This window comes from Bacillus cihuensis (genome assembly GCF_000504145.1).
In the GTDB taxonomy this organism is placed as follows: Bacteria; Bacillota; Bacilli; order Bacillales; family DSM-1321; genus Peribacillus; species Peribacillus huizhouensis.
Genome location: NZ_KI632498.1, coordinates 290,509 through 348,179 on the forward strand (window position 1 = coordinate 290,509; position 57,671 = coordinate 348,179).

Annotated in this window: 55 protein-coding genes, 1 tRNA gene, 2 other RNA genes and 2 pseudogenes (2 of these 60 only partly in view); 43 read left to right on the plus strand and 17 right to left on the minus strand. The window is 36.5% G+C overall.

Features of this window, described 5'->3' with window-relative positions; genetic code table 11:
- From hisF to V179_RS0123245, 9 genes are all read left to right on the plus strand, one after another.
- Positions 1-246 carry the final stretch of an imidazole glycerol phosphate synthase subunit HisF gene (gene hisF / locus V179_RS0123205; RefSeq protein WP_028393589.1) on the plus strand. The gene continues 513 nt to the left of window position 1, outside the view, so 246 of the gene's 759 nt are visible here — the last part of the coding sequence; its start codon lies off the left edge, out of view; it ends in the stop codon at positions 244-246.
- Positions 243-878, plus strand: coding sequence for a bifunctional phosphoribosyl-AMP cyclohydrolase/phosphoribosyl-ATP diphosphatase HisIE (gene hisIE / locus V179_RS0123210; RefSeq protein WP_028393590.1), 636 nt, complete (start codon positions 243-245; stop codon positions 876-878). Before hisF ends, hisIE begins: the two co-directional genes overlap by 4 nt.
- Positions 879-1,050: 172 nt before the next feature.
- A complete protein-coding gene (locus V179_RS0123215; protein ID WP_028393591.1) occupies positions 1,051-2,553 on the plus strand; it encodes a tetratricopeptide repeat protein in 1,503 nt (500 codons plus the stop codon).
- An 86-nt stretch (positions 2,554-2,639) separates the two neighbouring features.
- Positions 2,640-3,590, plus strand: a complete 951-nt coding sequence (trxB, locus tag V179_RS0123220) for a thioredoxin-disulfide reductase (protein ID WP_028393592.1) — start codon at positions 2,640-2,642, stop codon at positions 3,588-3,590.
- A gap of 354 nt (positions 3,591-3,944) precedes the next feature.
- Positions 3,945-4,403: an NUDIX hydrolase gene (locus V179_RS0123225; protein ID WP_028393593.1), complete on the plus strand. Its 459-nt coding sequence runs from the start codon at positions 3,945-3,947 to the stop codon at positions 4,401-4,403.
- A 29-nt stretch (positions 4,404-4,432) separates the two neighbouring features.
- Positions 4,433-5,335, plus strand: coding sequence for an RNase adapter RapZ (gene rapZ, locus V179_RS0123230; RefSeq protein WP_028393594.1), 903 nt, complete (start codon positions 4,433-4,435; stop codon positions 5,333-5,335).
- Complete coding sequence (locus tag V179_RS0123235) at positions 5,325-6,296, plus strand: gluconeogenesis factor YvcK family protein (RefSeq protein ID WP_028393595.1); 972 nt, start codon at positions 5,325-5,327, stop codon at positions 6,294-6,296. The genes rapZ and V179_RS0123235 overlap by 11 nt, the downstream gene beginning before the upstream one ends.
- A gap of 448 nt (positions 6,297-6,744) precedes the next feature.
- Positions 6,745-7,698 (plus strand): DNA-binding protein WhiA, encoded by a 954-nt coding sequence (gene whiA, locus V179_RS0123240; RefSeq protein WP_028393596.1) that lies wholly within the window; start codon positions 6,745-6,747, stop codon positions 7,696-7,698.
- Positions 7,699-7,714: 16 nt separating this feature from the next.
- Positions 7,715-7,972, plus strand: a complete 258-nt coding sequence (locus tag V179_RS0123245) for an HPr family phosphocarrier protein (protein ID WP_028393597.1) — start codon at positions 7,715-7,717, stop codon at positions 7,970-7,972.
- 293 nt (positions 7,973-8,265) lie between these two features.
- Here V179_RS0123245 and clpP read toward each other — a convergent pair whose 3' ends face one another.
- On the minus strand, positions 8,266-8,874 hold the full coding sequence (clpP, locus tag V179_RS0123255; RefSeq protein ID WP_028393598.1) for an ATP-dependent Clp endopeptidase proteolytic subunit ClpP: 609 nt from the start codon (positions 8,872-8,874) through the stop codon (positions 8,266-8,268).
- Positions 8,875-9,172: 298 nt separating this feature from the next.
- Between clpP and V179_RS0123265 the strand changes: the two genes are divergently transcribed.
- Positions 9,173-9,244 (plus strand) — tRNA-Arg (locus V179_RS0123265).
- Positions 9,245-9,389: 145 nt separating this feature from the next.
- Here V179_RS0123265 and V179_RS0123270 read toward each other — a convergent pair.
- Positions 9,390-10,664: an MFS transporter gene (locus V179_RS0123270; protein WP_028393600.1), complete on the minus strand. Its 1,275-nt coding sequence runs from the start codon at positions 10,662-10,664 to the stop codon at positions 9,390-9,392.
- 178 nt (positions 10,665-10,842) lie between these two features.
- Here V179_RS0123270 and V179_RS28585 point away from each other — a divergent pair, with 178 nt between their 5' ends.
- The 11 genes from V179_RS28585 to V179_RS28590 all read left to right on the plus strand — a co-directional run bounded on the left by V179_RS28585 (position 10,843) and on the right by V179_RS28590 (position 23,431).
- The gene (locus V179_RS28585) at positions 10,843-11,775 is read left to right on the plus strand and encodes a LysR family transcriptional regulator (RefSeq protein ID WP_034302354.1); all 933 of its coding nucleotides are present in this window, start codon (positions 10,843-10,845) and stop codon (positions 11,773-11,775) included.
- Between the two features lie 404 nt (positions 11,776-12,179).
- Positions 12,180-13,505 (plus strand): RNA polymerase factor sigma-54, encoded by a 1,326-nt coding sequence (rpoN, locus tag V179_RS0123280; RefSeq protein ID WP_028393601.1) that lies wholly within the window; start codon positions 12,180-12,182, stop codon positions 13,503-13,505.
- Between the two features lie 18 nt (positions 13,506-13,523).
- Positions 13,524-13,781, plus strand: coding sequence for a glutaredoxin family protein (locus tag V179_RS0123285; RefSeq protein ID WP_028393602.1), 258 nt, complete (start codon positions 13,524-13,526; stop codon positions 13,779-13,781).
- Between the two features lie 395 nt (positions 13,782-14,176).
- The gene (locus V179_RS0123290; RefSeq protein WP_028393603.1) at positions 14,177-15,199 is read left to right on the plus strand and encodes a sugar-binding transcriptional regulator; all 1,023 of its coding nucleotides are present in this window, start codon (positions 14,177-14,179) and stop codon (positions 15,197-15,199) included.
- A gap of 62 nt (positions 15,200-15,261) precedes the next feature.
- Positions 15,262-16,269 (plus strand): type I glyceraldehyde-3-phosphate dehydrogenase, encoded by a 1,008-nt coding sequence (gene gap / locus V179_RS0123295; RefSeq protein ID WP_028393604.1) that lies wholly within the window; start codon positions 15,262-15,264, stop codon positions 16,267-16,269.
- Positions 16,270-16,538: 269 nt separating this feature from the next.
- Positions 16,539-17,720, plus strand: coding sequence for a phosphoglycerate kinase (locus tag V179_RS0123300; RefSeq protein ID WP_028393605.1), 1,182 nt, complete (start codon positions 16,539-16,541; stop codon positions 17,718-17,720).
- 26 nt (positions 17,721-17,746) lie between these two features.
- Positions 17,747-18,508, plus strand: a complete 762-nt coding sequence (tpiA, locus tag V179_RS0123305) for a triose-phosphate isomerase (RefSeq protein WP_028393606.1) — start codon at positions 17,747-17,749, stop codon at positions 18,506-18,508.
- Positions 18,501-20,036, plus strand: coding sequence for a 2,3-bisphosphoglycerate-independent phosphoglycerate mutase (gene gpmI, locus V179_RS0123310; RefSeq protein ID WP_028393607.1), 1,536 nt, complete (start codon positions 18,501-18,503; stop codon positions 20,034-20,036). Before tpiA ends, gpmI begins: the two co-directional genes overlap by 8 nt.
- Positions 20,037-20,067: 31 nt before the next feature.
- Positions 20,068-21,363, plus strand: a complete 1,296-nt coding sequence (gene eno / locus V179_RS0123315; RefSeq protein ID WP_028393608.1) for a phosphopyruvate hydratase — start codon at positions 20,068-20,070, stop codon at positions 21,361-21,363.
- Positions 21,364-21,523: 160 nt separating this feature from the next.
- Positions 21,524-22,426 (plus strand): tyrosine-type recombinase/integrase, encoded by a 903-nt coding sequence (locus tag V179_RS0123320; protein ID WP_028393609.1) that lies wholly within the window; start codon positions 21,524-21,526, stop codon positions 22,424-22,426.
- 123 nt (positions 22,427-22,549) lie between these two features.
- Positions 22,550-23,431, plus strand: a complete 882-nt coding sequence (locus tag V179_RS28590; RefSeq protein ID WP_235179220.1) for a hypothetical protein — start codon at positions 22,550-22,552, stop codon at positions 23,429-23,431.
- A gap of 231 nt (positions 23,432-23,662) precedes the next feature.
- Here the strand turns inward: V179_RS28590 and V179_RS0123330 are convergent, their stop codons facing one another.
- From V179_RS0123330 to V179_RS0123355, 6 genes are all read right to left on the minus strand, one after another.
- Entirely contained in the window at positions 23,663-24,100 is a 438-nt protein-coding gene (locus V179_RS0123330; RefSeq protein ID WP_028393610.1) for a hypothetical protein, read from the minus strand.
- Positions 24,101-24,474: 374 nt separating this feature from the next.
- Positions 24,475-25,059 carry a hypothetical protein gene (locus tag V179_RS0123335; RefSeq protein ID WP_028393611.1) on the minus strand — a complete coding sequence of 195 codons (585 nt, stop codon included), beginning with the start codon at positions 25,057-25,059 and terminating at the stop codon, positions 24,475-24,477.
- A 142-nt stretch (positions 25,060-25,201) separates the two neighbouring features.
- Positions 25,202-25,429: a hypothetical protein gene (locus V179_RS0123340; RefSeq protein WP_028393612.1), complete on the minus strand. Its 228-nt coding sequence runs from the start codon at positions 25,427-25,429 to the stop codon at positions 25,202-25,204.
- Positions 25,419-25,607 carry a hypothetical protein gene (locus V179_RS0123345; protein ID WP_152534804.1) on the minus strand — a complete coding sequence of 63 codons (189 nt, stop codon included), beginning with the start codon at positions 25,605-25,607 and terminating at the stop codon, positions 25,419-25,421. The genes V179_RS0123340 and V179_RS0123345 overlap by 11 nt, the downstream gene beginning before the upstream one ends.
- 19 nt (positions 25,608-25,626) lie before the next feature.
- Positions 25,627-26,157 carry a DUF6241 domain-containing protein gene (locus V179_RS0123350; protein ID WP_051405106.1) on the minus strand — a complete coding sequence of 177 codons (531 nt, stop codon included), beginning with the start codon at positions 26,155-26,157 and terminating at the stop codon, positions 25,627-25,629.
- A 222-nt stretch (positions 26,158-26,379) separates the two neighbouring features.
- A complete protein-coding gene (locus V179_RS0123355) occupies positions 26,380-26,622 on the minus strand; it encodes a hypothetical protein (RefSeq protein WP_028393615.1) in 243 nt (80 codons plus the stop codon).
- Positions 26,623-26,950: 328 nt separating this feature from the next.
- Here V179_RS0123355 and V179_RS0123360 point away from each other — a divergent pair, with 328 nt between their 5' ends.
- The 4 genes from V179_RS0123360 (at position 26,951) to V179_RS0123375 (ending at position 30,335) form a co-directional block, all read left to right on the plus strand.
- Positions 26,951-28,651, plus strand: coding sequence for a DEAD/DEAH box helicase (locus tag V179_RS0123360; RefSeq protein WP_034302361.1), 1,701 nt, complete (start codon positions 26,951-26,953; stop codon positions 28,649-28,651).
- Positions 28,652-29,076: 425 nt separating this feature from the next.
- On the plus strand, positions 29,077-29,274 hold the full coding sequence (locus V179_RS0123365) for a hypothetical protein (protein WP_028393617.1): 198 nt from the start codon (positions 29,077-29,079) through the stop codon (positions 29,272-29,274).
- Positions 29,275-29,300: 26 nt separating this feature from the next.
- Positions 29,301-29,693 (plus strand): HNH endonuclease, encoded by a 393-nt coding sequence (locus tag V179_RS28595; protein WP_051405107.1) that lies wholly within the window; start codon positions 29,301-29,303, stop codon positions 29,691-29,693.
- A gap of 141 nt (positions 29,694-29,834) precedes the next feature.
- The gene (locus V179_RS0123375; RefSeq protein ID WP_028393618.1) at positions 29,835-30,335 is read left to right on the plus strand and encodes a hypothetical protein; all 501 of its coding nucleotides are present in this window, start codon (positions 29,835-29,837) and stop codon (positions 30,333-30,335) included.
- Between the two features lie 84 nt (positions 30,336-30,419).
- Here the strand turns inward: V179_RS0123375 and V179_RS0123380 are convergent, their stop codons facing one another.
- Positions 30,420-31,169 (minus strand): Ntn hydrolase family protein, encoded by a 750-nt coding sequence (locus V179_RS0123380; RefSeq protein WP_028393619.1) that lies wholly within the window; start codon positions 31,167-31,169, stop codon positions 30,420-30,422.
- Positions 31,170-31,338: 169 nt separating this feature from the next.
- On the opposite strand from V179_RS0123380, the gene hsdR reads away from it, so the two are divergent.
- The 7 genes and pseudogenes from hsdR (at position 31,339) to V179_RS0123415 (ending at position 40,009) form a co-directional block, all read left to right on the plus strand.
- Positions 31,339-33,675 carry an EcoAI/FtnUII family type I restriction enzme subunit R gene (gene hsdR / locus V179_RS0123385; protein WP_028393620.1) on the plus strand — a complete coding sequence of 779 codons (2,337 nt, stop codon included), beginning with the start codon at positions 31,339-31,341 and terminating at the stop codon, positions 33,673-33,675.
- 109 nt (positions 33,676-33,784) lie between these two features.
- Positions 33,785-35,230: a class I SAM-dependent DNA methyltransferase gene (locus V179_RS0123390; RefSeq protein WP_028393621.1), complete on the plus strand. Its 1,446-nt coding sequence runs from the start codon at positions 33,785-33,787 to the stop codon at positions 35,228-35,230.
- On the plus strand, positions 35,227-36,573 hold the full coding sequence (locus V179_RS29325) for a restriction endonuclease subunit S (RefSeq protein ID WP_051405108.1): 1,347 nt from the start codon (positions 35,227-35,229) through the stop codon (positions 36,571-36,573). Before V179_RS0123390 ends, V179_RS29325 begins: the two co-directional genes overlap by 4 nt.
- A gap of 174 nt (positions 36,574-36,747) precedes the next feature.
- Positions 36,748-37,569: a restriction endonuclease gene (locus tag V179_RS29330; RefSeq protein WP_028393622.1), complete on the plus strand. Its 822-nt coding sequence runs from the start codon at positions 36,748-36,750 to the stop codon at positions 37,567-37,569.
- Positions 37,570-38,075: 506 nt separating this feature from the next.
- Complete coding sequence (locus V179_RS29335; protein ID WP_051405109.1) at positions 38,076-38,702, plus strand: NUMOD3 domain-containing DNA-binding protein; 627 nt, start codon at positions 38,076-38,078, stop codon at positions 38,700-38,702.
- Positions 38,703-38,894: 192 nt separating this feature from the next.
- Positions 38,895-39,002: pseudogene (locus V179_RS30290) on the plus strand (hypothetical protein); the annotation flags it as partial.
- Positions 39,003-39,508: 506 nt separating this feature from the next.
- Positions 39,509-40,009 (plus strand): hypothetical protein, encoded by a 501-nt coding sequence (locus V179_RS0123415; RefSeq protein ID WP_028393623.1) that lies wholly within the window; start codon positions 39,509-39,511, stop codon positions 40,007-40,009.
- Positions 40,010-41,061: 1,052 nt separating this feature from the next.
- Here the strand turns inward: V179_RS0123415 and V179_RS0123430 are convergent.
- On the minus strand, positions 41,062-41,835 hold the full coding sequence (locus V179_RS0123430; RefSeq protein ID WP_028393625.1) for a M15 family metallopeptidase: 774 nt from the start codon (positions 41,833-41,835) through the stop codon (positions 41,062-41,064).
- 80 nt (positions 41,836-41,915) lie between these two features.
- Positions 41,916-42,464: a hypothetical protein gene (locus V179_RS0123435; protein WP_028393626.1), complete on the minus strand. Its 549-nt coding sequence runs from the start codon at positions 42,462-42,464 to the stop codon at positions 41,916-41,918.
- 393 nt (positions 42,465-42,857) lie between these two features.
- Here V179_RS0123435 and secG point away from each other — a divergent pair, with 393 nt between their 5' ends.
- The 7 genes from secG to ssrA (V179_RS30300) all read left to right on the plus strand — a co-directional run bounded on the left by secG (position 42,858) and on the right by ssrA (V179_RS30300) (position 49,429).
- Positions 42,858-43,091 carry a preprotein translocase subunit SecG gene (gene secG / locus V179_RS0123440; protein WP_028393627.1) on the plus strand — a complete coding sequence of 78 codons (234 nt, stop codon included), beginning with the start codon at positions 42,858-42,860 and terminating at the stop codon, positions 43,089-43,091.
- Positions 43,092-43,528: 437 nt separating this feature from the next.
- Positions 43,529-44,275, plus strand: a complete 747-nt coding sequence (locus tag V179_RS0123445; protein ID WP_028393628.1) for an alpha/beta hydrolase — start codon at positions 43,529-43,531, stop codon at positions 44,273-44,275.
- 305 nt (positions 44,276-44,580) lie between these two features.
- Positions 44,581-46,962: a ribonuclease R gene (gene rnr / locus V179_RS0123455; protein WP_028393630.1), complete on the plus strand. Its 2,382-nt coding sequence runs from the start codon at positions 44,581-44,583 to the stop codon at positions 46,960-46,962.
- 286 nt (positions 46,963-47,248) lie between these two features.
- Entirely contained in the window at positions 47,249-47,716 is a 468-nt protein-coding gene (gene smpB, locus V179_RS0123460) for an SsrA-binding protein SmpB (protein ID WP_028393631.1), read from the plus strand.
- A 243-nt stretch (positions 47,717-47,959) separates the two neighbouring features.
- Positions 47,960-48,321, plus strand: a transfer-messenger RNA (tmRNA) gene (gene ssrA, locus V179_RS30295).
- Positions 48,322-48,619: 298 nt separating this feature from the next.
- Positions 48,620-48,925, plus strand: a complete 306-nt coding sequence (locus V179_RS28615) for a ribbon-helix-helix protein, CopG family (RefSeq protein ID WP_084552220.1) — start codon at positions 48,620-48,622, stop codon at positions 48,923-48,925.
- A 142-nt stretch (positions 48,926-49,067) separates the two neighbouring features.
- Positions 49,068-49,429, plus strand: a transfer-messenger RNA (tmRNA) gene (gene ssrA / locus V179_RS30300).
- A 318-nt stretch (positions 49,430-49,747) separates the two neighbouring features.
- Here ssrA (V179_RS30300) and V179_RS28620 read toward each other — a convergent pair.
- A pseudogene (locus V179_RS28620) lies at positions 49,748-49,918 on the minus strand (transposase); the annotation flags it as partial.
- 109 nt (positions 49,919-50,027) lie between these two features.
- Here V179_RS28620 and V179_RS0123475 point away from each other — a divergent pair.
- Complete coding sequence (locus V179_RS0123475; RefSeq protein WP_326929561.1) at positions 50,028-50,336, plus strand: GIY-YIG nuclease family protein; 309 nt, start codon at positions 50,028-50,030, stop codon at positions 50,334-50,336.
- 80 nt (positions 50,337-50,416) lie between these two features.
- Here V179_RS0123475 and qoxD read toward each other — a convergent pair whose 3' ends face one another.
- From qoxD to qoxA, 4 genes are read right to left on the minus strand one after another with little or no spacing between them, the layout of a single operon-like run.
- Positions 50,417-50,704, minus strand: a complete 288-nt coding sequence (gene qoxD, locus V179_RS0123480; protein ID WP_028393633.1) for a cytochrome aa3 quinol oxidase subunit IV — start codon at positions 50,702-50,704, stop codon at positions 50,417-50,419.
- 2 nt (positions 50,705-50,706) lie between these two features.
- A complete protein-coding gene (gene qoxC, locus V179_RS0123485) occupies positions 50,707-51,303 on the minus strand; it encodes a cytochrome aa3 quinol oxidase subunit III (protein ID WP_028393634.1) in 597 nt (198 codons plus the stop codon).
- On the minus strand, positions 51,300-53,249 hold the full coding sequence (gene qoxB, locus V179_RS0123490; RefSeq protein ID WP_028393635.1) for a cytochrome aa3 quinol oxidase subunit I: 1,950 nt from the start codon (positions 53,247-53,249) through the stop codon (positions 51,300-51,302). Before qoxB ends, qoxC begins: the two co-directional genes overlap by 4 nt.
- A gap of 50 nt (positions 53,250-53,299) precedes the next feature.
- Entirely contained in the window at positions 53,300-54,241 is a 942-nt protein-coding gene (gene qoxA / locus V179_RS0123495) for a cytochrome aa3 quinol oxidase subunit II (RefSeq protein ID WP_028393636.1), read from the minus strand.
- Between the two features lie 422 nt (positions 54,242-54,663).
- Here qoxA and V179_RS30840 point away from each other — a divergent pair, with 422 nt between their 5' ends.
- From V179_RS30840 to V179_RS0123505, 3 genes are all read left to right on the plus strand, one after another.
- Positions 54,664-54,810, plus strand: a complete 147-nt coding sequence (locus V179_RS30840) for a helix-turn-helix domain-containing protein (RefSeq protein ID WP_152534805.1) — start codon at positions 54,664-54,666, stop codon at positions 54,808-54,810.
- Between the two features lie 867 nt (positions 54,811-55,677).
- Positions 55,678-55,938: a hypothetical protein gene (locus V179_RS30845; protein WP_152534806.1), complete on the plus strand. Its 261-nt coding sequence runs from the start codon at positions 55,678-55,680 to the stop codon at positions 55,936-55,938.
- 243 nt (positions 55,939-56,181) lie between these two features.
- Entirely contained in the window at positions 56,182-56,571 is a 390-nt protein-coding gene (locus tag V179_RS0123505; protein WP_028393637.1) for a cupredoxin domain-containing protein, read from the plus strand.
- A gap of 303 nt (positions 56,572-56,874) precedes the next feature.
- Here V179_RS0123505 and V179_RS0123510 read toward each other — a convergent pair whose 3' ends face one another.
- Positions 56,875-57,671 carry the 3' portion of a PQQ-dependent sugar dehydrogenase gene (locus V179_RS0123510; RefSeq protein WP_028393638.1) on the minus strand. Its footprint extends 634 nt past the window's final position, so the window shows 797 of its 1,431 coding nt (coding positions 635-1,431); its start codon lies off the right edge, out of view; it ends in the stop codon at positions 56,875-56,877.

Below are 57,671 nucleotides of genomic sequence, written 5' to 3' on the forward strand. Positions count from 1 at the left end.
CTCACTAGTATGGATAATGATGGTGAAAAACAAGGCTTTAATCTTGCTTTGACAAAAGCGGTGAGCGAGTCAGTTTCCGTTCCAGTTATTGCGTCTGGAGGAGCAGGGAGTGCCGCTCATTTTGAAGAAGTCTTTACAACAGGAAAAGCAGATGCAGCGCTTGCAGCCTCGATTTTTCATTATAAAGAAACGTCCGTTAAAGAAGTGAAAAGCTTTTTAAAACAGAAGGGTGTTGTTGTTAGATGAAACAGCAGATAAAATTTGATGAAAAAGGCTTGATCCCCGCTATCGTTCAGGATGCCGTAACAGGAGAAGTGTTGACCCTAGCGTATATGAATGAAGAGTCATTGCAACTCTCCATGGAAAAGGGTGAAACTTGGTTCTTTAGCCGCACGCGTAATGAGCTATGGCATAAAGGAGAAACAAGTGGAAATATACAAACCATTACCGAAATAAAATACGATTGTGACCAAGATGCGCTGATTGTTAAAGTGAATCCGTCTGGTCCAGCTTGTCATACCGGTACGACAAGTTGTTTTACTGAAACATTATTTGAAAACAGAAACACAAATTTCCAAGCAAAACCTGATGCGAACTTCTTATTACAATTAGAAAAACTGATTGCAACGAGAAAAGAAACAATGCCAGAAGGTTCATATACAACCTATTTATTCGAAAAAGGCGTCGATAAAATTTTGAAAAAAGTCGGCGAAGAAGCAGCTGAAGTTATTATTGCCGCAAAGAATCGAGACCACGATGAACTTTCGCTTGAATCCGCTGACCTGCTGTATCATTTGTTCGTCTTACTGCAAGAACAGGAACTGCCATTTGCAGATGTATTAGCTGTATTACAGCAAAGACATGCTAAAAAAGAATGAACGAAAAATGAGAAAGGTATTAGATACTTTTCTCATTTTCATGTCTAGCCAACAAAATCATAGAACAATCATTTCTATTTTAGGTAATGTTGTTTGCTATTGCAACGAGATGCCAAGGTTCTTCCAATATGTTATAATACGTAGGTTAAACAACTACTAGATGGAGGATTCCATGGGTAAAGAATCTAAAATGAATAAACAAGCTAAAGTTTTCTCCTTTCATCCGACGGGAGAATATTACTTTACAAAAGGTTTAAAAGCTTATCACAGACGTGATTTATATAATGCAAAAAAATTTCTTATCCGTGCTTTTGAATTGGAACCAACAGAACCGATGATTGCATGTCAGCTAGCAGTTACTTGTACAGAAATTGGTGAATATAGTTATTCAAATAATCTACTTGAAAGCATTCTTAATGACATGGACCCATGTATGACAGAATGCCACTATTTTCTAGCGAATAATTATGCCCATCTTGGAATGTTTAAGGAAGCGTATCGCCATGCGAGTGCTTATTTGGATAAAGAAGAAGATGGAGAGTTCACAGAAGACGCGGAAGATCTTCTCGATTTAATTACATTTGAATCTGATGAAACAGAAGAAAGTTTGATTCATCAAGATGGCTTGATTTACCAACAAGAAAAGGCTCGTGAATGTTTAGAAGCAGGTAACTTCGAAAAAGCGGTTGAAGTGTTAAAGGAAACCATTAAAGAATACACAGAATATTGGTCTGCGTATAATAATTTAGCACTCGCTTATTTTTATCTTGGAGAAATTGACAAAGCGTTTGAAACGTTAGAGGAAGTACTGGAAAAAAGCCCAGGAAATTTACATGCACTATGTAATCTATTAGTTTTCCATCATTATCAGCAAAGTGAAGATAAGATAAATGCACTGGTCAAGACTTTGGAAAAGGTCCGCCCTATTTTAATGGAGCACCGTATTAAACTAGGTTCTACATTTGCTTTGGTTGGGCGATATAATCTGGCGTATAAATGGTTGAAGCAGCTCCAAAAGCAAGGACACGAAGGGGATGATACCTTTTATTATTGGTTAGCTGTGTCTGCCTATCAAATAGGTAATGAGCAAACTGCTGAGAAGGCCTGGAAAAAGGTATTAGAATTAAACCCTGAAAAAGAAGGACTTGAGCCATGGGGAGATATGAATGCATCACTTCATGGGTTTGAGGATCATTTGCCTTCGATCTTGAAACGCTTCGAAAGTGATTATTTAGAGGAACGAATCTTTGCTCTTTTTTTAACCAAGCATTCGATTAAAAAGGATCATATTCTAAAACATCCAGCTCTCTGTAATAACCCGCTTCTTACGGATTTTGAAAAAGAATACCTGGAACTAGTTGAAATGCAAAAGTTGAATCGAGAGAACTCAGCAATTGAATTTGCCGATCAAACGGCTGAAATTTTGTATGCGCACTTCCACCCCATTCAGCTAATGGAGGCAGGCCTATATTTAACCTGGTTTTCGGTGTTTGTAGAAGCAATGAAGAATGAAATTAAACTTGTGAATCCAACAGGTTGGGCTGCAGCCGTTGAATATTCTTGGTATAGATTGCGTAATGAAAAGAAAAGTCAGCAGGAAATTGCCGCTAAACATTTTATTTCAGTTTCTACTCTTGGAAAATACGTTAAATTAGTAAATAGCTTGCTTCAGTGAGCATAAATTTGGACGTATTTTTATTTGTTATATAGGATGTAGTATATAGGGGATATTAAATGTAATGATAATCGGGAGTGAATACTATGACTGAGGAAAAAATATATGATGTAATTATTATCGGTGCTGGACCGGCTGGAATGACTGCGGCTGTTTATACCTCTCGTGCGAATTTGCAAACATTAATGATTGAACGTGGAATACCAGGTGGTCAAATGGCTAATACGGAAGAAGTGGAAAATTATCCAGGGTTCGAGACGATCTTAGGACCGGAACTTTCAACAAAGATGTTCGATCATGCCAAGAAATTTGGAGCCGAGTATGCCTATGGTGATGTGAAAGAAATCATCGATGGCGAAGAGTACAAAACCGTACTCGCTGGCTCAAAGGAATATAAAGCAAAAGCAATCATTCTATCATCAGGTGCAGAATATAAGAAAATTGGCGTACCAGGTGAGAAAGAATTAGGCGGACGCGGGGTTTCATATTGTGCGGTCTGCGATGGTGCATTCTTTAAAGAAAAAGAATTATTCGTTATTGGTGGGGGCGATTCTGCGGTTGAAGAAGGCGTTTATTTAACTCGTTTTGCTTCCAAGGTTACGATTGTACACCGCCGCGAGGAACTTCGTGCTCAGAAAATTCTTCAAGATCGTGCGTTTGCTAATGAAAAGGTTAATTTCATATGGAACCACACCTTGAAAGAAATTCATGAGAAAGATGGGAAAGTAGGCAGTTTAACGCTCGTATCGACTGTGAATGGAGAGGAACAGGAATTAAATGCGGATGGTGTGTTTGTTTATATCGGCATGAATCCTCTATCTAAGCCTTTCGAAAACCTAGGTATTACAAATGAAGGCGGATATATTTTGACAGACGATACGATGGAAACGAAAGTACCTGGCATCTTTGCAGCCGGGGATATTCGTGAAAAAACGCTACGTCAAATTGTTACTGCTACAGGTGATGGTAGCATTGCCGCTCAAAGTGCCCAACATTATATAGAAGTTCTAAATGAAAAGCTAAAAGTAAAGTCATGAATTTTTTACAATTCGTAATTCTGTTTTAATCATGTTGTAACATGGGCGCAACATCTTTTAGGTATAGTAAGGGTAGTAATTGACCCCCTTTTATAAAATATTAACTAGTGGATGGCACAGATGTTTACGTCTGTGTCTTTTTTTTGTCTAGGATAAGGATTGAAGACAATTTCCTGATTCTTGTTCATTGTAGCCCGTATCTAAAAATAGTATAATAGAAGTTAAACAAATATATTGTCTAAATAATTTCTTTTGCTGTGTGTAGCTCTACATAGCGAAGAGTTGATATATTTCCATTTATAAATTTATGTATAACAGTCAAATGCTGGATTAGAGTCGATTGAGGTGAAGGACGTGCAACGTGTCACAAATTGTGTGTTAGTAAGGGACAATAAAACACTTCTTTTAAAAAAACCGAGAAGAGGTTGGTGGGTTGCTCCTGGGGGCAAAATGGAACCTGGTGAATCTGTTCGCGATGCCTGTATTCGGGAATATCGGGAAGAAACAGGCGTATATTTAAAAAACCCGGCAATTAAAGGGATTTTTACGTTTATTATTAAAGAAGGCGAAAAAGTTTTAGAAGAGTGGATGATGTTCACTTTTTTCGCTACAGAATCAGACGGAATTAACGTGGATTCATGCGAAGAAGGAGACCTAAGCTGGGTTTCAATTGGTGATTTGAAGGATTTGCCAATGGCTGAAGGAGACTACCACATTTTGGATTATATGGTTCATGGAAGCGGAATCATCTATGCCACTTTTACGTATACACCTGAATTCAAGTTGCTATCATATCGGCTTGATCCAGGTTGAATAATATAGAAAACTTTGGGGGGATTTCATTGGGAACAGGACCAATCGGTGAAACGCAATTAGTCATAATTACAGGGATGTCTGGAGCTGGGAAAACGGTTGCCGTTCAAAGTTTTGAAGATTTAGGCTTCTTTTGTGTTGATAACTTACCTCCCACGTTATTACCCAAGTTTCTTGAATTAATGAAAGAATCTGGAAATAAAATGAATAAAGTTGTATTGGTTATGGATTTACGCGGGAGGGAATTCTTTGATCATTTATTTAAAGCATTAGATGACTTAGCGGAAACATCCTGGGTAACTCCAAAAATCCTTTTCCTTGATGCGGATGATGAAGTACTTGTACGTCGCTACAAAGAAACAAGACGTACGCATCCACTTTCACCATTAGGTCTTCCACTTGAAGGGATTCAAATGGAACGTGGCTTATTAGAAGAGTTAAAGGGTCGGGCGCAGATCATTTATCAGACATCGTCCTTGAAGCCGAGGGAATTACGAGAAAAAATCTTAACGGAGTTTTCAGTAAACAAAAAACCGATATTTACTGTCAATGTCATGTCTTTTGGATTTAAGCACGGTATCCCAATTGATGCGGATCTTGTTTTTGATGTTCGCTTTCTACCTAATCCATTTTATATCGAGCATATGCGACCAAAGACGGGTTTGGATGAAGAAGTATCGAGCTATGTATTGAAATGGGGAGAAACACAGAAGTTTTTAGAGAAACTGATTGATTTGCTTGTGTTCATGCTTCCTCATTATAAGCGGGAAGGGAAATCTCAACTTATTATCGCGATCGGATGTACAGGTGGTCAGCACCGTTCCGTTACGCTTGCTGAGTATCTAGCTAACACTTTCCGGAATGAATATGTTACTCATGTTTCTCACCGTGACATAAAGAAGATTATTAAGGAGAAGAGTAATGCCAAATGAAATTGATCAGCCAAGAGTAGTTGTCATTGGGGGAGGTACAGGTCTTCCAGTGTTGCTTCGCGGACTGAAGAACTATCAAATCGATATCACGGCGATTGTTACAGTTGCGGATGATGGAGGTAGTTCTGGTAGGATTCGTGATGAAATGGATATTCCTGCCCCTGGTGATATTCGGAATGTTCTTGCTGCGCTATCGGATGTGGAGCCACTTGTTGAACAAATGTTCCAGCATCGATTTGCAAGTAAGAATGAACTAGCGGGGCATTCGCTCGGGAACTTATTGTTAGCTGCTATGACCTCAATTACTGGCGACTTTGTCCATGCAGTTCAGGAAATGAGCAAAGTTTTGAATGTAAGAGGAAAAGTTTTGCCATCAGCTAACCAAAGCGTAGTTCTTCACGCTGAGATGGCCGATGGAATGATCGTAAGCGGTGAGTCGAAGATTCCGTTTTCTGGTAAAAAAATCAAGCGCGTGTTTCTTAGCCCTGAAAAAATTAAACCGCTCCGAGAAACAATCCAAGCCATCAAGCAAGCTGATTTAATTGTCATCGGACCAGGTAGTTTATATACAAGTATTCTGCCAAACTTATTAGTACCGGGTATTGGTGAAGCGGTTTGTCAATCACAGGCGAAGAAAGTATATATTTGTAACCTTATGACTCAAGCAGGGGAAACACAAGATTATACAGCTAGTGACCATATTCAAGCGATCTACTCTCATATGAATTGCTCATTTATCGATTGTATTCTTGTAAATAATCAAGAAATCCCACGAAATGTACAAGATCGCTATAAAGAAGAATTTGCAAAGCCGGTTGTTTTTGATGTAGAAAGTTTGGAAAGACTTGGAGTTAAGATTGTTCAAGGGCAAATTTTTAATTTTGAAGGCAACTCAATTAGGCACGATACAAAAAAAGTAGCGCGTATGCTATATCAAATGTTAGTAAATGAAATAAGGTGAAACTTCCATCAGTAGGGCATTGGTCCCCCATTGATGGTTAGTCCCGTTCTAGTATCGCTAATATCTCCGCTTCCGCGTAGATAAAGCGATACTACGAACCCGATTGGTTCAACTAAACCTCTGCTCACGCATCGGTAAGTTTCACTGTATCTCACCAATCGGGCTTTTACGGGCAGTTTGTCCCCAAACTACCTTTCTTTGTTTCTCACGAACTTTTAGGGGGGCCTACTGCCCGTTAAAGCGGGATAAATTCAAGATTCATCTAAGTTTTAATAATGAGTTTTATTGTCTAACCTTACACCTGCAACACTTGGGGCATAAGAAATTAGGATTTCCTTTAATGTTTGCCTTAGGCCTGTTCAATGATTCCCTTTAGAGTCTGGTAAAAGATTTTTTGTAGGAAAAGGACAGGACAGGTGATGGTTTTTCTGATTGGAGGTGGGAATCCGTGTCTTTTGCTTCGGAAACCAAAAAAGAACTTACAACACTAGAAGAAAAGGATTGCTGCGACAAAGCTGAATTATGTGCTCTGATTAGAATGAATGGATCGCTCTCGTTTTCGAATAAAAAGCTTGTAGTTGATATTCAAACAGAAAATGCAGCGATTGCTAGAAGAATCTATACGCTTTTAAAGAAAAGCTACGATGTGCAAATGGAATTGCTAGTCCGTAAGAAAATGAAGTTGAAGAAAAACAATGTATACATTGTTCGTTTATCTTCTGGAGGACAGGAAGTACTGTCTAACTTGAAAATTGTCGGTGAAGGATTTGAATTTTATCATAATATTGCACCAGAGCTCATTGCGAAGAAGTGCTGTAAACGTGCTTACTTAAGAGGTGCTTTTCTAGCAGGTGGTTCAGTCAACAATCCGGAAACATCGTCTTACCATTTAGAAATTTACTCGATTTATAAAGAGCATAATGATGCACTTTGTGAATTGATGAATGTATTTGACCTCAAGGCGAAGACTCTTGAACGAAAAAAAGGCTATATCACCTATTTAAAAGAAGCTGAGAAAATAGCGGAGTTCTTGAATATTATTGGTGCCCACTCAGCGTTATTACGGTTTGAAGATGTTCGGATCGTTCGTGATATGCGTAATTCCGTGAATCGTCTTGTAAACTGTGAAACGGCAAACTTAAACAAAACAATTGGTGCCTCTTTAAGGCAAGTAGAAAATATACGATATATTAATGAAACAGTTGGTCTGAGTATTTTACCAGACAAACTTCGTGAAATTGCGGAACTGAGAGTGGCTTATCAAGATGTTACCTTAAAAGAGCTTGGGGAAATGGTTTCAGGTGGTAATATTAGCAAATCGGGCATCAATCACCGCTTGCGAAAAATAGATGAAATTGCTGATAAATTGAGAGGCGGCGCAGGATTCGTAGCCCAAAAATAAAGAAGGAGGAAAATATATGGTTGAGAAGCAAGTGGAGGTCCGCCTGAAGACAGGTCTTCAAGCGAGACCAGCTGCCTTATTTGTACAAGAAGCAAACCGATTCAAATCAGATGTATTCCTTGAAAAGGATGGAAGAAAAGTAAATGCAAAAAGCATTATGGGTCTGATGAGTCTTGCGATTGGGTCAGGAACGATGATTCAGCTCATTGTGGATGGAAGAGATGAAGAAGAAGCCATTTTTGCCCTGCAACAATTTATTGAACAAGAGGCGTAATAAATGATCAATCAAACAACGGAAATTATTGAAGTTGTTATGATGAAGGTGCTTAGAAACATGTTCGTTTTCCAGGTAAAAAGGTAGAACTTTCCTTTCTTACTGCAAAATCACATGTGCTAGGCATCTTTTTGTGTGTATATTCAAATTCACAGGAACGTATGAACTTAAAAAGGAGTGTACCCCAAAAAGGGTCAGCCATCACAACATCTAAAAACAGTATAAAATACGTGTATGAAACACGACATACTGATTTAGAGTGCGAAGTCTGACCCTTATGGGACACACTTAAATTATTTATCTAGACTTTTCTTAACATCATCAATACGAGTGATGACTTTGTCGATTAATCCGTATTCTAATGCTCGGTCAGCAGTCATGAAGTTATCGCGATCTGTATCTCTTTGAATCACTTCTAATGATTGACCTGTACGCTCTGAAAGAATTTGATTTAATTTATCTTTTAAGAATAAGATACGTCTAGCAGCAATTTCAATTTCAGTTGCCTGACCTTGTGCACCGCCTAATGGTTGGTGAATCATTACTTCACTGTTTGGAAGAGCGAAACGTTTTCCTTTTTCACCAGCTGCTAGTAGGAAAGCGCCCATAGACGCGGCCATTCCGATACAAACTGTTGAAACTTGAGGTTTGATATATTGCATGGTGTCATAGATTGCCATTCCGGATGTAATGCTTCCACCTGGGCTATTAATGTACAATGTAATATCTTTATCAGGATTTTCTGCCTCTAAGAATAACAATTGAGCTACAATTGAATTTGACACATTATCATCAATTGCGCTTCCAAGCATGATGATTCTGTCTTTTAATAGGCGGGAATAAATATCATATGCACGTTCCCCGCGACTAGTTTGTTCAATAACTGTAGGAATTAAATTCATGCTAATTTCCTCCTCTTAGTAAAAGTTATTTCTGGTAAGTAAATCCTTAATATATGTATGATACACTTTATGGTCAATTAAGGTCAAACAAAACAAATCAAAAGAAAGATGTTTCGTTCGACAAAAACCAAAAAGCTGTTTCTTTAGCTCATATATAGTATCTTATTTGGAGCTAAGATGCCTGGGTTCATTTCTACTTTATCCATACTACCCAAATTTCTGCATTTTAAAACGTAATACCTCTTGCAAACAACGTTAAACTGACCTATAATGAAATTTGTTGAAAAAATTATGCCATGCCCTCGTGGTGCAACGGATAGCACGTAAGATTCCGGTTCTTGAGATGTGGGTTCGATTCCTGCCGAGGGCGTCATTTAATCAAAGAGTTCCTATGTTTGTATGATCTGTATACAAACATAGGAACTCTTTTTGTTGAGTGCTTTTCAATTGTGGTTACCACGTAACGAATAACACATAATGGAGGGCAAAAAGCAGTTTTAGCTTTCTATGAATTGTTATATATTCATTATTCCTTCTTTTGTTAATTGACTTGAACGTTGTTTCTTAATAATAATGACAAATAAGCTTGCTAATAAACAAAAAACGCCTGCTAAGAAGAACGCCCAAGTATAAGTGTTGAAAAATTTATAGATTAGACCCCCTCCATATGCCGCTGCTGCAGCACCTGCCTGATGTGATGCGAAAATCCAACCATAAATAATTCCACTTTTCTTTGTACCGAAAATTTGTCTTGAAATGCTAATAGTTGGTGGAACAGTCGCAATCCAATCTAATCCATAAAACACAGTAAAGATAACTAACATAGTCATAGAACCTTCATTTAATGCATAAGGAAGTAATACAAGTGAAGCCCCTCTTAAACCGTAGTACCAAAATAATAGCCATCGATTATCGAAACGATCTGACAGCCAACCGGATAGAGTTGTTCCTACTAGATTAAAAATTCCCATAAACGAAAGAATTGAAGCCGCTGTAACTAAAGGTACTCCAAAACTAATACAGTAAGAAACAAAATGTGTTCCAATTAATCCGCTCGTTGAAAGCCCGCAAATAAAGAAGCTCCCAGCTAATAACCAAAATTCCTTTACTTTTACAGCGCTAAATAAGCCGTTGAACGCTGCGACAATAGGATTTTCCTTCTGACTTTCATTGCTCTCTTGTGTTTCTTCCTCAAGTCCATATGGAAGAATTCCAACATCTTTCGGTGTGTTTTTCATGAATAAAAAGATGATTATAAGCATAAAGAAAATGAGGGTCATAATTAACCCAATCGCAAAACGCCACGAATAATTTTCTATAATAGCGGCTAAGACAGGTAGTAGAATTAACTGACCTGTAGCTGTACTTGCCGTTAATATCCCTACTGCAAGGCCTCTTCTTTTCTCAAACCAATGATTCGCCACATATGGACTTAATACAGTTAAAAAAAGACTTGATCCCAGCCCAATAATCAAACCCCAAATGATGATCATCTGCCATGATTGATTCATAAAGAATGTTAGTGTGATACCTGACAGCAAAGTTGCCATAGAAATTATCATCATTTTCTTTAAGCCAATCACATTAAGTAAGGCCGCCATAAACGGACCTGATATCCCATATAAAAACATGCTAATTGCAAAAGCTAGTGCAATAACAGAACGGTCCCAGCCAAATTCATTTTCGAAAGGATTTATGAAAACCCCAGATGATGACATCACAATTCCCGATACAATAATGGAGCAAAATGTTATGGCAAGAATAAACCAGCTATAATGTATACGTTTCAAAACTTAACCATCTCCGTTGTCTTCATAATAATATCCTCCTGTTTTCTATTGTTCTTAATATTAACTCATAAATAATTATCAGTAAAATTGAAATTTTTGAAGTTATCCATTGATTTTCTTGATAATATAGAAGTACGAGTAAAATAAAAGTACGAGTAAAATAAAAGTGGGTGAAATGATGGAAATACGCCATTTTGTTACGTTTAAAACAGTTATTGAAACGGGGAGCTTTACACAAGCAGCTGAACATTTAGGTTACACTCAATCCACGGTAACTTCTCATATTCAGGCACTTGAAGAACATTTAGGAGCACCTCTGTTTGATCGGATGGGTAGAAAGATAAGATTGACTGATGTCGGCAAGAAGTTGTTGCCCTATACTCAAGAGATGTTAGATACCTATGGAAGGATCAAAAACATTACCAGCGATGGAGAGGATATGAGAGGGGAGTTAAAGATTGCTGCTCCAGAATCTCTAACGGTATACCGCTTAGAACCCATATTAAGTGAATATAGAAAGAAGTTTCCTCATGTAAGCATCAGTTTAAGTAATGCCACCTGCGGTGATAACAAAAAAGCAATACTTAATGGTAGTGCAGATATTGCATTTGTCATGTTGCCACAGTTGCAGGATTCAGATTTGATCGTCCGTCCGTTGTTGGACGAACCTATTGTCCTTGTTGGAAGTCCTGACTGTTCGCTGAATATTTTAGATAAAAGCTACGAAAATCAAAAGATAAGCGAGTGTATCATTACGAATGAGAAAGAATGTAGTTATCGAACGATGTTTGAAGAATACCTTGGGGAACGGAGAATCGTACCTTCTCACACGATGGAGCTTTGGAGTATAGAAGCGATGAAACGTTGTGTGATGAGTGGGCTTGGTATTGCTTGTTTACCGTTAATGACAGTAAATGATGAAATCAAGGAAGGAAGGTTAAAAGTTATTCCCTGCGTTGGTGACTTTAAACAAATTTTCTCCCAAGTCGCTTATCACAAAAACAAGTGGATTTCCCCAGCTTTATCTATGTTTATCGATATTACGTTGAAACATGCAAGAAACTGGTCGTGTGCGGAGACTACTTGTTGTGAAGAAATTATGAAGGTTTAGATTCAAACCAATGGGTGCTTTGAATTTTTAAGCTTGAGGGATAGTATACATCCGCAAGCTTATTCTATCCTAACTACTACACGATAGGCTTATCATGTTTAGAAATTTTATGTTACCAAATGCTTGTAGCATACCCTAATCCATTTGGGTAGCTACAAACGTGCCCTCGTCTACAACTGTGATTAGTTTGATATCTGTTCTTGATGGTGCGATCAATGGGAAAATAGTCAACAACAATGGAGTTGACATGAAAGCATTGTAGGTTCAAAGGAAGTAGCTTCATTTCTCATCGTGTTTTAAGTAACAGGACAGCAAGTATTTTTTTTAAAAAAAGTAAGCGTTTCCACTTGTTTCGCTATTCACTTTTGAATTCGTGGTGTAAAATGGTAAGGGGAGGGGAAAGTATGGAAATGAAGCCGGGACTCTATCAACACCAGATTATGAAAATGACAATGACGCAGGAATTAAGTCAGGCTATTGCGTTGCTTCAGTATTCGAATCAAGAATTGCTAGAATATTTAGAGACAAAATGGCTGGAAAATCCATTGTTAACCATTGAATCTTCAACAGTATCCCATGAGATTCCAAGAAAGCCATTGAAAAGAAATCAAGTGAAGAATACAGGGAGATCTACGAATTGGATTGAACAAATTGGTGAAGAAGCACCTTCTCTTGAGAACCATTTGCTCTCCCAAATTGATTCAGCTACTTTTAAGAAAATGGAATTGAAATCGTTTATCCATCTTATTCGGAACATTGATGAAAATGGGTACTTGAGGATTAATGTAGAAGAAGCGGCTGTTTCAATTGGGATTTCTGAAAGCGCTCTATTAAAGTCCTTGGATATTCTGCAACAACTTGAACCTTACGGTATTGGTGCCAGAAGCCTTCAAGAATGCCTGCTTATTCAAGTCTGTCAAGCTGGAGAGAGACCGTTAGCGGAAACGTTGCTTCGTACATACTTTATGCCATTTGTTGATAAAAAATGGAAAGAGATTTCGAGAAATCTTGGGGTTACATTAAAAGAAATTCAAGATGAATTTGATTATATACAAACATTAAATCCGCGTCCTGGAGCCATTTTTTCTTCTGAGAAGTCGAGTTATATTGTTCCAGATGTTGTTGTTAAATATCAGGATGGACAGCTTGTGGTCGGTCAGTACGAAGGTGATACACTCCAACTTCATGTGAATGAATCTTATTTACGAAAAATGAAGGACCATCAAGATCCGACTGTAAATCGCTTTTTACAAGAAAAATGGCAGGAGTATCAATGGCTGTCTAAAGGAATTCTTCAGCGAAAAGAAACCGTCTTACACGTTATGAAAAAAATTGTAGAGAAGCAGCCTGAGTATTTTTTTCGTGGTATGGGCTTTCTTAAACCGATGACGATGAAAGAGATTGCCGATGACCTTGACATTCATGAGTCGACCGTTAGTCGTGCGGTCCGTAGCAAATACGTCCAAACTGCATTTGGAACGGTAGAAATGCGCTCTTTCTTTAGTTCTGCTCTTCAATCAACAGAACAAGAAGATGTATCAGGTACAAAGGTGAGAAAAGCATTACAGACAATTGTAGAGCTTGAAAATAAACAAAAACCACATTCTGATCAAGAACTTGCGGAAATTCTAAAAAATGAGCATGGTTTCGTTCTTTCACGTAGGACGGTAGCTAAATATCGTGATCAACTTGGAATTCTATCCTCAAGTAAACGGAAAAGATATAAGTAAAAAAAGGATGAATAGTGAATGCTACCAAAAGAATGGAACTTATACACAAGAAGTAATTGTCCATTATGCGACAAAGCAAAGGTGATTCTAGAGCGGATCAAACAAGATACAAGCATCGATTTTAGAGAAATAGATATCTATACGAATGATGCGTTAATTGAACGATTTGGTCTCATGATTCCAGTTATAGAATGGCAAGGAGAGATTGTGCAGTACGGCCAAATTGACGAAATGAAATTACGTCAATTATGTATGGAGGACATGGGGCGAGTGTAGTGTGCTTTATGATATATTCTTCATGGTAACTGGTGGAGTTTTAACGCCATTCAGGTTTTGTTTGGGTAGTGGAAAAGGAAGCAGATAATCACTAACTTAAGCGGTGCTTCCAACTAGATGATAATTCCACTAGATACTATGTATATATAATAAATGGACTCCTATTTTGCAGATTATTTAAGTTTGGTTTTTCTTATAATAAATTACTAGGCCGCGGAATGTAACAGGCCGTTATTGCTTGAAAAATAAAAATTAGCATATAAGTTGAAGAACGTTTTTTTTCCTGCTAGAATAAGTATATAGCAGGAAAGAATTTTTTTTGCTCCTGGTGGGACGTAAAATGTCTAACTGGGACGAAAATAGTCCACAACTTATTCTTGAGGGGTTTACGAACGATGTATCCATTGCTCGATATACAAAAGAAAGTATTACCCGATTTGTTGGCGATTATGCAGAAACGATATGATATCCTGCGTTATATCAAGTTTATGCAACCTGTAGGGCGCCGAAGCTTAGCGAATAGTCTGGATTTGACAGAAAGAACGCTTCGTAGTGAAGTAGATTTCTTGAAAGATCAAAATCTAATTGAAGTTTTCAGCTCTGGAATGCGACTTTCTACCGAAGGAGTAGAAATACTCGAGCAACTAGAAGGAGTCATGCGGGAGATTTCGGGTATAGATAAAATGGAGCAAAAACTTAAGCAATTATTAAACGTTAATGAAGTTATTATCGTTGCTGGAAACAGTGATCAATCATCGTGGGTAAAAAGCGAATTAGGTAAAGCGGGAGCCGCCCGTATGAAAAAGGAATGGAAGGCTAAAAATATCATTGCAGTAACTGGCGGCTCGACAATGGCCGAAGTGGCCAAGATGTTAACCCCAGATTCAAATGGGAAAGATATTTTGTTTGTTCCGGCAAGAGGAGGTCTTGGTGAAGAAATTCAGAACCAAGCCAATGTAATTGTTGCCAAAATGGCGGAAAAAACAAATGCTGCATATAAAGTGCTCTATCTTCTCGATCAAGTCAGTGATGAAGCTTATCAATCGTTTATGAAAGAACCGATGATTAAAGATGTTATTTCATTAATAAAATCAGCTACTATCGTCCTGCATGGGATTGGTGATGCGATGGTGATGTCAGAAAGAAGAAAAACACCATCTGAAATTATCAAAACCCTTGAACAAAAAGAGGCTGTAGGTGAAGCTTTCGGCTATTACTTTGATGAAGATGGGGAAGTAGTTCACAAAGTACAAACCATTGGTATTCAGCTGGAAGACCTTGATCAAGCAAAGCGAGTGATCGCCGTTGCCGGTGGAGAATCTAAAGCAAAGGCAATTCGAGCTTATATGAAAAGAGCTCCACAAACCACGGTATTAATCACGGACGAAGCAGCGGCACAACAGTTAATAAAGGGATAAATTCCCTTTACTATATAATTTTATAAAATTCTTTTTTCAACTATAAAGGAGGAAATTTTATTATGACAGTAAAAGTTGGTATTAACGGATTTGGTCGTATCGGACGTAACGTTCTTCGTGCAGCATTAAAAAATTCAGATGTGGAAATCGTGGCAATTAACGATTTAACTGATGCAAACATGCTTGCACACCTTCTTCAATATGACACAGTGCACGGAACACTTGCAGAAACTGTATCAGTTGACGGAGACTACCTAGTAGTTGATGGACACAAAATCAAAGTTTTAGCAGAACGTGACCCTGCACAACTTGGATGGGGAGAACTAGGTGTTGAAGTAGTTGTTGAATCAACTGGACGTTTCACTGCTCGTAATGATGCAGCAAAACACCTTGAAGCTGGTGCGAAAAAAGTAATCATTTCTGCTCCTGCATCTGATGAAGATATCACAATCGTTATGGGTGTTAACGAAGATAAATATGATGCAGCTAACCACCACGTGCTTTCAAATGCATCATGTACAACAAACTGCTTAGCTCCATTTGCGAAAGTATTGAACGACAAGTTCGGAGTTAAACGTGGAATGATGACAACAATTCACTCATACACAAATGATCAACAAATTCTTGACTTGCCACACAAAGACTACCGTCGTGCACGTGCAGCAGCTGAGAACATGATTCCTACATCTACAGGTGCAGCGAAAGCAGTAGCTCTTGTATTACCAGAACTTAAAGGAAAACTTAACGGTATGGCTATGCGTGTTCCTACACCAAACGTATCAATTGTTGACCTTGTTGCTGAACTTGAAAAAGACGTTACAGCTGAAGATGTAAACAGTGCGTTAAAAGAAGCTGCTGAAGGCGAATTAAAAGGCATTCTTGCTTACAATGATCTTCCATTAGTATCTACTGACTACAATGGTGTTCCTGTTTCTTCTACAATTGACGGATTGTCTACAATGGTTATGGAAGGTAACATGGTTAAAGTACTTTCATGGTACGATAACGAAACTGGTTACTCAAACCGTGTAGTTGACCTAATCGATTACATCGCTAAAAAAGGTCTTTAATCTTTACAGAAATTAAACATTATTATTCCTGTGAATATTTGGCTAAAAAAGCGAAAAACATCTATAATAACAGTGAAAAGGGGAGACGGGATTATGCCCTCTCCCTTTTTGACTGATAAAAAGCAAGTGAAATTCTTCACCGCTAGCTTCCTGTGAAAAAGATGATTGCTCAAAGAAGGTAAAGAACCCCTTCATGGTTCAATCCCTATTTACTTCGGAAGCTGAACAAGGCGTTTACGCTTTTCTTAATTAAAGGAGGTTATTTGGTCATGAATAAGAAATCCATTAAGGAAATTAACGTAGCAGGTAAACGAGTTTTTTGCCGAGTTGATTTCAACGTACCGATGCAAGATGGTCAGGTTACCGATGATACAAGAATTCGTGCGGCATTACCGACAATTCAGCACTTGATTGATGCTGGAGCGAAAGTAATTCTAGCTAGTCACCTTGGACGCCCAAAGGGTCAGGTAGTGGAAGAGTTACGCTTAACTCCTGTTGCTAAGAGATTAAGTGAATTATTAGGTAAGGACGTTCGTAAAACAGACGAAGCATATGGGGAATCTGTTACACAACAAATCTCTGAAATGGTAGACGGAGACGTTTTACTTTTAGAAAATGTCCGTTTCTATCCTGGGGAAGAGAAGAATGATGCAGAATTGGCTAAATCTTTCGCTGAGCTTGCAGACGTATACGTAAATGATGCATTCGGTGCTGCTCACCGTGCCCATGCTTCAACAGAAGGGATTGCAAACTATATACCTGCTGTTGCTGGCTTGTTAATGGAAAAAGAATTAGAAGTACTTGGTAAAGCTCTTTCTAATCCTGAACGTCCGTTCACAGCTATCATTGGTGGTGCGAAAGTTAAAGATAAAATTGGTGTAATTGAAAATCTGCTAGAAAAAGTGGACAACTTAATTATCGGTGGTGGCTTAGCTTACACATTCGTTAAGTCAGAAGGTCATGAAATTGGTAAATCTCTTCTTGAAGCAGATAAAATTGAGCTTGCTCAATCTTTCATCCAAAAAGCAAAAGAAAAAGGCGTTAATTTATACATGCCTGTCGATGTTGTTGTAGCAGACGACTTCGGACCGGATGTAAACAATAAAGTAGTCGCTATTGACTCAATTCCAGCTGATTGGGAAGCACTTGATATCGGGCCAAAAACACGCGAAATCTACGCGGATGTAATTAACAACTCTAAACTTGTTATTTGGAATGGACCGATGGGTGTATTTGAACTTGACATCTTTGCAAATGGAACAAAACATGTTGCGCAAGCTCTTGCTGATTCATCTGCTTACAGCATCATTGGTGGTGGCGACTCAGCTGCAGCTGCTGAAAAATTCAAGCTTGCTGATAAAATGTCACACATCTCAACAGGTGGCGGTGCTTCCCTAGAGTTTATGGAAGGTAAAGAACTACCAGGTGTCGTAGCATTAAACGATAAATAAGATACGAAAGAGAGGACGGGACTAATATGCGTAAACCAATTATTGCAGGAAACTGGAAAATGAATAAAACACTTTCTGAGGCGAAAAGCTTTATAGAGGAAGTAAAAAGCCTTGTACCATCTTCTGATAAAATGGATTCCGTAGTATGTGCTCCAGCGCTATTCCTTGATCAATTAGTTACAGCTGCGAAAGGAACAGAAGTCAAAATTGGAGCTCAAAACATGCACTTTGAAGATAACGGCGCATTTACAGGTGAAATCAGTCCTGTTGCTCTTAGTGATATCGGTGTGAATTACGTCGTGATTGGTCACTCAGAGCGTCGCGAAATGTTCAACGAAACAGACGAAACAGTGAATAAAAAAGCGTTAGCAGCTTTTAAACATAATCTTGTTCCAATCGTTTGCTGTGGCGAAACATTAGAAGAGCGTGAAAGCGGTCAGACGAACGATTTAGTAGGAAAACAAATTGAGAAAGCACTTGAAGGCCTTACAGAAGAGCAAGTTCAAAATATGGTCATTGCCTATGAGCCAATTTGGGCAATTGGTACTGGCAAATCTTCTACTGCCGAAGATGCTAACGAAGTTTGTGCACATATCCGTTCTGTTGTAGCAAGTCAATTTTCAAAAGCTACATCTGAGGCTGTTCGTATTCAATACGGTGGAAGTGTGAAACCTGAGAATATTAAAGAATATATGGCTCAGTCTGATATTGACGGTGCATTAGTTGGCGGTGCAAGTCTTGAACCGCAATCGTTCTTGCAATTAGTAGAAGGTGGACAATATGAGTAAATCTCCTGTTGCAATTATCATCTTAGATGGATTCGGGTGCCGTACAGAAACAGCTGGCAACGCCGTGTCTGCTGCTAACAAGCCTAATTTTGACCGTTATTGGAGCCAATACCCGCATGCTCATTTAACGGCTAGTGGGGAAGCGGTAGGGTTACCAGAAGGCCAAATGGGGAATTCTGAAGTAGGCCATCTAAATATCGGTGCAGGCCGAATTGTTTATCAAAGCTTAACTCGTGTTAACGTGGCGATTCGTAGCGGAGAGTTTGAACAAAACGAAACATTCCTTGCTGCGATTAACGACGCGAAAACAAGGGATAAAAGCCTACACTTATTCGGTTTACTGTCTGATGGCGGGGTACATAGCCATATTGAACATTTATTTGCTCTTCTTAAACTTTGTGCAGATGAAGGATTAAAGAAAGTATATGTTCATGCATTTTTAGACGGTCGTGATGTAGCGCCTCAATCTGCCTTAGGCTATATTGAAGCGACAGAAGCGAAAATGAAAGAACTTGGTGTTGGTCAGTTTGCGACGATTTCTGGACGTTATTACAGTATGGACCGTGACAAACGTTGGGAACGTGTCGAGAAAACATATCGATCAATGGTTTACGGAGAAGGACCAAGCTACCGTTCTGCTAAGGAATGTGTAGAGGATTCTTATAATAATGGAATCTTCGATGAATTCGTCCTTCCTTCTGTTATTGTCGGTGATGACGAAAAACCGGTTACGACGATTCAAGATGAAGATTCAGTGATCTTCTATAATTTCCGTCCAGATCGAGCTATCCAAACGTCAAATACGTTTACGAATAAAGATTTTCGTTCGTTTGACCGGGGTCCAGGGCATCCCAAGAATCTGCATTTCGTCTGCTTAACTTTATTTTCTGAATCAGTGGACGGCTTTGTAGCATTCAAACCGATGAACCTTGATAACACATTAGGTGAAGTTCTTTCTCAAAATAATCTGACCCAGTTGCGAATTGCAGAAACGGAAAAATATCCTCACGTTACCTTCTTTATGAGTGGTGGACGTGAAGCGGAGTTCCCAGGGGAAGAGCGAATTTTGATTAATTCACCTAAAGTTGCTACGTATGATCTGAAGCCTGAAATGAGCGCATATGAAGTAACTGATGCACTACTAGGCGAAATTGCCGCGGATAAGTTTGACGCCATCATTCTTAACTTTGCAAACCCTGATATGGTAGGCCATTCAGGTATGCTAGAACCAACTGTTAAAGCAATTGAAGCGGTTGATGAATGTCTTGGAAAGGTTGTCGATGCCATCGTTGCAAAAGGCGGTACGGCAATCATTACAGCTGACCATGGTAACGCTGATGAAGTAATTACATTGGAAGGAAATCCAATGACAGCACATACAACAAACCCTGTACCTGTTATTGTTACGAAAAATGATGTAACATTAAGAACGGACGGGATACTAGGAGATCTAGCACCAACGATGCTTGATTTACTAAAAGTTGAAAAACCTGTTGAAATGACAGGAACGTCTATCATTTCAAAATAAAACGGATTGTAAAAAAAAGGAGCGAATTATTATGCCATTCATTCAACACGTATACGGACGCGAAGTACTTGACTCTCGCGGAAACCCAACAGTAGAAGTAGAAATTATGACAGAATCTGGATTCTTCGGACGAGCTATTGTTCCATCTGGAGCATCTACTGGTGAGCACGAAGCTGTAGAACTTCGTGACGGAGACAAATCTCGTTACCTTGGTAAAGGTGTTCAAAACGCAGTAGATAACGTAAACAACGTAATCGCTGAAGCAATTATCGGTTTTGACGTAACGGACCAAGCTGGAGTTGACCGTGCAATGATCGAATTAGACGGTACAGAAAACAAAGGGAAACTAGGAGCGAATGCGATTCTTGGTGTATCTATGGCAGTTGCTCATGCAGCAGCAGAATCTGTAGGACTTTCTTTATACCGTTACCTTGGTGGTTTCAATGCGAAACAATTGCCAACTCCAATGATGAACATCATTAACGGTGGATCTCATGCAGATAACAACGTAGACTTCCAAGAATTCATGATTCTTCCTGTTGGAGCACCAACATTCAAAGAAGCAATCCGTATGGGTGCAGAAGTATTCCATGCATTGAAATCAGTTCTTTCTGCTAAAGGCTTGAATACAGCAGTTGGTGATGAAGGTGGATTTGCTCCAAACCTTGGTTCAAACCGTGAAGCACTTGAAGTAATTATTGAAGCAATCGAAAAAGCAGGTTATAAAGCTGGAGAAGACATTTACCTTGGAATGGACGTTGCTTCTTCTGAATTCTATAACAAAGAAACAGGCAAATACGATCTTGTTGGCGAAGGCCGTACTGGCTTAACTTCTGAAGAAATGGTTAATTTCTACGAAGAGCTAGTTAACGAATTCCCAATTCTTTCAATCGAAGATGGCTTAGATGAAAACGACTGGGAAGGTCACAAACTATTGACTGACCGCATTGGCGGAAAAGTTCAATTAGTTGGAGATGACTTGTTCGTTACAAACACGAAGAAGCTTGCTGAAGGAATTGAAAAAGGAATCGCTAACTCAATCCTAATCAAAGTAAACCAAATCGGTACTTTAACTGAAACATTTGAAGCAATCGAAATGGCAAAACGCGCAGGCTACACAGCTGTTGTTTCTCACCGTTCTGGTGAAACAGAAGATGCAACAATTGCAGACATCGCTGTTGCTACAAACGCTGGCCAAATCAAAACTGGTTCTATGTCACGTACAGACCGTATCGCTAAATACAACCAACTTCTTCGCATCGAAGACGAGCTTGGCGAATTAGCTGTTTACGCTGGAATTAAGAGTTTTTACAACCTTAAAAAGTAATCATTTTTAAGGAAAAAACACCTGAACTTTGTCGTACACAGCACTTTTGAACAACTTAAGTTATGTAGTACATCGAAGTGAACTAAGCAATACAAATGTATCGCCACAACCCCTGATTTATGAGTGTGATAAACGCTTATGAATCGGGGGTTTTTTGATGTTGATAAAGGACTTGCTGAAAGAATTTACATTCGATTTAAAAATCAAAAAATATTCTTCAAGAACCATAGAAACTTATAACTATAATGCGGGTCAATTAATCAAATATTTGAATGAACATCATGAAGTCACCGAAATTGAAGATGTGTCCACAATTCACATTAAGAAATTTGTTCAGCATCAATTGGACATTGGAAACAAGGCAACTTACATCAATAGTTTGATTAAATCGCTTCGAGCATTTTACACATATCTGGTGGCAGAGGAATACGTCACGTTAAACATCATGGTTCGTATCAAGTTGTTGAAAGAAGATAAAACGATCATTCAGACATTTACTGATAAAGAAGTCGCAAAAATGATTGAAGCATACGATTTTAGAACGTATTTGAACGCTCGTAACAAACTTATTGTTGCAATGTTTACTGATACTGGCATCAGATGCTCGGAATTAATCAATTTGGAAACTGACTGGATAAATGAAACCAATATAAAAATATTCGGCAAAAGTGCTAAATGGAGGTATGTTCCAATGAGTCTTATGCTTCGAAAGTACATGATTCGATATGAGCGAATAAAAGAAGGGTATTTCAAAAAGAAGTCACTGGAGCACAATAATTATTTTTTATCGAGAAGTGGCAGACCGTTAACAAGTGTGCAAATTGAAAATGTGGTACGAGATGCAGGGAAGTTGGCTGGAGTACGAAAGGAAATACGCTGTAGTCCACATACGCTTAGACATTATTCGATTCAATCTAATTTAAGGAATGGATTGGATTTGTATAGTTGCAGTAGGATAGCAGGGCATGAAAATATTCAAGTCACCAAGCGATACCTACAAGGGATTGAAACAGAGAATATTTTAGAAATGGCTCAAAAGACAAGCCCATTAATGAATTTATAACAAAATAAAAAAACGTGTTCCTCAGTTTGGCGACCAAGAACACGTTTTATACCACAAATCCGAGAAGGACCTGCTTACACTTATTGTAGCATGTTTCTTCTCCATGAAAAAGGAGAATGAATAATGAATGGTATTATTAAAAGACGTAAAACAGCCGATTATGCACAAATTCATAATAACGCTTTACAAGGATTAGAAGATATTCGTTCAATCGGATTGATTGCTCATTTAATGTCACTTCCTGAGGATTGGGTTATAAAAAAGATGCAACTTTATAATAAATTTGGCAGAGGACCGATAACAAACGGAATAAAAGAACTTGAGGAGAAAAGATACTGGGTTGATATTAAGTATCGTGATGGCAAAAAGAATTTTCATTATTACAATGCAAGTGATATTCCTTTTAATGATGAGGAAGTAAAGGTATTTATCAAAGAAGTGGTTTCTTTGGGATTTAAGATCTTGGAGATCAGCGAACCATTTAGTCATTTACTTTCAAGTGGCGAAAATCACCAATTGAAAGAAGCGAGTAAAGCAATGGATTCTTCAATTGCCGATTCTGAACAATTGATAGTCAATAATTCAAAGTCAAATGTTGAAAATCGACAAGTATTAAATAAATATAAAAAAACAAACAATAAACAAATAAATAATAATAAACAAACATTGTTAATTAACAAGGAATTAACAGCAGACGAATTTAAGATTTGTTTAACTAATTCTTGTAATGAATTTTATACGGAATTTGCACTCAATAGATGGAATAAGAAATCATGGAACGCACTCGTAAATGCTTTTGTTAGTGAAACAATACAATCAAGGAGATACATAAATGTGTCAGCGGATAAAGTAAAAGGATATGCCTATAAATCACTAAAGAACATGGCTAATAGATTTGATTTGAAAAATGGGAGAAAGGAATCTGCGTCAGTGGTTAGCGCTAACAGTCCTTTTCCGTTTTATAACTGGCTGGAAGATGATATTGATGAAGAAATACCGTATTAATAAATTTTAAATATTATCGGTCAGCTTTGACATGTATTTTGAGTACTATATAAATCTATTCAAAGTTAATTTACTGTCAAAGCTGACGTATTTAGGTGGTTATGGTGATGAGAGAATAATAAACTACTGTCCTTTTAAAAATATAAAGTTTATAATCGTATGATAAAAAACGCCAGTTCAATGAGCTGACGGTCTAATGTTTAAAAGCTCGGCATTCATCTGAATATTTTTCTAAAGGTTCATTTTCTTTGATTTTTCAAGAAGTTTTGAAGCAATCATGTAAATAACGTCATCGCTCGTCATAAACATATGTTGTATTTTGCCATTCACAACTAAATCATAGTCGATACATTCAACTATACTTGTAATATGATTATTATTATAATGACTCTCAATTTCGATTTTGTCATTTTTAAATTTTAATGAATGATGAATTTTAAAAGGCAAACGACTATTTTCATTGAATTGGTGAACTGCTCCGATTATTCCAATGAAATAACTCATTTTAATTTCATCAGTAATTGTTTTTAATATCAAATCTGCTTCAGTGTATAAAACATCTGATTCATTCATTATCAAACCCAATTCATGCCTATGCAATTTAATTGATCTCATTAATCCTTCTTGTGCGTTTATTTCTTTTGCTAGTGTTATAATGTTCGTTGTCATAATAAGTATTCCTCCAATTAATTTGTTGTTTTTGTTTCATGACGTTATTGTCTTGAAAAGAATTTATTTGTCAGGCAACCTCGGAGAAATTTTTCAAAAAATTTTTTCTATCATTATAATAGTGAGAGAAATGATCCATTTGCATGTATCAAGATTGCGTTTAATTTAATTTCTAATTGGATTTCATGAAACGGTTAAAGTCGAATGCTGACCTATGCAAATGGTTTTAATGCAAACAAAAGACGCCCTCGAAAGGACGTTTATCTATCAAAGCCTATTTTCTTTTCGTTTAATTCTAGATTTTCGACAACAAAAATACCTTAGGTATATTCCCATCTAACAAAAACATGATATATCACCCGACGTTTAGTTGATTATTTAAAATAAGCTTCAAAAACTTCTTCGGGGATTTCTCCGTAACGATAAGCTTTGCCACCCATGATTTCAACCAGTTTGTAACAACGGGCAACTTCATGACCTTGTTCATTTTTGTTGCCAGGTACTAAATCTTCAAAAGCTACAATTGTTTCAGATAATGGTCTGTCCAGCAATTCCTTAGGGTTTAAATCATAATTTACGGTGAAATCTGTAGTTGTATGATACGGCTTGTGAATTAAGATGGTTGTATCATTAGCATATTCGGCTGACGAGCATAAATCGTCCCAACGGTCACCAACAATATACCCTAAAGCATCTTCGATTGTATCATTGAAATCTTCATCATTCAGCGTAATGATAATATTGCCTTTTTCGTCAAAAGCAACTTCGTCCTCATCAATGTCGCCATTTTTAAGTTCTTCAGCTAAACTTTCAGCGTAAAATTTTTGCATTTCCACTTTTTCGTCAGTTGTCACGATAAGCAAATTGTTTAGATCCTCGTTGTAGTACATCGTTTTCTTTTCATTTCCAGCGATTTTGCTGAATACAGTTCCTTCATAAGTTAATTCAATTTTATTCATTTTAATTTCCTCCGATATGTTTGTTCTTTTTGTTTTACTTACAATTGCATTGTATTGAGAAAAAATAAAATGTAAGGCAAGTTAATTCATTTATCGAAAAAAATTTAAAACATAAAAAAATAACGCACCTTTTGGCACGTTATTAACAATCACTATGGTCAAATCTTTCATCTTTACACATGGCCTCCAACCTTATCTGCTCCATAGCCTTTACTCTTTGTTTGGCATTCTGCTCCGCAATTTCAGTACGTTTATGTAGTTCTGGGTCGTATGTAATCATAAATAATTGATACAACATAACACATATCATCAGGACCATTCCTACCGTCAAGCCAACGAAAGTAAGGATTGTCTTAATATTATCCCTCATCATAATCCCTTACATATTCCTGACCGTTTAGCTTCGCAATATCACGTTCAATTTGTTGGCTCCATGGGAAGAAATAAACTTGATACTTCATATTATTTCTGTTCCTTGCTGTATATTCAAGATCATGTCCCAGCTTCACAAGATCAACCATTAACTGCTTTTTATAAACGAGTTGCATTCTTGGTTTCTCCTCTATTTTAATCATCTCCCTGTTTTGTAGTTGGCTCAATGTCAAAGTGCTCCTCGATAAATGCTTTTTCTTCCTCTGCTGAGTAAATTCCAATTGCTTCACCCACTGTTCCATCTTGCATGTGCCACACAACATTATGGTCAGAATCTACCCGAGAAAAATCATTTTTCGACCAGCGATTAAGGATATCTAAATACAAACCTTTTTCTTTGTATTCATTAGCTTCAACAACAGCTTTCAACCTTGTTACACGTTCGGCACTTAGTGGTATAAAGCCCCACTTGTCGCTGGCCTTGACCTTTTGATGCGACATGCCATGAATTGCATTTTGCACAGCCATATCAGACATATCCATTGGAAATTCTTGTTCAACTGGTTCTGCAGCTGTTTCTTTTATTTCAATGATTTTACCGCCATCATTTTTAGAAGCGCTTTCTTCAATTGCTACAGATTTTTTGGGTATTGAATCATATGTGTAAAATATGATTGTTCCAGCAATGGCGATGGAACTAACCGTTATTAATAAAATTTTTTTCATTGGGTTGATATTCTCCTATGTTTGCTGTGCAAAGAGCGCACAGCAGATTTTAACCAAATCAACTCTGATTTGGTTAACGAGTCCAATTGTGAACTGGTTAAATCCCGAGGTCATTTGAAATGACCTCAGATTCCAGACGTGCAAACTTTGCACAGCCAGAATCAAATCTCACATCATTTCAAATGACGTAAGATTCCAAGGTCGTTTGAAACGACTTTAGATTTATCCCACGTATCGTTTCAATTCCGTTCGTACTTCATTAATGAGTTCATGTTCAGTTTCTCCAGTAGCTATATAATGCTGAATATTCAAAATGATATTTTCGTAAACAAGTTGGGGTAGTGGATAAAAATTATCTTCATCATCGAGCGTATAATTGAAAGTTTCTCCTGTTATATCATCGTAAGCAACCCCGTTTAACAATCTCAAAGATGCCTGTCGTTTCATATCAAATACATATTTCATTTGTATCGCTCCTCATTTTGTATTTACTTCATTATAAGTCGGAAAAAATTGGCAGCATAGATGTAATCGTCAGAAAAATAAAAAAAACGAAAGAATTTTCCCTCAGTCGTGTTCCTTCATTTAAGAACAAAATTCTCTTCCAAAAAATAAATCTTGAAATCTCGTTTACAGCTCAAATCGGTTCAATATAATAGTCGAGTCCTGAAAGACAAATAAAAAAATTTAAACATCAAGGACGATAAACGACATTACAATCAACTTTTTGTTATCGCTATAAGAGAATTGATCTCAATGTTGTTCATTGTCCTATTACAAGGAGACGACTATCATGGAGAAAAAAATTAACTACATTACGGAAGTATTGACTAAAGAACATTTGAAAAATATGCTCGACCATAAAGAAGGATTCACATTAATTGTTTCACCTACAGGAACTGGAAAATCTACTTTCATTATTGAGGATATAATCAAACCACATTTTGAAAATGAGCGTTATGGTTTTGGTAAAGGAATTTATCAGGATATTGCCAGCAAGAAGATTTTGGTTATGGCGAACAGAACAGCAGTTGTCCTAAAATTCAATGACGATGTGGAAAAAGCATGTGAAGATATGGGAATTTACAGAGCAAAAGGCATAACAGTTGCCAGTTATCAAAAGGTGTCTCATGGTGACATGCTTTTTGAAATAGAAGAAGCTGAAATTATCCTATGTGATGAAGCTCATTACTTTGTTGCTGACGCATGGAACGGAACAACAGGAAAAATCATGGGAAAGATTCTTGAAGTATCTGAAAAGAAGCCCGTTATCTTCTTTACTGCCACACCACAACAAATTACCAAGTATTTCAATCACATAGGTATCAAAAACTACAAGGAATTTGATTTCAGGGACATGGTTGGATTTAATGATCGAATGGACTTCATTTGTACCAATAAGGACTTGGAAAAAATTATCAAGGAGATTGATAAAACCGAAAAAATAATGGTATTTGTTGCTGATATGACTTCCAGAGCAATGATTGCAAGAATGTGCCAAAAATATCGAAATAAAGGCTATCAAGTTGAGTTCTATCATTCCGTTTGGGTCAAGTTACCTGATGGAAGATTTAACGGATTAAAAATACCAGACATGGCTGCTAAAGTTGGACAACTGGTTAACAATAAGAAGTTTGATACTCAAATCGCTATTGCCAATAAAGCAATAGACAATGGTATCGACATTATTGACCCTGATTTTAAACATATCATCCTATTGAATCAATATGACCATGTTCAGATCCAACAGATGGCAGGACGTAAACGTTTTGACATTAACAATCCTAATGACCGTTTAACTGTATGGTTAACAACAGAAAACCAACCTACTTTGCAAAATCTTTATGACCAAATAATCGCTCAAATACGTTTCATTAAGAAATTCAAGGAGTATCGCTCTGAAAATATAGAATCTGCAAAAACTAGTCTGAGGAACTTTACTGGGAATAAAAATAAGTTAGATGAAGAAATAGCAAAATTAGCGGAATTATGGGTAGTTGATTCCTATTTCGCTGATGAAGTCATTTTCGAAGAATCTGAAAATCTCAAATTAACGAAAAAACTCGTTCAAAGTGGGGAATTTGCCAAACTTTTGAGTTACCAATTGGATTACATTTCACCACTTATATGTAAACACCTAATGGATACAGAAGAAGCATTGCCTACTGATGAACTTCAAAGCATTGTTAAAAATTATATAAAATTGGTCAAGGAACTATTCGATAGACCTGCTTCTATTCAATGGCGAAATAAATATATCGCTTCCGAGGAAAACAAACTGGAATTTAAAAAGCGTATAACAGATGAATTGGTTCCATATCTGAATGATCTATTAGGTATCAAATTGTTTGATGATGAAAAGAGTTCATTTGAAGAAAAAATGAAAACGATTAATGAATTTATCAGTGCTCATGGATTTAAAGTAAATGATAAACGGCAGACGTTTAATGAGAAGAAAAAAACAGTTTGGGTTGTCGTAAAGATAGAGTCATAGGACGATAAATGACATTAGAACTCATTTCCTTTAAACGTCTTTAAGAGAACGAATCTTAATGACGCTTAATGTCCTCAAAAAACAATAGATGCAACTGAGCGTCAGCGAAGTTAAGGAATGCTGTCAAGCATTCCAGCCCTAGGCTGTGTCTGGGCCCATCGGAGATAGTCAACTTAAACAATATTTATATTGTGGGTTGCAGACTGCGCTTAGCACCCTTAACTCGTCACTCCGTTCCGAGTTGCAACGGTTGTAGCTTCGCTGGTTATTTATATTATTTATCAATTTGCTACTTACATCCATCTAGCAGAACGTATATATATTAAGAATATATGATTAGTAGATTAACAATGTACGATTAATAGAGAGTTAGCCTATCAGCGATGTATAAATAATATATGAACAATAAAAACGGAGGTTATCAAATGGACAAGTTAGAAACACAAGTAACAAAACTGCCGTCATACATCAAACAATGGTATGCTGACAGAGCTAAAAAATTCGGACAAAAGGCACAACCATATGCAAGTATGATCTTAATTCAATATGCTATTGAAAACGGTGCTGAGGAACCTAAAGATAAACGTAAATTTGATAAAGGCGATTATATGATTGAACACTAGTAAAAATAAAAAGGAGATAATACACAATGCCAAGAATGAAGTTATGTGATTGTTGTGGGAAAATGCACCCTGATACTGAAAGATGTGTTTGTAGAAGAGAAGCAAGAAGATTCAATAATCAAAACAAAAACCCTGAAATGAAAAAATTCTTTAACTCAGCCAGATGGAAAAAGTTGAGATTAAAAGTATTAAAACGTGACCAAGAGGTCTGTCTTCGCTGTTTAATCAAATATAATGTAGTTGTTAAGGATAATTTAGAAGCACATCATATTAAATCTCGTTTGAATTATCCTGAACTTACGTTTGAAGAATCAAACATTATTACGCTATGTAAATCATGTAATACTCATTTAGGAACAAATGATAAACTAGATTTTAAATATGAAGTTCCGAAGGATGATTGGGAGCCAGTATTATAACAATGCTGGCTTATTTTAATTGATTGCGTTTAACCCCCCTCCTACCCATTTTTAAAAACACCTAGGGACGAAGAGACTGAGGGGAGGTTGGTGTAAGAAAAATCCAATCCCAGCAGACACATTTTGAACGGAGGAAACCGCATGGCACAAGAGAAATTACTAGCTAACTCACGCAGAAACTTGTCAGCAGCTCAAAGGAGTGCTCGTCAAGAAGCTGAACAATTGGTGGTGACAAATGCCACTAAACCAAAAATGAATGAAGTTACTAAAAATCATGCTCCTATGTTAAAGCTATTTAATCAGCTTAAGAAAGTAAACGACCACTTCACTGAAGCGGATAGCATCGCACTTAACACGCTAGTTTTCAATTTACACATGAAAGTCAAACATGAGGATGAAGTTGTAAAGCTCGACATGTTAGACGATAACTACGAGCGGTTTATGATTCGTCTCGAAAAGTTCAACAAGCAAATTAATGAGAGCATGAAACAACTTTGTATTCCGCTCAATGCTCGATTATCTTTAGCTAATGATATGGCTAAGGTAATGATTGAAGAAAAGAAACTTGAGCAAATGCAAACTGAAAGTGTTCCAACTGTCAATCCACTATTAGTCATTCTGGAGGATGATGATTATGAATAAAAGGGAAATCCAATTGAACTTTTATCTTTAAATAAGACCTCTCATTTTAGAGGTCTTATCATAACTTTGCTTAATTAAATATTTTCAGATATGAGTAGCAAAAGAATCGTCAGGAAGCTCACTGATTTCAATTCCGTCCTTAAACAGTTCGATATTGTTAGTGCTATCTACGATTGTATTTACTCCTTTAAAAGTAAAAGTTTGATCTTCTTTTCTGATAATTACCATATCAATTGGATAGTCAACTGATGAAAGGATAATTTTTTTTTCTCCTTTATCTTCTTCCTCTTTAGCCAGACTAGGTAATGTTTCTTTTATTATTTTATTAAAACAAAATTGTGCCCATATATCTAAATAAAGTACTTCGTCAAATGTTGATTGCGCTTTTAATTCCATATCATCAGCAACCTGATTATATTCTTCATCGGCAATTCCTATAAATGTACCTGTTTCAAGGTTTTTCACTTTTAATGTAAGATCTATATGTACTAAGAAGCTCTTACCTTCATCAATACCAAATAATAAAATTTCGTTAAAACTTCCATTTATTTGATATTTAGCGAATGTTTGAATAATTATCGTTTCAATTTGTTCTTTTTTCATTCTATTATTTACATTCCATTGGATTTCCTGTACAGGTCCAGTATCACTTGCTGTACCAGCTACTGCAATAGCTATAGTATCTGTAAGTTTATGGATTTTTCTAGCGATTATTTTTTCGAACTTTTCCGTAACATTCTTTTTATACCTATTAGTATCTATTTCAGAAATCCTACGCGTATCTGCTGAAACAAATACCCCATCCTCAAACAAATGTCCTATAATTGCTGTCATGTTCTTCTCCCCTTCGAATCTCCTTTTTAATAAGGAAAATGCAGAAATAATAAGCATAACCTCAATTTACCAGATGTAATTAAAAATTGAAAATAAAAGCTTAACAAATATGATAAAATTGACCTAGATAATGTTTTTTGTCTGGAAAGTTACGGGGGTGAAGATTGTAATGAATAAACACAACATGACCGAACGTGATATTTGTACGAAATATATTACCCCAGCCATCGTAAATGCTGGTTGGGATCTGCATAAACAAATTCGAGAAGAATACCAAATTACAGACGGAAGAATTATTGTACGTGGCAGTTTGGTAACACGAGGATCTAAAAAAAGAGCCGATTATGTACTATTCCATAAAGCAAATTTACCAATTGCAGTAGTTGAGGCTAAGGATAATAAACATTCTATTGGTCGTGGCATTCAACAGGCTATTGGGTACGGTGAAATGTTAAAAGTTCCTTTTGTTTACTCTTCAAACGGTGATGGCTTTCTTGAACATGACCGATTAACAGGTAAAGAACGACAAATAGGTTTAGACGAGTTTCCAAGTCCTGAAGAATTATGGAATCGTTACAAGCAACATGACCAAATTGATACTCAAGAAGAAGAATTAATTACAGAACCTTATTATATCCAGTTGGGTGACAAAACACCCCGATATTATCAAATGAACGCAGTGAATGAAACGATTAAAGCAGTTGCTAAAGGTCAAAATAGAATATTATTAGTTATGGCAACTGGTACTGGAAAGACGTATACTGCTTTTCAAATTATTTATCGGTTATGGAAAGCGAGAAAAGCAAAACGCATTCTCTTCCTGGCGGATCGGAATATTTTAGTTGACCAAACAATGAATCAAGACTTTAAGCCATTCAAAAAAGTAATGACGAAAATTAAAAATCGTAAAATTGATACTAGTTACGAAGTGTATCTAGGTTTGTATCAAGCATTAACAGGACCTGAAGAAAAGGATAAAATTTATAAACAAGTTCCGCCATCCTTTTTTGATTTAATTGTTATTGATGAGTGCCATCGTGGCTCCGCAAAAGAAGATTCTCAATGGCGAGAAATTATTGAATATTTTTCAGATGCAGTTCAAGTGGGACTTACAGCGACACCAAAGGAAACAACAGAAGTATCAAATATTGGTTACTTTGGAGATCCTGTTTACACTTATTCATTAAAAGAAGGAATTGAAGATGGATTCCTTGCTCCGTATAAAGTATTCCGCTATGGCTTTGATAAAGATTTAATGGGCTTCAGACCTAAAAAAGGTCAACTTGATAAAGAAGGAAAAGCCATTGAAGACCGTATTTATAATACAATGGATTATGATACCAATTTAGTATTAGAAAAGCGAACAGAGTTAGTTGCTAAAGTTATATCAGACTTTCTTAAAAAACATGATAGGTTTATGAAAACAATTGTCTTCTGTATTGATATTGAACATGCTGAACGTATGAGACAGGCTTTAGTAAATGAAAACAGTGATTTAGTAAAAGAAGATTCAAGATATGTTATGAAAATTACTGGTGATGATAACGAAGGCAAAGCTCAACTAGAAAATTTTATACATCCAAAAAGCAAATATCCAACTATTGTAACAACTTCCAAGCTACTTACAACAGGTGTAGATGCTAAAACTTGTAAAATTATTGCTATTGATTCTCGAATTGAATCTATGATTGAATTTAAACAAATTATAGGTCGTGGAACAAGAATTAATGAAAAGCATGATAAGTATTATTTCAACTTGTTGGATTTTCGTGATGTTTCCAGTAAATTTGCTGACCCTGATTTTGACGGAGATCCTATCCCAGTTGATGGTGGGGATGATGAAGGTGAAGGTGATACAGGAGGTAAGGGTGGCAAAGGTGGAAATACAGGCAACGATGGTAGTGATGGCAATGATGATAGTGGAGATGATACTGAGCCAGGAAGAAAAATTTATGTAAACGATGTTGAAGTAATGCTAATACATGAACGTGTTCAATATTACGATAAAGATGGAAAATTAGTAACAGAATCGCTAAAGGATTACACTAAGCGCAATATAAAAGAAGAATTTGCTGATTTAAACGAATTTTTGAAACGTTGGAACTCAGAGGGACGTAAAGAAGCAATCATCGAGGAATTAAAAGAACATGGAGTTATTTTAGATGCTTTGCGTGAAGAAACAGGTTTAAATGATGTTGATGATTTTGACCTGATTTGTCATATAGCCTACGATATGAAGCCACTGACTAGAAAAGAACGAGCCAACAATGTGAAAAAACGAAATTACTTCGGGAAATATTCAGAAGTTGCACAAAAAGTGCTCGAAAACCTTTTAGAAAAATACATGAATGAAGGGGTCTATAACTTAGACGATGCCAAAGTGTTGCGACTTGAACCATTCCAAGAAATCGGAAAACCAAAGGATTTAATAAAAGCTTTTGGTGGAAAAGATGGGTGGAATAGAGCCGTAAAAGAATTAGAAAAAGAGCTATTTGATATAAGTTGAATATTGATTGGAGCACATATTAATTATAAAATGTGTTCCAATTTTTTTGCATTTTAGCATACAACCATTATGCTATACTTACATAATGATAAGTGGGAGGTTAGGTCAAATGTCAATTTCAACTTTTGTTAAATCTATACAAGATATTATGAGGCAAGATCCAGGTGTTGATGGAGATGCTCAACGTATTTCACAATTAGTATGGATGTTATTCCTAAAAATATATGATTCTAAAGAAGAAGAAGAGTGGGAAGTATTTGAAGATAATTATGCTTCCATCATACCAGAAGGTTTAAAATGGAGTGACTGGGCAAAGCCAGATGAAAATGGGCAAGCTATGACAGGTGAAGAGCTTGTTGATTTTATAAATGAAAAATTGTTCCCTACATTAAAAGAATTGGTCATTGACGAGCATACAGAAGAACGTGCAGCTCTTGTAAAATATGTTTTTGAAGATGCGTATAACTATATGAAAAACGGTACATTAATTCGCCAAGTTGTAGATGTAATGGAGAAAATTGATTTTGGGTCTTATGAAGAGCGACACGCTTTTAATGATATTTACGAAACGATTTTAAAAGACTTACAAAGTGCAGGAAACAGTGGAGAATATTACACACCACGAGCAGTAACGGAATTTATTGTTGAAATGTTAGATCCTAAAGTAGGTGAAACGTTTGCTGACTTTGCATGTGGTACAGGTGGATTTTTAACATGTGCATTGGAACATATGAAAAAGCAACCAGAATATAAACTTACAGGTGGAGAAGAGGCAGTATTTAATGAAATAATCGGTATTGAAAAGAAACCTATGCCACACTTACTAGCAGTAACAAATTTAATTTTGCATGGTGTAGATGCCCCTAAAATTAAACGTGATAATTCGCTTGAAATTGATACTCGTGATATTCCAGATGAACAGAAAGTTGATAAGGTTGGCATGAATCCGCCATTTGGTGGAGTAGAAGAAAAATCTGTTCAAAATAATTTTAAAAAGGAATTTCATACGTCAGAAACAGCAGATTTGTTTATGGTAATGATTATGGAACGATTAAGAGAAAATGGTAAAGCTGGTGTAGTATTGCCTGATGGATTCTTATTTGGGACTGAAGGTGTAAAACGAAATATTAAAGAGAAATTGCTAAGCGAATTTAACCTGCATACAATAGTTCGTTTACCAAATGGTGTTTTCTCACCATATACAGGAATTACAACAAATTTACTTTTCTTTGATAAAACAGGTCCAACAAAAGAAGTTTGGTTTTATGAACACCAACTACCGAATGGATATAAAAACTATACGAAAACCAAACCTATACGTTTAGAAGAATTTACTCCTGAAATTGAATGGTGGAATACTAGAATTGAAAATGACTTTGCTTGGAAAATTTCTTTAGAAGATATTCTTAAAAGTAACTATAACCTTGATTATAAGAATCCTAATCGTACTTTTGAAGGAGAATATCAAACCTCGATAGATATATTAGAAAATTTAGAAGTAAGTCTAAAAAAGTCTATTTTAATTTTGGAAAATTTTAAGGGGATGGTAAAATGATTGAACTTTCTTTCCCTACAAGAAAATTAGGCGATGATATAATCCGTATAAATAAAAAATTAAAAGATTTTGAAGGTGAATTGAATACTACAGTTTTTGGTGTTACAAAGAACGAAGGTATTACAATTACAGGAATTAAAGCAAGTGATGATTTAAGTAAATATATCGTTTTAAAGGGTAATCAATTTGCTTATAACCCATATCGTATTAACATAGGGTCAATTGGACTAACTGGTAATGAACAAGAAGGATTAGTTAGTCCGGCCTATATTGTTTTTGAAACTAAAGGCACATTATTAACCGAATTTTTGCTTCACTATCTTAAAAGTGACATAGGTATGAACTTAATTCGCTGGTATGGTAATCGTGGTGGCGTTCGCGATGCTTTAAGATTTGATGACTTGTGTAAAATTGATATTCCTGATTTATCAGTACAAGAGCAGGAAATAGCTCTCAAAACGATAAAAACATTTAGCGAACAGGTAAAATTATTAAATAACGAATTGGACAAACAGCAACAATTAGTAGAAGCTTATAGAGACTCTATCCTACAAGATGCTATTCAAGGAAAGTTAGTTCAGCAAGATGAAAGTGATGAACCAGCGAGTGTTCTACTTGAAAAGATCCAAATTGTAAAAGATCGATTAATTAAAGAAAAGAAAATAAAAAAAGAAAAACCATTACCACAAATTACAGATGAAGAGAAACCCTTTGACTTACTTAAGGGATGGGAATGGGTAAGATTTTCTTCAATTATGAAAAGTATTAGATATGGCACTTCAAAAAAATGTGACTATAAAAAAAATGGTACTCCGGTTTTAAGAATACCTAATATATCAAGTTCAATTATTACTCACGATGACTTAAAATATGCAATATTAGATGACAGAGAGCTCAATGAACTGAAGTTATTTAAAGATGATTTATTGGTAATACGTTCAAATGGTAGCACCTCTTTAGTGGGAAGAAGTGCGATTATTAGAGAAAAAGAAGAAGGTTTTTGTTTTGCTGGTTACTTAATTAGAGTTCGTATTTTTACCCAATATATTGATACTAATTATATAAATTTGATATTAAATTCTAATTTTGTGAGGCGTCAAATTGAATTACCAATTCGTACAACAACAGGAGTTAAAAATATAAATACAACAGAAATAGGTAAATTATATTTTCCTATCCCACCTTTAAATGAACAAAAACGAATAGTTCAAAAGATAAATGAATTAATGGAATTATGTGATGAATTAGAAGCAAATATTGAACAATCAAAACAAGAAGCAGAAAAACTAATGAAAGCTGTGTTACAAGAAGCTTTTGCAATAAAAGAAGAAGTATTAAATTAATTATGAATCCGTTTCCTGGTCTGTATTTCAGTCTACTAGGAAACGGTTTTTTGTATTTATATAATAACGTATAGATTTATGTTGTTAATTTTGGAAGTGAAATGGTTATAATGGGATATAAATACACAATATTTCTTCGATTACAAATAAAAGTAAATCGAAAGGATGTTGTAAATGGCCTTGCCCAGATATGATGAAATCCATTTGCCATTATTAAAACTGATTCACAATAATTCTGTTAATCGGTTAAAAGATGCTGTCGAAGTGTTGGGACAAGAGTTTCGTTTATCTGATAAAGCGCTAAATGAACGAGTTCCCAGTGGCACTAGAAAGTTCTACTCACAAGTAAGTTTTTCAAAAAAGCGACTAATTGAAGCTGATCTAATTATTCCAAGCGATAAACCGTTTAAAACAACTGATACTGCGAGAGAGTTATTAGCAACAAAACCAAAGGGGATTACAAATCGTGATTTAACGGATTTAATTAAAAAAAGGAAAGTTAGGGAAGCCAAAAGAGAAATAGAATCGACTTGCCAAGTACCTTTAAACATATACGATGAGTCTTTGCAGAAAATAAAAGATATAAATGAAAATGATCCTCACTTTTTTGAGTATATTTCAGGGTTGATTTTATCCAACGTATTAAATGTAGATTTTTCAAAAGTAAAGTTAACACCGCCAAATAATGATGGTGGCGTTGATGGTATCATTTATTTGGGCGAAAGCGACGAAACAAAAGTCTATTTTGAATCAAAATGTAAAAACAACAGACCTGTACCGATAGGAGCGTTACGTGATTTCATAGGGGCTCTTGTTTTAAGAAAAGCGAAACAGGGATATTATTTTACTACAACTAGGTATACTGCTGATGTAATTCGCCATGTAGAAAAATTAAAAGATCCAGATATAAATATCAATATAACTTTGATAGACGGACATAGACTGGTGGAACTTATTTTTAAATACAACCTTGAAAATGAAATAATATCGAAGTAGGGTTTGGCTATGAAAGTCAGTAAAATCATAATTTTAGCAGAAAAATCCAATTGGTGATCCATTGGTATAATGGAAACGATACAAGTTCAATCTTCTATAGACACTTATATATCTATGGAGGTTGATTCTGTATCGTTTTTTATTTTTTGCTTTTTATCCTTACAAATGATAGGAACACAATATAATAATAGTACATTCCAAAACTTTTCTATATTTTAATCGGGAAAACTGTTCCCAGAAGGAGGATAGTAGGCTCTATTTTATTCATAATTTAACCTCCAATATTTAACTGTTTGTTTAGTGGCTCACTCAACTGGCGAGAGTGGGTCATTGTGTATATATAATCTATATAAAACATCCGTATTATGTATATACAATTTATATAGATCATATATACACCCTTATTAATTGAATATTAATATTCAAAAATAAATATAGGATTTTCCTTTACTATTAGATATTCCTCAATACAATAATGGCACTTGAATTATTGGAGGAATTATACAATGAAAGGAAAATATTATGTTTATCTTCACATGCTCAATGATGAAGTGGTTTATGTGGGAAAAGGGTCTGGAAGCAGAAAGTATTTTTCACATAGAAATGAACAATGGCAGAAAATTGTGGGCGATAATAAATCGCTGATTAAAATTGAGATTGTAAAACGGTTCGATGATGAAGAAGAGGCGTATAAATTTGAAAAAGAGTTGACTGCATATTATAAAAGTATCGGACAATGCAGGGCGAACATAAATATTGGCAAAAGTCATGCTGATATAATTAAGCAGAAAATTAGTGAAAGAGGAAAAGGTAAAAACAATTCAATGTACGGTAGGAAATTTTCCGATAAACACAAGAATAAGTTATCGGAAGCACATAGAGGAGAAAGAAATCATTTGTACGGTAAAACTGGGGCAGATCATAATTGTTCAAAACCTATTGTAGCAATATTTCCAAACGGAAAACGAATTGAAGCATCTTCAAAGAATGAACTATCGGAAATCATGAAGAATGAGTATAATGTCAGTCCAAGCATGATGAACAGATTAGTTTCAAGCGGTGAACCTCTGAAAGCAAGATACAAGAAACATGAAAAATTAAAAGGTCTGATTGTCCAATATATCGGTGCTTGATTTTATTTGCAATTGTAATTAAGAAAATTTGTTAAATTTTTCCCTGATGTGATATAATTGAATTATCACATACACAACTTATATATAATAGAAGAAACAGTATGTGAGTTATGCAATATCACAACTTTATAAATCAGGGAAATGCTAAATAAATGCTGTTATATCAAGGAATCGTGTTTATAACTACTTTACAGACCAGACCGTATCGCTAAATACAACCAACTTCTTCGCATCGAAGACGAGCTTGGCGAATTAGCAGTATACGATGGAATCAAATCTTTCTACAACTTGAAAAAATAATTTGAGTTGAATGATTGACGACTAAATGATGTCGTACAATCGTTAAAACTAAACCTCCTATTTTATGTGAGAGTATAACACATAAAGTAGGAGGTTTTTTATTTGAATTAAAGACTAACTACCATTCCATAAGGATAACTGACACTATAAATTATGATTTATTGTAATTTACCAACACATTATGAAAGAAAATAATAAATTAAATCAGTGATAACGGATGGTTAAGTATGGTAAAATTCTCTTTGGGTTAGGTTTTTTCAGAAAGTTTGTTGTTTTCTAATAAATCTTGTGGAAAGGTTCATTCCCTCTCTAGGTCCCTTGCGATCCAGGGGGCAGGGTGCTGAGCCTCCTCAGCAGAGGGTGCTGTGGGCCACATCTTTTCTTCTATTCCCTCAGGGTCTTGTACTTTCCTATCCAATCATCCTTTTTACGTAAAACATCAATTGCAAAACAATTTTTTTAGAAAAGAGCCTTAAGTTAAGATGAAAGGGAAGTGAATAGTTCATATGTATTCAGTTCAACAATTACAAGCTTTAGATTACTTGTTAAAACGAGTAATCACAAATGGGGAATTCAATTTTTATCGGAGAGACTTAAAGTTTGTCATAAATTACAAAGATGTATTATATACAGGGGATTTTTTACAAATGAACGGTTCTTCTGCTTACCAAAGTTTTATAGATGATGATGGAGAGGTTGAGCAATATCGATTTAGCCCTGATAAGGGAACAAAGTTACTAATAGATATATGGCAATCTTATCTCGAAGAAATAACACGTTTATTTTTGAATCCATTTAAGAGAATTAATGACATCCCTTTACTATACAATACTCTTATTAAGATACTTAATATGGCTGAATTAGATGAAGAAAGTAGTCCGTTTTATCCATATTTACTAAATGTCAGAACACTCGACAATACTATTCAACTTCCTTTTCTTGATTTAACTGGGGAACTAGTAAAAATAGTGTCAATTGTTGATTGCACGGTGAATAAATCTGCTTAAGTAATTTGGAAAAGTGGTTAGTGGAGGGGACCAGATACTGTGTCAATAATCGACGCAGATTTTCTATCACGGGATCGCTTGGTAGTTTTCTTAAAAAAGTTTAGAGGAAGAGCGATTTTAAAATTTTTTATGAGGGAAAATCTAAACGCGATGCCATTTGAAGTGTGGCAATGGAAAAGTGTACTATTATTACGAATGAAATCATGTGTATGAGTGAAATGCTCAATTCAATCATAGTTAAAAAGAATATGTATGATAACGATGCTTCATTCACATGACTAATCAAGGTCCAGGGATTTTAATATTACTAGTTACAGGGGAGAGATTCTTTGCTTAGTTACTAGTTGTGGTATACGGTTGTTGCTTCATATTATGATGCATGGGGAACTATTTAACTTAAAAATGGTAGAAAATAATCCATCTCGTTATAACGGTTACCGACACGATGTGGAGACTAAATTGGATTATTTGCTGACTTGATATTATAGCCGTGCTGTATTTTCTCTTGATCCAGTGAGAGAGGAAAGTAGGGGCAGTGTAGAATGAAGAAAATAATTACGTTATTTTATTTTCAATTTGTTATTTTATCAACGATAGTTATATGTTCTTTTTTTGCTACTAAATATGTTAATGATTATCTAACCAGAATATATAGTATCATTTTAGTTTGTGGATTCATCATCATATTAAACACAGTAGAAACAAAAATACTAGTAAGTAAGCGAATTAGAATTCTAGTATTTACATTTACTATCATCACAGTTTCAGTTTTACTACCACTTTTAGGATTGAGAATTGGCTTATTAAAATAAGAAATTAGAAAAGTAGGGCAGATTCAACGATAACCTATTTTTGGGAAAAACTTAAAAGACAATTATAACTATTTGTAATCGAAATACTGTCATATATGGAACTTTTAGCGTTAAAATTTATTAAATAAAAAAACTCCTATTGTAGAGATCCTGGTCTTGTTTTTAAAACAAAGCTGACCTCTAAAAAGGAGTTTTCTTTTTTTGAAAAAAAGTATTTGTAAAGCTGAATTGGTTTCTTTCTTATTTAACCGCTACATTTGATTGGTAATATTCCTCTAATGTTATGCCTCGATCTGTTAAATCTTGTGCTAATTTTTGGCCTACATAACGGAGATGCCATGGTTCATACTTATATCCTGTAATGGATTCTTTGCCTTCCTCATAGCGGATGATAAATCCATAGGTTGGTGCGTTGTCAACAAGCCACTGGGCTTGGTCTGTTTTGCCAAAGCAATCTTCTACAGCGCAAGAACCATCTGAAGATGTGACATCGATGGCTAGTCCTGTTTGGTGCTCACTCGTTCCAGGGGTAGCGCTATAGAGTAAAGCGGCTTCAAGTCCATCTTTCTCAACATAATGATTGAATAGACTTGTTTGTGTTTTTTGAGAACGATAAGCAGATACACCTGCAAGTGGTACTCCTTGTTCGTCAGCAGCTTGGAATAGTGACTCAAGCGCATCAGCAGCCTCTTTTCTCATCATTCGTTTTTCAATTTTTTCAGTAAAAGTGAATCTAACATCTGGATAAACCAAGTCAGCCGGCTTATAGTTATCCGGAAGCATATTTTCTTTATTGATTAAAACAGGAATTGCATCAGGATCCATAACGGTAACAGGTACGGCTGGATTGTGATCGGCACTAGCAATGCCTTTGGTTTTAGATGTTTCTGCTTGAACTGACTTCTCTTTTTTGGTTGTAGGTTCTTGAACGTTAGAATTGTCATTATGTGAACATCCACTAGCAGTGATTAATAATGCTGATAAAAGCATGGTAGCCATGCTGGTTTTTGACATATTTAAAGCCTCCAATTTTACTGGTCATTATTCTTATATAACATAAAAGTGATTGGAAATGAAATAATATGTATGTGTTATTATCTGGAAATGTATTCGCGGACGATTGCTTTCTCGTATTTGTCAAGAAACAAGCCAATCCATACAAACATCAGAAGGAAAGCATAATCATTTGAAATGGCTGTTTCAATCGCTTTTTGTGACCAAAAGGTGGCTAAAAAACCACCTAAACCAGCCAATTGTAAGGCTTCATAAACGACAAGTCCGTGTAGTGTAAGCCAAACAATCGTTAAAGTGCTTGTCCCAAAACCGATGACAGCAGCGAAGATACTGAAGATAATGGCTAATAAACTAATACCGACAGCAAGGAGACCGGAGTGAAAAAAATCATCTTGAGTGAAAAAGCCATTATACAAAACGGATAGGAAAAAGATAGAACTGCATACATAGGCAAAAAATAATAAGGTTCTACTTCCTTTAAATTTTGATAGAAGAAGCAGAGTAGGTGAGATCACGATAAATAGGATATTTACAATATTCATACTACCAGAGTTAAAGATGGCATACACGGCTATAATAGAAAAGAAAAGAGCAATGATATCTAATAGTCGAATAAACTTATGAAACATAGAATCCCCTCATTTCATTAAATAATTGTATCGAATTCCTTTTCTCCGGCATTAACTGAAAGTCAAGATCCCCACCTCAAGGCTTAGAGGAATCGAAGAAGCATAGGTTGGGGACAAGCTGCCCGTAAAAAGCCGATTGGTGAACTAACAATCAGTGGAACCCCCACAGATTGAAGTTTCACTTTATCCCGGTTTAACAGGCTGTAAAATTCTCGTTTTAAGTAGCAAGTTGGTAAAAGGCAGCCTGTAAAACCCCGATTGGTTCAACTAACCATCAGTGGGAAGTGCGCTCACTTACGGAAGTTTCACTTTATCTAATCATTTATTGTGGAGTAGCTGACAATGTGGTAAAGTTAAATTAATGCTTAATTGTTTCGGGAGGTATAATTCATGTTGCATACCATATTGGTAACATTATTAATTATTGTTTCAATAGGTTTGATTGCAAGTGTTCTTCTCCAATCAGGGAAAAGTGCTGGATTATCTGGTGCAATTGCCGGTGGTGCTGAACAATTGTTTGGGAAACAAAAGGCCCGTGGTCTAGATTTAGTCTTACATCGATTAACAATTGTGCTATCTGTGTTATTCTTTATTTTGACACTAGCGGTAACGTACGTTGGGTTATAATATAAGATCTCAGAAATCGTCTGGCTTAATGGCCAGGCTTTTTTTACGGAAATAAATTATGGTAATTTTTTCTATAAGTATACAATTGAGCATTAAGTGAAACTTCTATTATTGGAGGGGTTTCATCCTCCACTGATAGTTAGTCCTGTAATAGTGTTGCTAAACGCAAACTTTACCTTGAGGTATTACAGCCTGTTAACCGGGATGAATTAGTTGAATACTCTTATACTACCCAATTAAAGTCTTTCGAATAGCTTGAAATTGCTTTTTTTGTTTTAATATTTAATATGAATATTTAATCAAACGATTAATTAAAAGATAAAAGGGCAGTACATATAAGGAAAAATTGGGTTTCTTCCATACTATTTACGTATTCATCAATCGATTGATGAAACGAAAATAACGTGAGCAGATTAAGCATAAAGGAGTTTTATACAATGAAAATTAAGTTGCCTCAGCCATTTACGTTTGAAGGCGGGAAGCGTGCAGTACTCTTATTACACGGATTTACTGGGAATTCTTCAGATGTGCGGATGCTAGGTCGATATTTAGAAAAACGGGGTTATACAAGCCACGCTCCTCATTATAAAGGGCATGGCGTCCCTCCTGAAGAACTTGTTTCTACCGGTCCTTCTGATTGGTGGAAAGATGTGATGATGGGATATGATTTTCTAAAGCATAATGGCTATGAAGAAATTGCGGTTGCCGGCCTATCCTTAGGAGGGGTATTTTCATTAAAATTAGGTTACACTGTACCTGTAAAGGGTATTGTAACGATGTGCGCACCGATGTATTTAAAAAGTGAAGAAAAGATGTATCAAGGTGTTTTAGCATATGCAAGAGAATTTAAAAAACATGAAGGAAAAACGCCTGAACAAATTGAAATGGAAATGGAACAGTTTGCGAAGACGCCGATGAATACATTAGCAGCATTACGAGATCTTATGGCAGATGTTCGGAATCATGTTGATCATGTCTATGCCCCGACATTCGTTGTTCAAGGTAGACATGATACGATGATTAATACAGATAGTGCCAATATTATTTACAATGAAGTTGAATCAGATAAAAAGGAACTGAAATGGTATGAAGAATCTGGTCATATCATTACATTTGATAAAGAGAAAGAGCAGCTTCATGAAGACGTATACCAATTTCTAGAAAGCTTAGATTGGTCGGTCTGAATAACCTTTATACAATTATTAAGTGAAACTTCTATTAGTGAGGAGGCATCCTCACTGATGGTTAGTCCCGTTCTACTGTCGCAAGGATTTTGCATTTGCTTCGATCCATCGACCGTACGAACTCAGACTATGTACAACGGGGCTGAGCTGTGGGCCTCAACTAAACCGCTGAAGATCACAGCGGTAAGTTTCACTATCTCACAATCGGGATTTACAGGCTGTTTATCTCCCATCCTACCAAAATCGAGGTGGGAGGAATAAAGCTTGTTATACCTGGATAAATTACCCTGCCAAGGAGGGATATGATGGAAGATCAAATCCGTGATTATATGGATAAGCTTCTTTCTTATATGAAAGAAGAAGCATACAAGCCGTTAACGGTACAAGAGTTAGAAGAGGCATTAGGCATTGAAGATTCAGCTGATTTCAAAAACTTTGTTAAAGCACTAGTGAAAATGGAGGAAAAAGGGCTTGTCATCCGCACTCGTGCCAACCGTTACGGTTTGCCGCAAAAAATGAATTTAATCCGTGGAAAATTATCAGGACATGCGAAAGGTTTTGCCTTTGTCACACCCGATGAACCCGGTAGCGATGATATTTTCATTCCGCCAAATGAAACAAAAAACGCCATGCATGGCGATGTTGTATTGGTAAGAGTAGCAACAGAAAGTTCTGGATCTAGAAAAGAAGGTACGGTTGAAAAAATTATCGAACGAGGCATTCAGGAAGTTGTTGGGACATATTCAGAAAGCAAAAACTTTGGTTTTGTTATTCCAGATGATAAGAAAATTGCTAATGACATTTTTATTCCAAAAAATGTTTCTAGCGGTGCAGTGGAAGGCCACAAAGTTGTTGTTCGCTTGACTTCGTACCCTGAGGGTAGAACGAGTGCTGAAGGTGAAGTTATCCAAATTCTTGGGCATAAAAATGATCCAGGGGTTGATATTTTATCGATCATTCACAAGCACGGATTACCACTTGAATTTCCTAAGGATGTTTTGGAGCAAGCTCAGGCTGTTCCTGATACCATTGAAGAAAGTGAAATAGGTAATCGACGTGATTTACGAAATGAGACGTTAGTAACAATTGATGGAGCTGACGCCAAAGACTTGGATGATGCTGTTACGGTGACAAAGCTTGAGAATGGAAATTATAAGCTTGGCGTACATATTGCAGATGTTAGCCATTATGTAACGGAGAATTCACCACTCGATCGTGAAGCATTTGAAAGAGGAACGAGCGTTTATTTAGTAGACCGTGTGATTCCGATGATTCCACATCGTTTGTCAAACGGCATTTGCTCTTTAAATCCAAAAGTCGACCGTTTCACATTATCATGTGAAATGGAAATCAATGAAGCAGGACAGGTAGTTAATCACGAGATATTTGAAAGTGTGATTAAAACAACTGAACGAATGACATATGATGATGTAAGAAAAATCCTTGTCGATCAAGACGAAGAATTAATGGAACGCTATGAACCGCTCGTTCCGATGTTTCAAGATATGGAAAAACTGGCAGCGATTCTCCGTAAAAAACGGATGGAACGTGGTGCGATTGATTTTGATTTTAAAGAAGCGAGAGTTCTTGTTGATGAAGATGGCCATCCGAATGATGTAGTTCTTCGTGAGCGATCTGTCGCAGAGCGGCTAATTGAGGAATTTATGCTAGCGGCGAACGAAACAGTAGCCGAGCATTTTCATTGGCTGAAGGTGCCATTTATTTATCGGATCCATGAAGATCCTAAGGAAGAAAAGCTGCAACGATTCTTTGAGTTTATTACGAACTTTGGCTATATTGTTCGAGGAAGTGCGAATTCGGTCCATCCAAGAGCATTACAAACGATTATTGAGGAAGTACAAGGTAAGCCTGAAGAGATGGTTATTTCAACCGTCATGCTAAGGTCGATGCAACAAGCTAAATATGACCCAGAAAGTCTAGGTCACTTTGGTCTTTCTACAGAGTTCTATACACATTTTACATCGCCAATTCGACGATATCCAGACTTAATCGTCCATCGACTCATACGGACCTATTTAATTGAAGGGAAAATGGATGATGCAACACAAGCGAAATGGGATGCGCAGCTTGGTGAGATTGCCGACCATACGTCAAAACGCGAGCGTCGTGCCGTAGATGCAGAACGTGAAACAGATGATTTGAAAAAGGCAGAATTCATGCTTGATAAAATTGGTGAAGAATTTGAAGGGATTATCAGTTCAGTAACGAATTTTGGTATGTTCGTTGAGCTCCCTAATACAATTGAAGGTCTTGTTCATGTAAGTGCGATGTCAGATGATTACTATCGCTTCGATGAGAGACAGTTGGCGATGATTGGGGAACGAAAAGCGAAAGTTTACCGAATCGGCGACGAAATCTCTATTCGAGTTGCCAATGTGAACAAAGATGAACGTGCGGTAGATTTTGAAATTCTTGGAATGATTAATAGTCGTCCGCGGATATCAGGAGAAAAGAAAATCTTTAAAGCCAATGCAGGAGCAAGTAGACGACGTAAAGGGGATCACCAAGACGAGAGTAAAGGCGGAAGCCGTAGAGGGAATAGTCAAGGCGGCAGAAAACGCAATGCAACTAACGGTGAAGGATCTGCAAGCAAGGCGAAAAAGAAGAAAAAATTCTTCGAAAACGCTCCAGCAGCAAAACGGAAAAAGAAACCCAAAAAGAGATAAAGTGAAACTTCAATCAGTGGGGTTTCTTCATCCCCCACTGATTGTTAGTGAAACAATCGAACTTTAACGGGCGTTTGTCCCCTACCTAAACTTCTTCGATTCCTCTAGCTTAGAGGTAGGGGGATTTACTGCCCGTAAAGGCGGGATAAATACAGGGAAGCTGTCCCAAAAACGGTCAGAGCCTGCAACGATACATTGTTAGTTAAATACCACTATAACTGTGTATCGAGTGCAAGCTAAAGCCCCTTTTTGGGACGCGGACTAGTTTTTTTAAGGGGAGATTAAGATGCCAAAAGGCACAGGTAAGCAATTAGCACAAAATAAAAAAGCATATCATGACTATTTTATAGAAGAAACGTTTGAAGCGGGCATCGTATTGCAAGGAACAGAAATTAAATCCATTCGTGCTGGAAAAGCGAATCTTAAAGATTCCTTTGCGAAAATTGATAGAGGAGAACTCTATTTACACAATATGCATGTCAGTCCGTATGAGCAGGGAAACCGTTATAACCATGATCCGCTCCGTACGAGAAAGCTGTTGCTTCATCGAAAAGAAATTAATAAACTAATCGGAGAGACAAAGGAAACTGGGTACACGATTGTTCCTTTGAAAGTCTATTTGAAAAATGGTTTTGCCAAAGTGTTAATTGGACTTGGTAAAGGGAAGAAACAATATGATAAGCGGGAAGATTTGAAAAGGAAAGAAGCGAAACGAGATATTGAACGTGCATTTCGAGATCGGCAAAAGATGTAGGGATTCACAAAACTTTTATTGTGTTATAACGTTACCATTAACCATGAAGGCTAAATCGTGTAGTGCGCTACACTTACCTAATCACAATGGTGGCGGTGCGAAGACCCGCCCTATGTCAGCTTACAAAACCTTACAATTGATTTTCCTTTGGAATCTGCTATAATAAATTTTGTACCGAAGATGACAACTGAATATCAGCAAATAAGCTGACGATTCATCTCTCGTACGCTCCATTCTTATATTGGGGACGCTACGGATTCGACAGGGATAGTTCGAGCTTAGGTTGCGAGTCGAGGGGATCGGCCTCGTTAAAACGTCAACGCCTATAACTGGCAAACAAAACAACAACTTCGCTTTCGCTGCTTAATAACAGTCGATAGCGGTTCCTCCCTCCATGGCCCATGTGGTAGGGTAAGGGACTCACTCTAAGTGGGCTACGCCGGATTCCACCGTCTGAGGAAGAAGGAAGAGACTAAACAGACTAGCTGCTCTGCCGCCTGTCGATAGGCAAACGAGTAAGCGAAACAATAATATGTCGACTACACTCGTAGAAGCTTAAGTGCCGTTATGTCTGGACGTGGGTTCGATTCCCACCGTCTCCACCAAATACATAATGTTGGTGGCTAAATACGAATAGATACACGGACTTGCCGATTACGGTAAGTCCGTTTTTAGTTTCATGACTATCTTGGGATAATGAAGATCGGCAAAAATAATTTGTTAGATCGGTCGTTAATGAACTAACGATGATCTGAAAATGTGACTTATGCTTTAAATTATCAGTTGAGTTCTAAAGGGTTATTTTTTATGAGTAACTTTGATGAAATGGTAAATCAGTTTTAACATTTTCTTTGAAAAATGTCTACCGTATAATATCCGCGTTTTGCCCGCAGGACCCCATCTATGGAGAGTAATTTACTCCGGAAGCTTGACAGTTTAGTCAAACAAAGAGGGTATGAAAATCGCTCGGAAGCGGTTCGAGACCTTGTGAGAGATGCTCTTATTCAACATTCATGGGAAGAGGATGAACAAATTGTTGCGGGAAGCATCATTTTATTTTATGACCATCACCAAAAAAATCTACTAGATGACCTTACAAAAATCCAACATGGTATGTGTGATAGGGCTGGTAATAGCATAAATGATTATAAGAATAAAATGATAAAAATTCTTAGCCAAATATTAAACAACATTTATTTAAGTTGCTAAGACCCGCCCTATGTCCGCTTACAAAACCTTACAATTGATTTTCCTTTGGAATCTGCTATAATAAATCTTGTACCGACGATGACAACTGAATATCAGCAAATAAGCTGACGATTCATCTCTCGTACGCTCCATTCTTATACTTGGGGACGCTACGGATTCGACAGGGATAGTTCGAGCTTAGGTTGCGAGTCGAGGGGATCGGCCTCGTTAAAACGTCAACGCCTATAACTGGCAAACAAAACAACAACTTCGCTTTCGCTGCTTAATAACAGTCGATAGCGGTTCCTCCCTCCATGGCCCATGTGGTAGGGTAAGGGACTCACTCTAAGTGGGCTACGCCGGATTCCACCGTCTGAGGAAGAAGGAAGAGACTAAACAGACTAGCTGCTCTGCCGCCTGTCGATAGGCAAACGAGTAAGTGAAACAATAATATGTCGACTACACTCGTAGAAGCTTAAGTGCCGTTATGTCTGGACGTGGGTTCGATTCCCACCGTCTCCACCAAATACATACGGTGGAATTACTATTATATTAATGTGACGTAAAGCATAAAATTTCCGTTTGGAAGCTTTATGCTTTATTTTATTTTAGGAAACTTTATGCTTGAGTTTGAAAAGATAAATATTACCTTGCCCATAATTGCACTTATAGATTTGTATTCAAAATAATGTCAGGATGTATATAAAAAAAGATGTGCTGTTTGAATAAAGTCGTGATGCTTTGCCCCTTTGGATATGGTTATCTGAAGGGGTATTCTTATAATGAAAGAAAAAGTATTTTTGAACATAAAGGGTATTAGGGCATTGTTAAGAAATAATCGAGTTGTTCCGCCGCTAGATTATCTTTGTCCTTAAAAGAACCGGTATTCTGACACTGGTTTATCCACTTATCTAAAGAAGAAAGAGTAAGGTCATACTCACGAATAATTTCTTTTCTTGGTTTCCCATTTTGGTACAGCTGCACCATTTGTTGTTTGAACTCTTCCGTATATGTTCAGCGTTCTCTTTTAGTCATGTAGATTCTCCTCAACTATATTAATTGTAGTCTACTTGACCTTAAAAATTCTGTCCAACTAAGTGTAGCCTATCCAATATCTGCTATAATCTTCTCAAAGAATCCTACAGAACTAGAGAGGATATTTAAAACTGTGTTTGACAAAAAACAGATTCAAGGAAGGAATGAATGGCCCAATTTAGATATAGACGATATAGAAAACATTAAGGAACAAGAATTCGAAAAACTTATTAAGAGAAATTTAATTAAAGCTGAAAAGATACAGTATCATATAAATGAAAAAATAAAGGAACTAATTTGTTCAGAAGATGAGGCACAAAAAATAGCACCAAAATCCATTAAAAACCTCACCAAAAATGCAGGTGAGGTAACTTCTAATCATTTTATTAATCTCTAAAACCAAAATAAATCCACTTTAACACCCTCTTCATCTTCAAAAGCTCATCATACGTCTTCTGCTTTCCAAGTTGTTCCGTATCAATAATTCCAACCCCAGATCATACATAGTAATGTTCCGAAGACGGTAGCTAAAGCTAAGAATACTGAGTAATATAGAGTCGTAAAGATGGACTTGCTATCATTAGTTTCACGAGCATGCATAAACACAACTAGTTGAACAGCTGCTTGTATGAATGCTGTCAGAATAAAGATGGTCATGCCTACTACAAACGACATATCTACGAAGTAAACTAAAAGAGCCACTGCACTCAAAATCAAAGAAAATACAAAGCCCATTACTTGTTTAGCAGGGAATAATTCCTTCATGTTTACGTCATTCCTTTCAAGTAGATGAAAGTGAAAATGAAGATCCAAACAATATCTAAGAAATGCCAATAAAGAGAGAAAATAAATGATTTATTGGCTGTTTCAGGAGTCAACCCACGCTTTTTCACTTGAAGGATAATAAATAACCCCCAGAAAAGTCCTAATGTAACATGTGCTCCATGTGTTCCTAATGTTGTAAAGAGCATCGATGTAAATGCACTAGTTTGCAGTGTAGCCCCTTCGTGATAATAGGTAACGAACTCCATAATTTCAAATCCTAAGAATCCTAATCCAAGAATGAGAGTGATTACGAAGAATGTCAACATGGCTTTCTTGTTGCCAATTCGCATGGCATGAATTCCAAGCCCGATGACAAAACTGCTTGTTAAGAGCAAGAATGTTTCAGCAAGTACTGGAGTGATTTCGAAAATTTCTGCTCCAGTAGGTCCCGATCCCGTACGGTCAGCTAAAGTAAAATATGATGCAAATAACGTTGCAAAGAGCATAATCTCGGCTCCAAGAAAGATCCAGAATCCTAAGATATTGAGTCGGTTTTGTTCCGTACTATATTCAAGAGGCTGTGAGTGATCTATTTTCATCGAGTAGTACCTCCCAGTTTCATTTCTGTTTCTTTAATTTCTTCTACAGAAATGTAATGCCCATGATCAATCTCAAATGAACGATGAGCCATGCAAACAAAGATACCGATTACCCCAATAATAGCAAGAAACCATATGCTGAATACCATTCCAAAACCAAAGACGAAGAAGATACAGGACATGATAAACGGTACACCACTATGATTTGGCATATGGATTTTTTCATAGTCACCTTTGAATAATTCATGACCATTGTGTTTTGCATCCCAAAACGCTTCCTTATTTCTCACTTGCGGAATAATAGCAAAGTTATATTCAGGTACAGGATTATGTGTAGCCCATTCAAGGGTACGTGCGTCCCACGGATCATCCGCAGCATTTCTTGTTGCATGACGAATACTGTAATAAATTGTATATACGACTAAGGCGAAGCCGATTGCCATAAGAACGGCCCCAATAAACGAAACCATATTCAATGGTCCAAATCCAGTTGATGCAGAGTATGTGTATATACGACGTGTTTGTCCATCTAAACCAGTGATATACATAGGAAAAAATGCTAAACAAAAGCCAATGGATAGAAACCAAAACGCCCATTTTCCAATTCTTTCATTCAGCATGAAGCCAAACATTTTGGGCCAGTAGTAAGTGCTACCAGCAAGCACAGCAAATGCTACACCCGGAATGATGACATTGTGGAAGTGAGCTACTAAAAACATGGTATTATGGTATTGATAATCCGCCGCTGACATTGCAAGCATAACCCCGGTAACTCCACCAATTGTGAATAGAGGGATAAATCCTAGTGCATAAAGCATAGGAACCGTAAATCTGATTCTTCCTTTCCACATCGTAAACAACCAGTTAAAAATCTTAATTCCAGTCGGAATTGCAATTGCCATCGTTGTAATTGAAAAAATACTATTAACAGCTGCTGTTTGACCCATTGTAAAAAAGTGGTGAGTCCAAACTAAGAATGAAAGAAGGGAGATTATAACCATTGAAGCAACCATGGATCGATAGCCATATAGATTACGTCGTGCAAAGGTTGGAATAATCTCACTATAAATACCAAATGCGGGCATGATTAAGATATATACTTCAGGATGTCCCCATACCCAGAATAGGTTTGCCCAAAGCATATCCATTCCGCCGTTAGTCATTGAAAAAAACTGGGTTCCGAAAAGTCGATCCATTGATCCCATAATAAGCGCCACTGTTAATACAGGAAAGGCGAAAATGATAATAACATTCGTGACCAATGCAGACCATGTAAACATCGGCATTTTCATTAATGTCATACCAGGTGCTCTCATTTTAAGAATGGTAGTGAGAAAGTTAATTCCTGTTAATAATGTACCTAAACCGGCTATTTGAAGACCAATCATATAATAATTCGTTCCAACATGCGGGCTAAATTCATTACCAGCAAGTGGAAAATAAGATGTCCACCCTGCGTCAGGCGAACCACCAAGTACAAAAGAGATGTTAAATAACATCGCACCCATAAAAAACAACCAAAAACTGATGGCATTTAGACGGGGGAAGGCTACATCTCGAGCCCCAATCTGTAATGGCACTACGACGTTCATTAAGGCCATAATATACGGCATAGCCATAAAGATAATCATCACAACCCCGTGTGTTGAAAAAATTTCATTATAGTGCTGTGAATCTAACAATTTGTTATCAGGTACGGCAAGTTGTGCTCGCATCATCAGTGCATCTACCCCACCACGAAATAGCATCAACAAAGCAGAGATAAGATACATAATACCAATTCTTTTATGATCGACTGTTGTTAGCCATCCATTCCATAAATAAATCCATTTTTTAAAGTGAGTTAAACCAACAATGATTAAGATCACTACAACACCAATGGCTACCATTGACGAATAAATGACGGGACTAGGATTAGGTATAAGAAATCTAGAAAAAAAACCCATACTGTTGCTCTTCCTTTCTGAAAATATCTTTCTTGCGATAAACTAAGAAACTATTCATGATTGTTTGCCGATTTTTCTTTACTATTACTTGACTTGTGATCATGCTCCATATTTTCAACTTTTGAATCTGCATTAGAGTCACTTGAACCATGATGGTGTCCCGCATTTTCACCTTCTGGAGCTGGTGAGAATTCTAAATGAGTTCCAGTAAACGTTAACTGTCCCTCATGACCCGGTTTTAATAATTCATTAAATCTTACTACCGTAATGGGTTTTGCAGTTTCTTTAACTTCCTTTACCCATTCATCAAACTTATCTTGAGACATCGCTTTTACATGGAACGTATTTTCAGCGAATCCTTTCCCACTAAAGTTTGCATTCCGTCCCATCATTTCCCCTGATTCATCTGCTGCTAAGTGCAACGTAGTAACCATGTTAGACATGGCATATTTTTGACCGCCAAGTTGTGGAATCCAGAAACTCGTGATAGGTCCGAATGAATAAAGTTTAAATTCAAGTGGTCGATTTGTTGGAATATACAAGTAGTTTACTGTCTCGATATGATTTTCTGGATAACTAAAATGCCACTTCCAGTCAGAGGATGAAGCGTAAATAACTAACGGATCTTGACCTTTGTATTCTTGCGGTGTGGCCTCTACTTTATTATTGGAAATTACAGAAACAAAGGAGAAGAAAATGACGATTAATACTGGAACCCCAACAATAATCGATTCAACAACATGATTCCCTTCAATGTAGGGTGGTTCATAATCTTTAGGTAGGTTAGAGTCGCGGTATTTTATTAACACAATGACTAAAATCGCACAAACAACAATAACAATAACCAACATGATCGCAATTGATAGCCAAATCACATTGGCTTGCGTTTGGGCTTGAGGTCCTTTGGGATCTAAGACAGCTATCGAGTCACAGCCAGTCAGTACAATGGCCATGATAGAAAGAATGGCTAATAGGATCCATTTTGTTTTCATATATGTACCCCTTTCTTTTTAAGAATTCCTTTCTAAGTTATCCGGAAATAATTTCACTAGATTAAAGTCACTCCACACTCTCTCCATTTTCAGCTTATAGACAACCCTCCACTAAAACTTCGAAAAAAAGAAGCTATAATCCATATTAAGTCTTCCTCACGCACTCCAAAGTATGTATTCTAAAGCGGTGAAACTTTCTATAACCATAAGCTAAATCTTCATGTGTTGGTATGTAAACACTAAACTATCTATCCTGGGACTGAAATTCAGTTGAGACTTGAGTCCTAGATAATATGGTCCCGTTAAAAATAAGGCATAACCCTGACTATGGTATGCTCCCCTTCTAGTAGACACGTTTTAAAAAGCGCATTAACCTGTCTACTAGAAGGGGGTATTTTTTATGGAGAAAAAAGCAGAGAATTATGAAATATCAGAAGACAGTAGTGGATTTATATCATCAAAAGAAGAATTATGCAGCTGTTTCCAGAGAATTAAACATTCACATTCATCGAAAAAACATACAAAGATGGGTTAAACAGTTTAGTGAAGATGGGATGGTTGGTCTTTGAGAAAAACGCGGCAGAAAGCGTGAGTCTAGTAGAGTCTCTCCATCTACCTTTGAAAATACCCAACAGAAAATAAAGCGGTTAGAAGCTGAGAATGAATTGTTAAAAAAGTTTTTAAAGATGTAAAAGGGGGAATGGATCTAAAACCTAGTATTCTATTTCAAATCATTAATGATTTATCTAAACAAGCTCATTCTATAGAGCTACTTTGTCATCTGGCTAAAGTATCAAGAAGTGGATACTACAAGTGGGTAAAGCTGGTATGTCAACACTAAACTTGAACACCTAAAAAAAGTTGTCTAGTTTAGTGTTGACATACCAGTTCAAAAATATCTAAATTATTCACATAAATAGTGTGAAATATTTTGAAAAGGAAAAAATTGATAAATTTATATTTCAAAGTACTAGTTTTACTTCTATTTTAAAACCAACGTTTGCAGCCTCTTGTTGATTAAACTTTTTTCCCAATCAATAGCTATAACCAAATAATATCAATCATATAATTTCCTTGAGTTAAAAAAATAATAAATTTTCCCAATAATGTTGAAATGTATATATTTGACTCAATTTTAATTAAAATCGTTGTTTAATAATTATAGAAATTTTATCGATAAAGGACTTTAAACCCTTGTGGTTGTAAGTTCGGAAAAGTTATGATCTACAATTTGGAAATTATATGATTTACGTCACAATTAACGATTAGATAAACTAGGGATATTGAACGGGTGTTGAATCTCGTTATAATATCCCTTTTTTCATACTTACATATTATTACTATTTGGAGACCTTCAATTTCATCTATGAATATGGAGGTTTTTATTTTGTCTAATAAGAGAAAGCATGGTGTATTTGCAGTAAATGGTGACGTAGTTGTATAAAATTCAAAGAGTGAGTTTAAACGACGCTATTAAAGTGGTTACCGCACTAAACACAGTATTTCAGCAAATGAGAGTTGCGGGGAATCGTCAACGAACAATTGAAAGCTATAAATATATCTTTAATCAGTTTGTAGAAGTAAATGATTGTTTAAGATATTTCGGCAGATTCTATTTATCATTATTTAGACATATTGGCTGTCTCATCACGAACAAAACTGAATCGGTTAAAATCATTAAAAGCGGTATTAAGTAAAATTTTATAACAACGGTTGGATTAAAGACCTCTTCTGGAATAACATTCATTTTAGTTGCTGCGGGCAGCTCCCCTTTAATTGAATAAGAATGGATTTCAGAAGATCGTCATTTAAGTCGATTTTTTTACTTGTCACTGTTTCAGATAAAAGAGTTCCTATTTGAAAGCACGTTGGAACCCAATTTATAGTGATAATATTTTATAAATTGGAAAAGATACTGTATACGAAAGGAGGGCTTGAGAATGTTTGTGAAAAAGTGTTTAACAGGATTGGTAGTTTTGCTTTCGATGATTGTGGTTGTGAACACTTCAGGCTCACTCGGCGTATTTGCCGATTCCGGTGTCGTAACACAACCTATGGAGACGGTGAAAGATATTGAGGTCGAGATAAACGATGATTACTTTAATCCGAAAGTCATCACTATTTCCAATGGAAGAACGACAACGTTGATATTGAAAAATAAGGGTAAGAAAGAACACACCTTCACAGTGGAAAAGCTTGGAATTGACGCTGAAGTCCAGCCGGGAAAAGAAAAAACCATTACCGTGAACCCGGAAAAGCCAGGTACATATGAATTGATATGTCGGTACCATTTCAATGAAGGAATGGTTGGAAATGTAATAGTCAAATAACAAGCAGGGCCAATCGGGCCTTGCTTGTTAATAGGCAACACTAGTAACTTGCTTATTAATAATATTATTAAACAAACAGGTGTGTTTGTTGAGAACCAGGAGTTGCTGCGGCAGCTCCCTCTATTGTATGAGGGGCAGGTTAGTCTTCCGAAATCATCTCGATAAATAGTCCAACAAATTGGGGGGCATTTGCTTATCCATACATCTCATAATTCCTCAATGGCTTCAGCGTGTTTTTGTTTTGATAAGGTCATTCGGTAGATCATGCATTGAAGGTATTAAGTCGAATTATATAGTTTTGAATCACGGAATAATCTCAAAAACAGTACCTTGGTTAAAATCAGTCACATTCATAGAGCCATAAACTCCTAAATATAGTCTGGTTTGATCCAGATTCGTCCCCAAACTAACATAATAAGCTGATTGAGACCCAAAATTATAGTCGGTTTGAATAACACTAAAATCATTCAGTTTACAATCTGTTCTTATCCTAGTATAAGCTAAAACCCCTCTAGCCGGAGATTGAGATTCTTCCTTCAGGGCAAGATCGGTAAACACAACACTTCCTGTTAAAGCGGGGATTCCATTCCCCATATAGGCTTGCACTCCTGTAAGTGCAGTTCCTCCAAATTTACCTGGTCGGGGATCTTTATGAAAATAATTAGTTATAGGCTGAATACGTTTCACTGAAGTATTTATTGCTTCATTGTAATAAGCGATTGTTTTCTCATCCAAAGTTGGATTTGCAGAGCAGCCCATTATAGTTGAAGTAGGGAAAGCACCTTCCCACGCTCGCCAGCCAAAGTTAATAAATCCTTCTTGGTCAGTTTCAGATTTCATTAAAAAAGCTTGAACAAGCTGGGTAACCGGTATTGTTTTATTCTGAACGAAAGAAAAAATTGACTCTACCACAACCTGTCCGACATTTCCCACATATTTGATATATTGATTATAAAACCTTTGAAATGATATGCCCGGTATATTCCGAACCCCTTTGGCAATCACCGTAAGTGTTTCCTGAATAGGTATGGGAAGTTCATTAAACCGTGTGACTACGGGTGGATTTTGGATAAATGTATTCTTAACTACATCAATTTCAA

Coding starts and splice junctions, on each gene's coding strand:
- V179_RS29325 (WP_051405108.1), top strand. CDS start 35,227: ATGATTGAACTTTCTTTCCCTACAAGAAAATTAGGCGATGATATAATC.
- V179_RS0123355 (WP_028393615.1), bottom strand. CDS start 26,622: ATGAAATATGTATTTGATATGAAACGACAGGCATCTTTGAGATTGTTA.
- clpP (WP_028393598.1), bottom strand. CDS start 8,874: ATGAATTTAATTCCTACAGTTATTGAACAAACTAGTCGCGGGGAACGT.
- V179_RS0123365 (WP_028393617.1), top strand. CDS start 29,077: ATGGACAAGTTAGAAACACAAGTAACAAAACTGCCGTCATACATCAAA.
- V179_RS0123375 (WP_028393618.1), top strand. CDS start 29,835: ATGGCACAAGAGAAATTACTAGCTAACTCACGCAGAAACTTGTCAGCA.
- gap (WP_028393604.1), top strand. CDS start 15,262: ATGACAGTAAAAGTTGGTATTAACGGATTTGGTCGTATCGGACGTAAC.
- trxB (WP_028393592.1), top strand. CDS start 2,640: ATGACTGAGGAAAAAATATATGATGTAATTATTATCGGTGCTGGACCG.
- hisIE (WP_028393590.1), top strand. CDS start 243: ATGAAACAGCAGATAAAATTTGATGAAAAAGGCTTGATCCCCGCTATC.
- V179_RS0123285 (WP_028393602.1), top strand. CDS start 13,524: ATGCTACCAAAAGAATGGAACTTATACACAAGAAGTAATTGTCCATTA.
- V179_RS0123300 (WP_028393605.1), top strand. CDS start 16,539: ATGAATAAGAAATCCATTAAGGAAATTAACGTAGCAGGTAAACGAGTT.
- V179_RS0123340 (WP_028393612.1), bottom strand. CDS start 25,429: ATGAGGGATAATATTAAGACAATCCTTACTTTCGTTGGCTTGACGGTA.
- V179_RS28590 (WP_235179220.1), top strand. CDS start 22,550: ATGAATGGTATTATTAAAAGACGTAAAACAGCCGATTATGCACAAATT.
- V179_RS0123215 (WP_028393591.1), top strand. CDS start 1,051: ATGGGTAAAGAATCTAAAATGAATAAACAAGCTAAAGTTTTCTCCTTT.
- hsdR (WP_028393620.1), top strand. CDS start 31,339: ATGAATAAACACAACATGACCGAACGTGATATTTGTACGAAATATATT.
- V179_RS0123360 (WP_034302361.1), top strand. CDS start 26,951: ATGGAGAAAAAAATTAACTACATTACGGAAGTATTGACTAAAGAACAT.
- V179_RS0123345 (WP_152534804.1), bottom strand. CDS start 25,607: ATGCAACTCGTTTATAAAAAGCAGTTAATGGTTGATCTTGTGAAGCTG.
- V179_RS0123350 (WP_051405106.1), bottom strand. CDS start 26,157: ATGAAAAAAATTTTATTAATAACGGTTAGTTCCATCGCCATTGCTGGA.
- V179_RS29330 (WP_028393622.1), top strand. CDS start 36,748: ATGGCCTTGCCCAGATATGATGAAATCCATTTGCCATTATTAAAACTG.
- V179_RS0123380 (WP_028393619.1), bottom strand. CDS start 31,169: ATGACAGCAATTATAGGACATTTGTTTGAGGATGGGGTATTTGTTTCA.
- qoxC (WP_028393634.1), bottom strand. CDS start 51,303: ATGAAAATAGATCACTCACAGCCTCTTGAATATAGTACGGAACAAAAC.
- V179_RS29335 (WP_051405109.1), top strand. CDS start 38,076: ATGAAAGGAAAATATTATGTTTATCTTCACATGCTCAATGATGAAGTG.
- V179_RS0123390 (WP_028393621.1), top strand. CDS start 33,785: ATGTCAATTTCAACTTTTGTTAAATCTATACAAGATATTATGAGGCAA.
- V179_RS0123235 (WP_028393595.1), top strand. CDS start 5,325: ATGCCAAATGAAATTGATCAGCCAAGAGTAGTTGTCATTGGGGGAGGT.
- V179_RS0123445 (WP_028393628.1), top strand. CDS start 43,529: ATGAAAATTAAGTTGCCTCAGCCATTTACGTTTGAAGGCGGGAAGCGT.
- eno (WP_028393608.1), top strand. CDS start 20,068: ATGCCATTCATTCAACACGTATACGGACGCGAAGTACTTGACTCTCGC.
- V179_RS30840 (WP_152534805.1), top strand. CDS start 54,664: ATGAAATATCAGAAGACAGTAGTGGATTTATATCATCAAAAGAAGAAT.
- V179_RS0123505 (WP_028393637.1), top strand. CDS start 56,182: ATGTTTGTGAAAAAGTGTTTAACAGGATTGGTAGTTTTGCTTTCGATG.
- V179_RS28615 (WP_084552220.1), top strand. CDS start 48,620: ATGGAGAGTAATTTACTCCGGAAGCTTGACAGTTTAGTCAAACAAAGA.
- V179_RS0123435 (WP_028393626.1), bottom strand. CDS start 42,464: ATGTTTCATAAGTTTATTCGACTATTAGATATCATTGCTCTTTTCTTT.
- V179_RS28585 (WP_034302354.1), top strand. CDS start 10,843: ATGGAAATACGCCATTTTGTTACGTTTAAAACAGTTATTGAAACGGGG.
- gpmI (WP_028393607.1), top strand. CDS start 18,501: ATGAGTAAATCTCCTGTTGCAATTATCATCTTAGATGGATTCGGGTGC.
- smpB (WP_028393631.1), top strand. CDS start 47,249: ATGCCAAAAGGCACAGGTAAGCAATTAGCACAAAATAAAAAAGCATAT.
- rpoN (WP_028393601.1), top strand. CDS start 12,180: ATGGAAATGAAGCCGGGACTCTATCAACACCAGATTATGAAAATGACA.
- V179_RS28595 (WP_051405107.1), top strand. CDS start 29,301: ATGCCAAGAATGAAGTTATGTGATTGTTGTGGGAAAATGCACCCTGAT.
- rnr (WP_028393630.1), top strand. CDS start 44,581: ATGGAAGATCAAATCCGTGATTATATGGATAAGCTTCTTTCTTATATG.
- V179_RS0123415 (WP_028393623.1), top strand. CDS start 39,509: ATGTATTCAGTTCAACAATTACAAGCTTTAGATTACTTGTTAAAACGA.
- V179_RS0123330 (WP_028393610.1), bottom strand. CDS start 24,100: ATGACAACGAACATTATAACACTAGCAAAAGAAATAAACGCACAAGAA.
- V179_RS0123245 (WP_028393597.1), top strand. CDS start 7,715: ATGGTTGAGAAGCAAGTGGAGGTCCGCCTGAAGACAGGTCTTCAAGCG.
- V179_RS0123335 (WP_028393611.1), bottom strand. CDS start 25,059: ATGAATAAAATTGAATTAACTTATGAAGGAACTGTATTCAGCAAAATC.
- qoxD (WP_028393633.1), bottom strand. CDS start 50,704: ATGAAGGAATTATTCCCTGCTAAACAAGTAATGGGCTTTGTATTTTCT.
- V179_RS0123430 (WP_028393625.1), bottom strand. CDS start 41,835: ATGTCAAAAACCAGCATGGCTACCATGCTTTTATCAGCATTATTAATC.
- V179_RS0123290 (WP_028393603.1), top strand. CDS start 14,177: ATGTATCCATTGCTCGATATACAAAAGAAAGTATTACCCGATTTGTTG.
- tpiA (WP_028393606.1), top strand. CDS start 17,747: ATGCGTAAACCAATTATTGCAGGAAACTGGAAAATGAATAAAACACTT.
- qoxA (WP_028393636.1), bottom strand. CDS start 54,241: ATGAAAACAAAATGGATCCTATTAGCCATTCTTTCTATCATGGCCATT.
- qoxB (WP_028393635.1), bottom strand. CDS start 53,249: ATGGGTTTTTTTTCTAGATTTCTTATACCTAATCCTAGTCCCGTCATT.